Here is a 57,671-nt window from a genome sequence, read left to right as displayed (position 1 = left end):
GCGGGTGGAGCTACGACATGGGGCACTTGGTTAACAATGGAAGAAACTCGTGATATGGGACATGGCTTTGTATTTGAAGTGAATCCGCTTGATCCTGAAAACGAAATGTCAAGAACACCGATCCGTGATATGGGATATTTCTCCCAAGAAGCTGGGCATGTTGACCCTTCAACAGGAATTTGGTATTTAACGGAAGACGCAAGTCCAAGCTTCTTGTACCGTTTTACACCACATGACCGAAGTCAAAAGCTAGGTTCTCTGCAAAAGGGCGGTATCCTTGAAGCAGCATCGATTGATGAATTACCAGCTGCATCTGCAAGTCAATTTAGTACTAGACAAAAGTTCGGGATTGTTTGGAAAAAAATAAATCCTGAAATTGCACAAACAAGATGCTAAGGATAAAGGATGTATTCAGTTTAGCCGCTTAGAAGGGGCTTATTTTTCAGAAGGCACTTTATGGTTTGATGATACAAGTGCAGGTTCAGCACGCCTGGGCCGGGTTTATCGATACACTCCAGCGACAAACACCTTGGAACTATTCTATGAGTCTACGGATAAAAATGATTTAGAAGCCCCGGATAACATTACAATAACACCTTGGGGAGATCTTTGGATCGCCGAAGATGGTGGCGGTAATGACCGTATTGTCGGATTGAGTCCTGACGGAAAAATTTATACTTTCGCTGAAAATATGATGAATGGTTCTGAATTTGCTGGTCCTACATTTTCTCCGATGCATCTTCCTTCGTGATTCGCTAAATAAAATAAAGCACCAGAACCATGAGTCGCAATCATTTTCATAGCATGCTTTAATTGAAAGCCACAATCACAGCGTTTGCTGATCGCCAGTATGACAAATACTATGTATCCGGATAAGGGCATCGGAGGTATATGGAGCTATCGTAAAAGCGGACATTTAAATAAAACGCTTATTCTCTATATGGGGATCAGTGTGTTAATTGGAAGTCGGTTGGAAGTTTTGGATCACAATCGATGTCGGAAAACGGAGTGAATATCGTCTATGGAGTTTTGGCGTTGATAGCGGCTGTCATGATGTTCATACCGAAGAAAGGGATAGATGACATTCCTTTGGATCAAGTTACCTTCAACAAATGGCTTGCTGCCATCCTTGCCTTAATCGTTGGTTTAGGTGCCGGTATAGTCGGTGCCGGAGGGGGCTTTCTATTAGTTCCGATCATGCTTATCGTTTTAAGAATACCAACCAGGGTAACGATTGCATCTTCATAAGCCATCACTTTCATTTCATCCATTGGTGCAACAGTAGGGAAAATCTCAACGGGACAGGTTGATTACTATCCAGCATTAATCATGGTTGTTGCAAGTTTATTAGCATCTCCGCTTCGGGCGATGGCCGGTAAAAAAATGAATGTAAAAGTCCTGCAAGTCATACTGGCTTTTTTGATTTTAGCGACGGCTGTGAAAACGTGGGTGGGAATCATGTCTTGAAGCATGAGTTGGCTCGACCTTGAAAGGGAGGGGGGCGTGGGTTCGAATCCATCACAGGGACTATAACTGATCCTTGGTACCCCCTACGGTACCAAGTTTTTTTCGTTGTAACAGGCTTCAACTAAAAAGTAGATAGTTTAACAAAGGGTTGCTGCGGCAACCTTTTTGTTATGGCACTAAAGGGACAGACTAGTCAAAGGTACATCTAATTAGGAAAACTACTTTTAGAAAATCCAAAAAGTAGGGTGATAAAGCAAATAATTTGGAAATAAATGGGTTTATGAGAGTTACAACAATGAGTATCTAATAGCTAAGTTTTATATTAGAAGATTATCCTTAATTAATATTTAATCATTTTTGTTACTTCTGCATCAGAATTGTAAAAATGCATCAAAAAAACCGATATTAATTAATTTATAGAGTTTTATCAATAGAAAAGAGTTGGCATGAATCTTGCGAGAAGGTATATAAAAAATTAAGGAGGATAAAAGTGGATAAAGGTAGAGTAATAGGATTTATTCATAGCGGAATAACTGTAAAAAACTTAGAAAATGCACTTGATTTTTATGTAAATATATTAGATTTTGAGCTTTTATCAACTCAAGTTGCGAATAGTGCTTATATCTTTGACATTGTAGAAATTACAGGATTAAAAGAAATTAAAATTGCTTTTGTTCAAATTCCTGGGGGGCATGTAATTGAAATTTTAGAATATGTAGGCATTGATATTTATTCGGGAAGCGCACGATCTTGTGATTATGGAACTGGGCATATCTGTTTAAGAGTTGAAAATTTAGAAGAAATGTTTAAAGAGTTAAAAGCTAAAGGAATTAAATTTAAGTCTAAAAAAGTAGCAAATATTACAGCAGGTGCAAATAAAGGATCAAAGGCGGTTTATATGCTTGACCCAGATGGCTATATTATTGAATTGATGGAAAAAAGTAAATAAAAATTTAAATAATAATAAAAGCGTATTTTATCTATGGTGAGAAACAATTGTAACTGTAAGAAAAGATTTAAGCTTATTATTTCAAAAAATTGTGTTAAAAATTTTTTGAATCCTCTCTCCAAAGGAGGGATATCTTTAAATATGCTTAGACTATTAAACTATTTAAAAGGAGATAATTTTTATGACAATGAATCTGTTTGATCTAACTGACAAGATTGCGTTAATTACAGGCGGCAGTAGAGGACTGGGAAAAAGTATAGGTATGGCCTTGGCTTCAGCAGGCGCAAAAATTATACTTGCGGGTAGAAGTACTAATCAATTAATAGAAACGCAACAAGAGTTTAGGGAGATAGATCTTGAGGTTTCTATACTAGAATTGGATGTCATGGATCTTAAACAAATTGAATCTCTTGAAGATATTATTCAGGAGCAATTTGGTTATATAGATATTTTGGTTAATGCAGCAGGAACGAATGTACGTGGTCCGATCCTCGAAGTTACACCCGGTGAATGGGATCAAGTGATTAATACAAATTTAAGAGGCACTTTCTTCGTGTCACAGTCTGTTGCTCGAATGATGTTAAAAAGAAATAAAGGAAAGATATTAAACCTTGCATCGTTAACTAGCTTGATAGGACTGCCTAATATGGGGCCTTATTGTGCATCTAAAGGTGGTGTCGGTCAAATTACAAAATCAATGGCTTTTGAATGGGCCCCATATATTCAAGTTAACGCGATAGCACCAGGATATTTTGACACCGATATGACTAGTGCGATATTCAATGACTCCGAGAAAGTTCAAAACATCTTAAGTCGTATACCATATGGTCGTACTGGAATACCAGAAGACCTTTTGGGAACCGCAGTTTTTCTTGCTTCTGATGCCTCCACGTATATTACTGGACAAATTCTATATGTGGATGGTGGGTGGAGTGCTTCCTAGGATTTTTTAGAAGATTAAATAGCTTAATTCAATAAAGATAGAAGTAGAAGCAAGGAGAGTTGACCAGTAAGCATCAAAATGTGCCATAAATGATCTTAAAATGTAAGAGCCATTGGCAAACAACAGTTTTGAATAGAGTGAGGAGATTATTAAAATGAAAGCGTTGTTAAAGAAAAGTCAAGGATTTGAAGGGGTAGATTTGGATGAAATTCAGGAACCCATTACGAAATCAAATGAAATTAAAGTGAAAGTTTATGCAGCAGGGATTTGTGGTACGGATCTTCATATTATTCATGATGAATATCCGTATACTCCACCTGTGGCAATGGGTCACGAATATTCCGGAACAGTTGTAGAAGTTGGAGAAGAAGTGGAGAAATTTCAAATCGGTGACCGGGTAGTTTCTCTTACAGCTATCGTAACTTGCGGCTCATGCCGATACTGTAATCAAGGACTTCTTATGTTATGTGAACATCGTAAATCCATTGGTTCCGGCGTTCATGGAGCATTTGCTGAGTATATTGTTATTCCAGCAAAATCGGCTTATAAAATTCCAGAGAATATCTCTCTTGATGAAGCAGTGCTAACAGAACCTTTAGCTTGTGCCGTTCGTTGTATTATGGAAAGAGGGCGTGTCAATGGAGGAGATTTTGTTCTTATCTCCGGACCAGGCACAATCGGATTACTTGCCTTACAAGTTGTTAAAGCAAATGGAGGGAATTGCATTATTATTGGTACCTCACATGATAAAGAACGTTTAAATCTAGCATTAGAAATGGGTGCAATGGCGGTTATCGATGTAGAGGAAGAAAATTCTGAAGAAAGATTAATGGCACTGACGAAACAGCAAGGCTTTGATGTGGCCATAGAATGTGCTGGGGTTTCCATATCATTGAATAATTGCATTAAGTTATTACGCAAGCAAGGTATGCTCATTCAAATGGGGTTGTTTGGAAAGAAAATTGAATTCGATTCCGATCTTTCTTTGATCAAAGAATTAAATTATGTAAATGGATTTGCTACAGAACCTACATCTTGGGAAATTGCCTTACGGCTTTTAGAATACAAGCATGTTGATGTTTTGCCCTTAATTTCTAATAAGCTTTCTATTGATAACTGGCAAGAAGCTATCCATTTAGCTGAACAGAAAGTGGGCTATAAAACATTGTTACTTCCGAATACATAAGATGGAAAAAACGAAGGTAATAATGCTTGATTTCATTAATAAATTACTATCCCTTGTATAATCTATTCAATTATGAAAAAAATTAAACGTTAGTATATCAAGATTAACCTTAGAATAACTGAATTACACTATTTCAATACTTATAAATATTAAAAAATGCATCGTCATTTATCGACGATGCTATTTTTTATTTTGTAATCTTGTATTTTTGCATTTTTCTCACTAAAGTTGATTGGTCAACTTTTAAAGCTGTTGCAGCTTTCCTGATACTTGGAAAGTTTTTGACGGTATCTCTAATAATCTTAGCTTCAAATGATTCTAGGAGATCTTTTAATGGTTCAACATTAGAACTAAATTTAGGCGAATCAGATGGTGATGTTTCTAAGCTAAACTGAAGATTATCATGAAATCGTAATTCTTTTTGTAAATCATTAAGATCTATTTCGGGATTTTGACTCATTAAGGCGATTCTCTCCACTAAATTTTGTAATTCACGTACATTTCCTGGCCATTCATAATTTGTAAAGGCATTTAAAGCATCATTTGAAAATTTTCGATTAATACCATATTTATGATTAATATGATTTAAGAAATGATAAATCAAAGGAATAATGTCTTCTTTTCTTTCTTTTAAAGGAGGTATTTTAATTGGGATGATATTTAAACGATAATATAGATCTTCCCTAAATTCACCATTTGTGATCATTTCTGATAAATCACGATGTGTTGCAGCAATAATTCGAATATCTACAGGAATAGTTTTTGTTCCACCTACACGAGTAATTTCATGATCTTGTAAAACACGTAACATTTTAACCTGTAATTGGAGCGGCATTTCACCTATCTCATCTAAAAAGATGGTGCCGTGATTAGCTGCTTCAAATAGTCCTGCTTTACCTTTTTGATTAGCACCTGTAAAAGAGCCAGATTCATAACCAAATAGTTCCGACTCTAATAGCGATTCGGGTATTGCACCACAATTTATTTTAATTAATGGATAATCTTTTCTAAAACTATGGCGATGGATTAATTCGACGATCTTCTCTTTACCTACCCCTGAAGCACCTTGGATGAGAACCCCAGAATCTATTTGCGCTACTCTTAATGCACGGTCCAATGCGTCTTTCATAATGTCAGAATGGGCGATTATGGAAAGCTTTGGATCATTTTGTTCTTTAAGTATTTCTAATTCTTCATTAATTTGTTTGTTTTGTTTTTCTAAATGTTGTATTTCTGCTTCGAGAGTATTTAATTGTGTTAAATCCCTTACATTATTAACTATCTTTTCAATTTCACCATTTTTATTTCGAATTGGAGCAGCCGAAACGAGAACTATTGCTCCTGTGTTGATTTTTTGAAGAATAGTAACTTCTTTATTTTCTTTTAAAGCTTTTAAAGAAGCGGAAGCATCAATAACCCCTTCATCTACAAGGTCTTTAAGACTTCGACCAATACAATCTTTTGCTGATAAACCCGTAATTTGCTCGTAAGAAGGATTTTGATGAATAATAATCCCGTCTTTATCGGAAATAACTATACCGTCGAAAGAGGAATTAATAACTTCGTTTAATTCGATTCTTACATTTTGTAAAGAGTCTATTTCCTTTTTTAATCTAACTACATCATTTATTGGGTTAATTAAAATAACAATTTGATTATTGTGTATAAAAGTTGTGATTTCCGCTGGATAATTTACTAAATTGAAAGATTGGGCACCTTCTAAAGAAACCTCGATTAGATGTTCAAAATAGTAAGTATATTTTTTTGCTATTGAATTTGTAAATAAGATTTCACCATTTATATTTAATATGATGACGCCAATGATGTTCATTTTTGAAAATATGTTCTCCATAACTACCTCCTTGCATCATTTTATGATTTGATGAAATTTTACATCGTATTATTCAATTATACATCATCATTTAAGTAGGAAAGTAGAAAATAATAGGAAAATTAATAGTTTTAAAGTTGGCACGGAAATTGCTTATATTATTTTTGTAAGGCTTCATATGAAAACCAGGAGGTAAAGATATGTCAAACTTAAATACTGTGAAAGAATCTACTTTTTCACCAGAAAAATTAAAAACGATGTTATATGACATGATGGTCATTAGAAGTTTTGAAGAAACATTGAAGAAATTATATCAACAAGGGAAAATCCATGGAACGATGCATTTATGTATTGGGCAAGAAGCTACAGCAGTTGGGGCATGTGTGCCATTAACAAATGAAGACAAAATTACAAGTACCCACCGAGGACATGGCCATAGTATTGCCAAAGGGACTAATGTTAAGAAAATGATAGCTGAATTACTAGGAAAAGAAACAGGTTACTGTAAAGGAAAGGGTGGATCTATGCATATTGCCGACTTAGATGTAGGTAATCTTGGTGCAAATGGGATTGTAGCCGCTGGTTTGCCTTTAGGAACAGGAGCTGCATTAACCTCAAAAATGAAAGACTTAGGTTATGTTGTTTTATGTTTCTTTGGGGATGGAGCTTCAAATGAGGGAGCTTTTCATGAATCACTTAATCTAGCATCTGTTTGGAAGTTACCTGTTATTTTCTTCTGCGAAAATAATTTGTATGGTATGTCTGGTTCGATAAAAGAAATGACAAATATTAAAAATATCGCAGATCGCGGAGCTGCATACGGAATTCCAAGTGAAACGATTAATGGCAATGAAATATTAAAAGTTGTTGAAGCAACGGAAAGAGCAGTGGAAAGAGCAAGAAACGGCGAAGGCCCTACCTTAATAGAGGCACATACTTACAGATGGGAAGGACACTCACGTAGTGATGCCAGAAAATATAGAACAAGAGAAGAAGAAAAAGAATGGAAGAAACAAAGAGATCCAATTGCATTATTTAAAGAACAATTAATTGATGAAAAAGTCATTACAGAAGAAGAATTTATCGAATTGGATAAAAGAGTTCAAGCTGAGATGGATGAAGCAGTCGAATTTGCTGAGAACAGCAAAGCACCAGGTATAGAAACTTTAACAACAGATATTTATGCTTAAGAGAAAGGTGAGGAAATAAAATGAGAGATATTACTTATTTAGAAGCGATTAGAGAATCAATGAGTCAAGTGATGAGAAAAGATGAAGATGTTTTTATTATGGGAGAAGATATTGGAATTTATGGAGGTGCTTTCGGACTAACAAATGGAATGATTGAAGAATTTGGACCTGAACGGGTAAGAAATACTCCTATATCTGAGGCTGCTATTAGCGGGTGTGCAGTTGGGGCAGCAATGACAGGCATGAGACCTATTTTAGAAATTCAATTTTCAGATTTCGTTATGATTGCTATGGATAACATTGTTAATCAAGCAGCAAAAATGCGGTATATGTTTGGAGGTAAAGCAAAAGTTCCTGTTGTTGTAAGACTACCAGGTGGTTCCGGTGCAGGATTTGCAGCCCAGCATTCACAAAGTTTAGAAGCATGGATGACACATGTACCCGGATTAAAGGTAGTACAACCTTCAAATGCTTATGATGCGAAAGGGTTAATGAAAGCTGCGATTAAAGATGATAATCCTGTATTGTTTTATGAGCATAAACTCCTTTACAACATTAAGGGGGAAGTACCGGAGGAAGATTATGAAATTCAATTAGGTGTAGCAGATATCAAAAAGGAAGGAACGGATATTTCGATCGTCGCAACAGCCATCATGGTAAATCGAGCACTAGAAGCAGCTGCTGAGCTTGAAAAAGAAGGCATCAGTGTAGAAGTGATCGATCCTCGGACATTAGTTCCATTAGATACAGAAACAATTTTAGAATCTGTTAAGAAAACAAGTCGAGTATTAGTTGTTTATGAAGCGGTAAAAAGAGGCGGTTATGGTGCGGAAATTGCGAGTATAATTGCGGAAAGCGATGTGTTTGATTATCTGGATGCTCCAATTAGACGTTTAGGTGGAGTAGCTACGCCAATTCCATATAATCCAGAATTAGAAAAAGCAGCAGTTCCACAGGTAAATGACATTATTCAAGAGTGTAGAAAGTTAATGAATAAGTAAGGAGGTGTCATGATGGCAACGGAAGTAGTAATGCCTAAACTAGGCGCAACAATGGAAGAAGGGACAATTGTTTCTTGGTTAGTTCAAATTGGAGAAACAGTAGAAGAAGGAGACCCTATAGCTGAAATTCAAACAGATAAAATTGTATTAGAGATTGAAGCAGAGACAACGGGTGTCTTACTTAAAACATTATATGATGCAGGGGCAGTCGTAAAAGTACATGAAAATATCGCCTACTTAGGTGAAGAAAATGAAAGTGTAGAAGACTTGGAAAAACAGTCACCAAGCGTCTCTTTACAGTCTGCTGAAGAACAGATTGCGACACCGGCTGAAGAGTCAGCCATTCAAACTAGACAACTAGCAAGTGGTTACAAAATTAGAAGAACACCTGCTGCTAGAAAATTAGCTAAAGACACTCAAATTGATTTAAGAAATTTTACAGGTTCGGGTCCACTTGGACGTATTCAAAAAATAGATGTAGAAAATTATTTAGCTGAACATAGTCAGAAAATTACACCGCTTGCGAAGAAAATTGCTGAAGATCAAGAGATTGATTACCGTGGGATAACAGGGAGTGGCACGCGAGGAAAAATCGTTAAAGACGATATTATTACAGGTTCTGCGAGTGAAAATAATGGAAATCAGGCAAACGCTCAAGATGAAAGACGAGTTCCGTTTATAGGTATGCGTAAAGTTATAGCAGATAGAATTTCAAGCAGTGCTTATACCGCTCCACATGTAACGCTTTTATCGGAAATCGACATGACAAAGTGTGTATCTCTTCGTAAGGATTTATTACCAGTCATTGAAAAAGCGGAAGGCTTAAGAATATCTTTCAATGAAATTCTAATTAAAGCGACAGCATTTGCTCTAAAACTACATCCTGGTATGAATATTTCATTAGAAGGGAACGAAATCGTCTACCATTTTAACATTAATATCGGTTTGGCTGTAGCAGTGCCAGATGGTTTAGTTGTACCTGTTCTTAAAGATGTTGAACAAAAAGGACTTGCAACTATTACAAGAGAAGCAAAAATGATCGGGAAACAAGCCCGCGAAGGAAAAATATCTCCTGATGATATGCGGGAAAGTACATTTACAATCAGTAATTTAGGAATGTACGCTGTTGATGGATTTACACCAATTATTAATACTCCAAATGCAGCAATTTTAGGAGTAGGGCGTATTCAGGAAAAGCCAGTCAGTGTAAATGGTGAAGTAGTTGTTCGGTCTATGATGAACTTAAGCTTATCTTTTGATCACCGTATTATTGACGGTGCACCAGCAGCCGCATTCTTAACTGATTTAAAAGATACATTAGAAAATCCTTTAAAATTAATGATATAAGGTGGTAACAGTATGACCTCGTACGATGTGGTAATAGTAGGTGGTGGCCCAGGCGGTTATGTTGCGGCGCTTAGAGCTGCCAAAAATGGAAAAAAAACAGCGCTTGTAGAAGCAGATTATTTAGGCGGTACATGTCTGAATAGGGGCTGTATTCCTTCTAAAACTCTATTAAAACATGCAGAAATTATTGAAGGAATTGAGAAGGCGAAAAGCTGGGGAATAAAAACTGAAAACCTGAGCTTTTCATTAACAGAGATGTTTGCCCGTAAAGACCAAGTAATTGCTACCCTGCGGAGTGGCATTGATCATTTACTGAACGCTGGAAAAATTGATGTTTATAAAGGATACGGAACAATTCATGATGATAAAAAAGTAACGGTTCAATCAGAAAATGAGTCACAACAAATCAGCGGTGAAAAAATTATTATCGCAACAGGCAGTCAACCTGTCGTACCGACAATTGACGGTCTCGAGTATGTAAGTTATCACACAACAGATACTATTTTTAGCATCACAGAGATCCCTAAGTCGATTGTGATTGTCGGTGGAGGGGTGATTGGAGTAGAGTTTGCGAACATTTTTACTAGTTTAAAAACAGAAGTGACGATTGTTGAACTAGGTGGAAGAATTATTCCAACAGAAGATGAAGATGCTTCGAAGGAGTTACTGAAAAGTTTAAAGAAAAAGGGCATTAAAGTGTTAACGAAGTACCAAGTGATGTCAGTTAATGAAAGCGATAGCGGAAAGATCATTAATGTTACGTCCGAAAAAGGTAAATTCGAATCCTTAACATCCGATGAAATACTTTTGGCTGTTGGCCGTAAACCAAATCTCTCTGCTGTTTCAGAACTAAATCTTAATATGAACGGCAGACATATTGCGGTAAATGATTATTTAGAAACAAGTAAAAAAGATTATTTTGCTGTTGGCGATGTGATAGGTAAGCTGCAGTTGGCTCATGTTGCAAGTGCTGAAGGGTTAACGGCTATTGAGAATTTAGATGAGAAAAAGGAAAAAATGAATTACAAAGTGATGCCTCGCTGTATTTATACAAATCCACAAGTCGCTAGTGTGGGGCTGAGTGAAGCTGAACTAAAGGATAGAGGAATTAAGTATAAGGTAAATAAATATTCTTTTTCTGGTAATGGAAAAGCTTTAGCAGCAGGTGAAACAGAAGGATTTTCTAAAGTGATGGTTGATGAGAAATATGGTGAAATATTAGGTGTTGTTATGGTAGGTGCTCAGGTGACAGAAATGATTAGTCAATCCTCTGCTTATATGTTCTTAGAAGGAACGGTTGATGAGTTTGCTCATATGGTGCAACCACATCCATCTCTTTCTGAAATATTAATGGAATCTGCAAATTCACTTATTGGAAAAGGTATTCATTCTTAAATTAATAAGAAGGTGCATTTATGTTTGATTTACATGGTAAAAAAGCCATTATAACTGGTGGCGCTCAAGGATTAGGTTATTCAATAGTAGAGGCATTTCATCATGCAGGTGTTGAAATTGCAGTAATCGATATTTCAGATGAAGTATTTAATCTCTCTACTAAATTAAAAGCATATGATGCTAAAGTTCATGCTGTAAAAGGGAATTTATTAGATATAGAGAATTTAAGGCAGTCTTTCACTGAATCTTTAGAGAAATTAGACGGTACAGTTGATATTTTAATTAATAATGCTGGCTTAATCGAGAGAAAACCTGCATTAGAATTTTCACTTGAAAGCTGGAATAGAATTCTCGGATTAAACGTAACCTCTGTTTTTGAATTATCGAAATTAGCTGCTATAGAAATGAAAAAACAGGGATCAGGAAAGATCATTAATATGGGATCTATTCTTTCGGTACTAGGCGGTTTTAATGCAGCTGCTTATTCGACTAGTAAAGGTGCAGTTTTACAATTAACAAAGTCTTTATCAAATGAATGGGCAGAGTATGGCATTCAAGTCAATGCCATCGCACCAGGCTATATGTTAACGACAATGAATGATGATCTTATGAATGATCCAGTAAGAGGACAGCAAGTAGAAGCTAGAATTCCTGCTAAAAGATGGGGAACACCTCAAGACGTTGCTGGTGTCGCTTTATTTTTAGCTGCTCCTGCTTCTAATTATGTGACAGGTACATTAATACCTGTAGATGGAGGCGTACTAGGAAGATAAATTTTTTTGAAGGGGTGCAAGCTAGAGTGAGAAGGTTATATATTAATGGTGAATGGATTGAATCTGAACAATAAGCAGGAATTAATTTCCCCTTATTCTGAAGAGAAAATTGCCGAGATTCCTCAAGCATCTGAAGAACTAGTGGATGCAGCTACTTCTGCTGCTAATAATACAAGATAAGTAATGGCAAACCGAACAGTTTTTGAAAAGGCAGAAACTTCCAGAAAAATTTGTCACTTTATTAAAGGAAAATAGAATAAAGGCTGTTCAAATTATCTCTTTGGAATCTGCAAAACCATTAAAGTTTTCTTTGGGAGAAGCAGATAGAACGATTGAAACATATAAGTTTGCTGCAGAAGAAGTCAAACGAATTCATGGTGAAATGATTTCTGTAGATGCTGCTCAAAATGGGGTGAATCGACTAGGGTATAGTTAAGAGAGCCTATCGGTGTTATGACTGCAATTACACCATTTAATTTTCCTATGAATCTAGTTGCACATAAAGTAGGACCAGCTATTGCTGGTGGAAATACAATTGTTCTAAAGCCAGCATCTCAAACTCCTATATAAGCTTTTTTCCTTGCTGAACTATTGGAAGAAGCGGGATTACCAAAAAGTGCTTTTAATGTGGAAATTGGAAGTGGGCAGTTGGTTGGAGACAGATTAGTAACAGGTGATAAGGTTAGCATGATCACTTTTACTGGAAGTCCAGAAGTAGGACTAGGGATTAGAAATAAATCGGGTGTTAAGAAGGTTACACTAGAACTTTAAACAGTCAATCAGCAAAAAGCAACAACTTTTTTAAGATACTGACCTATATAGAAATATTCGCAGATTCATATAAGCTGCTTGTTTTGGGAAGAATAATATGAGGAGTTGATTGTATGATGGAAAAACCTTCTAGAGTTCGTTATGGGATTATAGGATTTTCATTTGTAGCCTGCTTGATCAACTACGGAGATCGTATAGCAATCTCAGTTGCTTCACCTGCAATAATTGAGGAATTAAATTTTACCCCTATAGAATGGGGATATATATTAAGCGCTTTCTTTTGGACATACTCATTATTTGGATTAATTGGTGGCTTTGTCAATGATAAATTTGGAGCAAGAAACACTTATGGTTTTACTATGATCATATGGTCTATGGCAGTGGGGCTTACTTCTATGGCGTGGAATTTTATTTCATTACTTATCATACGTTTGTTGTTTGGAGCAGGTGAGGGACCTCAAGTTCCAACAGCAACAAAGGTTGTTTCAAACTGGTTTCCGAAAGCTGAATCTGCTAAAGCACTGTCCTTATCTCAGGTGGGGACAACGATTGGTCCTATCATTGCGACACCGCTTGTAGCTTGGTTAACAGTGGAAATGGGGTGGAGAGTAAGTTTTATTGTTTTAGCATCATTAGGTATTATTTGGGCGATAGGCTGGTTTTTATTTGCAAAGGAATATCCAAATCAGCATAAGAAGGTAAATCAAAAAGAACTTGATTATATTCAACAAGATAAAGGAAACGAACTTGATAATTATGGTATAGAAGCAACCAGCGGCTCTAAGATTTCGACATGGTCTTTTATTAAAAAACCGTACATCTTGAGTGTAAGTTTATGCTATTTTTCTTATTCCTTTGTATTATTCTTAGTAGTTACATGGTTCCCAAATTACTTAGTAGATCAAAGGGGTATGACAATGAAAGAAATGGGTATCTTTTCAATATGGCCATGGGTTGGGGCTTCTATAGGATTGATGATAGGGGGGTACCTTGCTGACCATTTGGTAAAGAGATCAAAAGATGGAAATTTAGTTTCAGGTAGAAAATATATGATTGTAATTTGTCAAATTTTTACAGCTATTACATTTTCACTTTCTGCCGTGGTAGAGTCTACTGCTTTAGCATTAACTTTAACTACCATTGCTATGGCGTTTTTATTAGGGAGTTGGCAGTATCAATCTCTTGTAATTGCTATTGTACCTAAACAAAAATTAGGTGCAGTATCAGGTTTTGTACAATCTATTTCAGCTGTAGGGGGAATCTTAGCTCCAATCGTAACTGGATATATTGTTGAGATATCTGGTTCATATAATACCGCTTTTTATTTAGGATCAATTTTCTGTCTTATAGGTGCAATATTAGTTGCGATTTTTGTTCGTCCTATTAAAAAAAACACAGAGCAAAATCTAAAAAATACAGCGAATTTATAAATAGCTATTATTTGGAGAATGGTGCGATGCTGTTTAACTTTAATTATGGTTTTTTGGGCAATGCAAAATACAAAATATCAAAAATAATGAACTTCAGTTTAGTTAAAAAAGTGCTTTCTTAATAAACTAACGGGTGCGATTATAAGGTCGACCAGTAAAAATTACTGGTTGGCCTTTTTTTAATAGAATCTATTATATCAGTAGCCAGGGTACGACGTACGTGGGACTTGATCACGTGAAATAAAACTGTCCGCCTCCTTACTTGTAGAAACATGTTTGAGGCTGGTTGAGCAGTAAAACGTGTATAACAAGCGAAGCTATGACACTGCATGGAGAACTAGGAGACTGATTAGTATGTAGAGGGTGAAAAACAATGAATTCAGTTGTTTGTCTGGTTGTGGCAAAAGGAGAGTGCCAAGTTCAGGCATATTTAGATCAATTTAAACCGATGGAAGAGCTTTTCAATTAAGCATATCAAAGAGGAAATAGATCGTTTTTTAGACTTTCTGTTATCGAAGAGGTGACAGGGAAGATGCATATGGTCATTTTAGAATCTACAGGGCATGCCCATTCTCCCGTTATTCAATACCTGGCTGAACAAGGGTTTCTATATATCTAATAAATCCGATTATTTGAAAGAGTTTGTTCTATTAATCTTATATCAACTCTTGAAATGCTTGTTCATTTCTTCTTTTTTCCTTATTTTGGACAATGGTTAATAAATTTTTCTTTGTGAATTAATATCAGCATTAGGGTATCCAGGGCAAAACAAACAAAGAAAAATGATGCAGACCAAAAGAACAAACAAGGATTTGATTCAAGCAAAACTGATTCAGAATTCTCTCAAGTATTTGGCAGTGCAAACGCTAATCAAACATATAAAAATAAAGCAAAAAAAGAAAAAGTATCTAAAAATCAAGGTGAGTGGAAAGGCATGCCTTAATTAATACTTGCCAGACTCGAACTTATGATAAGTGATGTCTGCACCGAGTACAAAGGGGGAGGCTTATCATGCTTCAAACTGTTTACTGAACTTTATGTAATCTAAGCGACAACAAGTATGCCAATGGAAAGATCGTAAACAATCGCAGAATCCACATGGTAAGGTCAGATTATTTGAACAATTAGCTGAAGATATGGGCAAAAATGTATCTGAAACTAAGAAAACTGTTTATGAATGAGAGGCTATCCCAACGGGGGAGAGCCCTACATAATAGTGAGGTCATTCCCTTGGGGATCATTTCTATTTCAAGATCAAGGGCGTGTCATACCAGAAGAACTGCTTACACGTTTAGGGGAGCCTTTTTATACATTAAAAGAAAAAGGAACAGGACTAGGGTTGATGATCTGTCATAAAATCATTAGACAGCACGACGGCAGTATAGTCTATCAAAGTAAGGTGAAAGAAGAAACCTTGGTTAAGATTACTTTACCTTTGGCATGTTAGGAATATCCAGTTTAGGAGAAAGTCTTTTTTTTAGAGATTGTGTTCTTAAGTTCCACCCAAAAAAATGATTTGCATATAGCTTCTTAAAAACTTATGGACGCTCCTTTAATCGGGACGTCCAATTTTTTTAGTATTTACCCATTGATTAAACTAGACATATCGTGTGTAATTGAAAATCCGCGAATGGGAATCTGCATGAAATCATCTAAGGTATTTTGGATCCCCTGGCAAACTGGTGGAGGGGACATCATTTGTGAAAATTTGCATATAATCGAAGGGAAAAAGAGTTATTTAGTCCTGGGTGATAGTTGAAATTGGAAAACCTTTCCGGTAACATATATTAAGAATCATATAATAGGAGGTTGTCCATTGGCTTTACAAATTAAAAAAGTTACGAAAAAATTCGGGGAATTCACAGCTGTCAACCAGCTTGATTTAACTATTCCCGAGAAAGAAATGTTCGGTTTTTTAGGTGGGAACGGAGCGGGGAAAACGACTACGTTCCGAATGATACTCGGCCTGCTTGACCCGACTGAAGGGGAAGTGATCTGGGATGGTAACAAAATCGATTATACGACAAGTTCATTGATTGGCTATCTTCCTGAGGAACGCGGACTATATCCAAAACTGAAGGTCCGTGATCAAATTGTGTATTTGGCTAGATTAAGAGGGATGAACAAAAGGGATGCTTTGAAAGAATTGGAGTATTGGCTAGACCGCTTTATGGTTCCCGAGTATATTGATAAGCGAGTTGAAGAGCTTTCAAAGGGAAATCAGCAAAAAATCCAGCTGATCGCATCCATGATTCATAAACCTGAATTACTTATCCTTGACGAACCTTTCAGCGGACTGGATCCCGTGAATGTGGAAATACTGAAGAAAGCCGTCATCGACTTAAGGGACAGCGGTACGACAATCGTTTTCTCGAGCCATCGCATGGAGCATGTTGAGGAGATGTGTGAGCATCTTTGCATCATGCATAAAGGTTCTCCTGTTGTGTCTGGAAAATTAAAAGAAATCAAGCGTTCTTTTGGTAAAAAGAATGTGTCAATTAAAGCTGATTTTGACTTATCCTTTTTGGATAATTATTCAGGTGTAACAAAAGTAAAGAACACGATGGAAGGAAAAATTCTTCAAGTCACTGGTGAAGATGTGGCTGAGAACATGATTCGTGATCTTGTTCCAAGAGGTTTCGTCCGGAAGTTCGAATTGGAAGAACCATCGCTGACGGATATTTTCATTGAAAAAGTGGGTGCCGTCTATGAATAACTTTTGGATTGTCCTTTCCCATACATATCTATCAAAATTAAAAACGAAATCCTTTATCATTTCTACAATCATTATGATGGCCCTGATTCTTGTCCTTACGAATATTTCGAATCTTATTGATAAATTCGACAGTGATGATCAGGAAAAGGTTGCCGTCATCGATAAGACTGAAGGTAGCTTATTTGATTCTTATAAAAAAGCGGTAGCAGGTGTGAACGATGACCTATCGATAATATCCGCCCAGGATGAAAAGGAAGCGGAGGAAATGGTCAGCGCAGAAGAAATCGTTGGTTATTTGTTAATCGAAAAGGACGAAGCCGTCGGCTTCAAGGGAACGTATAAAGCGAATCAAATTTCAGATTCTGCGGTAAGTAATGATTTGCTTTTAGCGCTTACCCAATTGAAGGGTCAAATAACTGCGAAGGAATTGAATTTGACAGAGCAGCAAATCGCTCAATTAAATACGCCGCCAGCATTTGATACGATTGCGCTTCAGAAAAATGCAAAAACGGAAGAGGATCTCAATCAGGCACGCGGTCTTGTGTATGTGCTCCTATTCGTCATTTATTTCGGTGTATTGATGTATGCAACGATGATTGCAATGGAAGTGGCTACTGAGAAAACCTCACGGGTCATGGAAATCCTGATTTCAAGTGTCCCGCCAGTAACACAGATGTTTGCCAAAATAATGGGTGTTGCTTTGCTTAGTCTTACGCAAATGATTTTATTTTTTGGAGTGGGCTATTTCTCGATTAAACAAAACTTGACAGGTATGGATGAAGGATTCTTTTCATTTTTCGGTTTCGGAAGCACCGATATCTCAACAATCATTTATGCGATAATCTTCGCTTTGCTTGGTTATTTTCTGTACGCGACTCTTGCGGCATGTCTTGGGTCCGTTGTCAGCAAAATTGAAGATGTCCAGCAAATGATTTCACCGATGACCATGTTAGTCGTCATTGCCTTCATGATTGCGATGTTTGGACTGGGGAATCCGTCAGCGAGTTATATTACGATTACATCATTCATTCCATTTTTCACGCCAATGATCATGTTCTTGCGCGTAGGGATGCTTGAAGTTCCATTCTGGGAAATCGCCATCAGCATTGCTGTGTTGATCTTATCCATTGTTTTACTAGGAATAATCGGGGCAAAAATCTATCGTGGTGGAGTCTTGATGTACGGAAGCTCAAAATCACTGAAAAGCATCAAGAATGCCTTGCAATTATCAAAGAAAAATTAACATGAAACCTGGATCCTTCATTCCTGTTGAAGGTATTCAGGTTTTTTAATAAGATAATACCATTCAAATAAAAAATATTTTGAGATTAATGAAAATGGAAAAGTAACATAGATATAAGGGAACATAAATATATTCCATTTATGAAACCGCGATTAGGAGTGAACTATAATGAGCAATCTGGTAACGTTGACGATAGCTTCAGAAGCGTTTCTCTTGCTATCCTTCATCATTATTATTTTATCAAGCAGGAATCCGAAAAAGAATGTTCTCTTTGTCATCCTATTCATCATTGGAGCTGCACCGCTTTTATATTTAGCCATAGATCATGTGAAAAACGATTATATGGATGCAAATATAGGATTGGGTCTTGCCTTTATGTATACCTGGATATATAGCGCAGTTGCCTTTATCATTGCCATCATTCTTTTATTGAAAAAGAAAAGGAATAATAATATTTCAAAAGAACAGTAATATTCCCATTATCCAATCAAGTTCCGGTTTTTAATTAGCTTTTTTGGATTTGAGGATATATGGGTTCCACATTTACGTTCTTAAGAGTGGAGTCCAAACTTCTCGATCATGGTAATGACTTAAAAATATGGTGGTACCCCTTAAAGAAGTATCACCAAGCCAATACGAAAAAGGGTTGCCCCTAAAAGTCATTTTACTGACTTTTAGGACAGCCCTTTTTTGTTTTTAAATCCTTTTTAAATCAATGAAAATAAATGTAAAGCAGGTGAGGGTTAATGAACACACTATTGTTCGTAACAGATTTATACTATGAAGCAAAAGGAAGAAATTATTATGAGGAGGATTTGTTCCTTACTTCGAAGCTTAGAGAAGATTTTAAGTTGGGCATTTGTCATCCTGAAGACACTGAAACGTTTGAAAAAGATTTTGACTTAATAGTATTTCGAAATGCTGGTCCAGTAGCGAATTTTAAGGATACGTATCAAGCATTCCGCAATAGAGTAGTTTCTGGATATTTTGAAAACATACAATTCATTTAACGGAAAGTCTGATATGAACGGGAAGGAATACTTAATTGAACTAACGAATGCTCAATTTCCTGTTATTCCAACTATAGAAACTCTTGATTCTTTAGATAAACTCCCTAATGTAGAGACGTATATTGTAAAGCCAAAAGATGGTGCAGATTCAATCGGTTTGGAATTTGTAACGAAAGATGAATTGAGTGATAAAGTTGATTCAGAATCAAAAAACACATTAGTACAACCATTTATCAACTTTGAGTATGAGGTTTCATTTTATTTTATCGATAAAGAATTTCAGTATGCTCTTTATGCACCAGATAAAGATCAAAGATGGGAATTAAAAGAATATGCACCTACTGTAGAAGATTTAACTTTTGCAAACAAATTTTTTGAATGGAATAATCTTGATTGGGGGATTCAACGAGTTGATGCTTGTCGGAATGAACAAGGTGAACTTTTATTAGTTGAATTAGAAGATTTAAATCCCTATCTTTCCTTGTTAGAAATATCTGATGAAACACTGAAGAACTTTGTAGAGGCAATGAAAAAGTCATTACTGAAAACTCTTCAGCTTAAATTTAAATTTTTCTTATAGAACTATCAGGTGCGTAGTAGTAAAAGAAGGAGCAGTCCCAAAAAAATTTTATAAGGAAAAAAGTCGTTCATGAACAAATCTAAAGATATATAAATGTGATTCTTAGCCATACTAATAAAGATTAAAATATAGTTAGGAGGCAATATTATGGGAAGATCAAACAATCAAAAATCATCTAGCAGAAAAAAATCATTAGCTCAAACTCCCAATAACTTAAAAATCGAACCGGATCGTGTGAATGAAGAGTTTTCGCGTGAGCTAGGTGAAAGTGCGAAAATAAGAGCTACAAGACCTAAATGATACTACAAAAAAAGTGATTGATTACACTCTTTTTTCAAATTTTAGTAAAACAAATCGCGCTGTTTTTTAATAATTTCTATAGAACCAACCTTGCGTTTGTTGAAGAAGATGTTTCACAAGGACCCTATTAATATGGTCCTTTTTTCTTTGTGAAAAATCAACAGCATTTAACCAGTGCCTTTAAATAAAAAAATGTGGCAATAGTATAAGATCAGAGCAAAAAACACGGTTTTATGCTTTGAAGCTAGACTTTTTCCCTGATGTACCTAATAAAATTACATAACTCTAGTATTCGTTAAACACAATGCGTTTTACAACAAAAATAATGGTATGTCTCTAATAAAGTTGTATGAACGAATATAAGATTAATTTTTTAAAAAAACAAACTAGTTATGAAGCAGGTGACGTCCTGCATCGACCACTTGGCTCTTCAAAAAAATGGCCGCATTTGGATCCAATTACCTTTATCCCTGCTTAAACGACACCATTTCCTATTGATGGTGAAGAAGACGTTGATGTTAAGGTAACCATTGGACCAAAAAGCAAAAAAAACCAAATTCCTCTTATGATTACAGGGATGACCTATGGTATCGCACTTAGTGAACAAACAAGGCTTTCTTTGGCGGAAGCAGCAAAAAATGTAGGAACCGCGATTAATTCCGGAGAAGGCGGAGTAATACCTGAAGAATTAGATAAAACAGGAAAATATATTTTACAGTTTTCAAAAACAGAATGGTCAAAGGAAGAAGAGCTTATTAAGCGTGCCGACATGATTGAATTTAAGTTCGGACAAGGCGCACTAGCTGGGATGGGTGGAAAAATTTCACCCGAAAATTTAACAGGTCGGGCTCATGAAGTGGTGTGGCTTAAAGAGAATGAGGATGGAGTCTTTTTGAACATTTTTTTGAAAATCAAACATTGAAAGATATTAAAAAAATTGTTAATGAACTTCGGAGCATAACTGGTGGTGTTCCCATTGGTGTGAAAATGGGGGCAGGTGGAAAAATTGAAGAAGATATAGACCATTTAATTGAACTCGGTGTTGATTTCATTACGATTGACGGCGGCCAAGCAGCCACACACGGTGCACTACTACCCATTTTATCCGATGACATGGGAATACCGACATTACATGCAGTTGTCCGGGCTGTTAATCATTTAGAAAAGAGAAAAATGAAGGGGCAAATTAGTTTAATTGTCTCAGGAGGGCTATTAGTACCTGGGCACTTTTTAAAAGTACTTGCACTCGGTGCTGATGCTGTTTATGTAGGATCTGCCATATTATTTGCTGTCTCACATAGTCAAGCATTGAATGCTCTTCCCTTTGAACCACCTACACAAGTTGTTTGGAATCAAGGTGAATTCAAGGATCAATTTAAGATAGAAGATGGAGTAAAAGCAGCAGAGAAAGTCTTTACAGCAAGTATAGAAGAAATGAAAATGGCATTAAGAGCGATGGGGAAACGCTCCTTAAAGGAGTTTTCAAAAAAATATTTAGTTTTCCTATGATGAATTGACTGCAAAATGATTGGAATTCCTTTTTCATTTGAACCTTGGGAATACAAACCAAAAGAGTAATAATTGAGTGTGTACGCAGCTATCAGCAAATGTACGAAAAACAGGAACAGAATCATATATACAATATAAAATAGTTGAAAAATTAACTAAAGAATGAATGACCTTGAAGGATGGATATCCACCCAACCTGTTTGAGGGAGATGCTAAGTTTACTAATCCCTTGGCGAATCTCGATATCTTTATAATGAAAATTGTAGTTCCTTTAAAAAGGGTTTGTTTAGTCATCAATTATTTACCCCTTACCTAGTCCATATTTGAATATATGCATAATAAATGTAAGTCTATATTGGTTATTATAATGGAAGTGCAAAAGCTGCCGAGGAGGTAGCTTTTTTTCCTCTCCAATAAGGTCGTTTATGTAATTACTATTTTTGCTAAGGTTCTGATGATTATAGATTTCCATTTCTTCTTTTTACTAAGGATTTGTAAACGGTGATATATCTACTCCATCTCAATTAAATGTATTTTGTTTTAGTAAACTAAAATATCAAATTAGACTAAGGTTTATAGCAAAAGCTTGTCTCCATTCATAGGATAAAGAAAGGCTGTAATCAATGTTATTGGATTCAGCGTTCCTAAACGGGTTTTAAGTGTGGATTCCCCTCAATTGTTATTACAAAAGGAGGTGTTTCTGCCCGTCTTAGGGTTAATATGAAGGGAGAGGCTAGAATTGCCAAATGTTCAATTAGTACCCTTCCAAGTAGAAGGAATAACAGAAAATACCTTGGAAGTTCCACGAGGTATTAGAATGATTCGTGCACGCTCTATTTGGAGAGAAGGGTTTAAGGGTGAGAACATAGTAGTAGCCGTAATCGATACAGGATGCCAGTCAGATCACCCTGATTTGATTGATCAAATTATTGGTGGATATAATTTCACGGACGATTATTATGGTGATCCTGTCAAATTTGCCGATAATAACGGACACGGGACTCATGTTTGCGGAACCATTGCAGCAGCAGAAAATGGTTTTGGAGTTGTAGGTGCAGCACCTAAAGCGAAGTTGCTGGTACTTAAGGTTTTAAATGGATCAGGAGAAGGAACAACAGAAAACATTACGTCAGCTATTAATTACGCTGTCAATTGGACAGGTCCTAATGGCGAAAAAGTACGGGTTATCTCGATGTCATTAGGGGGACCGGATAATGATCCGGCCTTACATTCGTCGATTATAAACGCCGTTCAATCTAATATAATGGTCGTGTGTGCCGCGGGAAATGAAGGCGATGGTAAGGCCGAAACAAACGAGTACAGTTATCCAGCTGCATATCCGGAAGTTGTGGCAGTAGGCTCAGTTGACCGGCGTGAACGAATTTCCAGATTTAGTAATTCTAATGGTGAAGTGGATTTAGTAGCCCCTGGGGAGAAAGTTGTATCAACCTTTCCTGGTAACCAATTTGCCGTCTTATCAGGTACATCCATGGCTGCCCCACATGTGTCAGGGGCTGTTGCGCTTTTGATAAATAAATTTGAAACAATACTTGGCCGTAAATTAACAGAGTTAGAAGAATTTAATGAACTCATAAATAATACAGTTTCGCTGGGCAAACCAAAGACTCAAGAAGGGCATGGAATGCTGAAACTAAATCACCAGAAATTAGAAAATATAAAAAAAGTTTTAAGGGAGTTTAGGTAGCCTTAAGATAGAGAACAGAAAAGTATATGATCCTAATTTCATTGCATATTGTGTTAGGAACTCGGATACAAAGTGATACAAACCCTCTGGGAGTTAAAGGGTTTTTTTTTGTAAATTTATTGCTTATTAAACTACTATGAAAATAAAACTCTAGGTCTAACAAGCTGAAATATTATTAAACCTAAAAAGCTTCTTCAAAGTTTGAACTCTGCAGTAGCCGCCTACTTATAACTTTCTATATTTCTCTGGCACTCTGGAATCGAATAAAGGAACGCAGTGGCAGTTACGTATCTCACCTCATTTGCCAATTTCAGTACAGTTGGCATGATTTGATTTATGGTACGTTCAATTCTATCTTCGATGATGAAAAATCGCACATTATCGGAAGGAATGTTTGGAAGCTGTTGCTTAGCGGCATGGCTGTCTCCTTGTTAAGTGCTATGATTGTTGGATTATTTGTTTGATAACCAATAAAAAATATATTACTTTTTTGTGTATTCAACTAAAAGGTGTGGAGTAAGAACATCCTTTATTTGAAAACAAACATATCTATTAATTTCGGTGTGTTAACTATGCAATTTTAAAACAGACAACCAACTAAAAAATTGAAATCCGTTAAACTTTATCGGGATTATGCCAGCGTAGGGTATTAAGATCCAAAAACACTCATTTCTCCGGAGATGAGTGTTTTTATTTGCATCCTTAGTAGACTCATGTAGTTCATCCTTTTTTGTTTAGCTTCGCATGGGGTATTTTGTGTGTAGTTTTGTTAAACAGACTAAGGATTAGATATACTTAAAAAGCAAAGAATAAAGAAATATTGACACAATAGCTTTTCTCTTTTCATAGGATAGGAGGGTATGGTATATTAATTTCAAGGAGGGATGGGAAATGGATGAAATGTTGAATGATAAAGATTCTGTGAATGAAGAAGAATGCTGTACGACCTCTTCCCACGGCCGAAGAAGTCATCACTCAGAAGCAGTAAAAAAGAATTTAACGACCCGGTTAAATCGAATTGAAGGTCAAATTCGCGGTATAAAGGGTCTTATTGAAAAAGATACGTATTGTGATGATGTGATTACCCAAATAGCAGCTACACAAAGCGCGATGAATAGTGTAGCCAAGATATTATTGGAAGGCCATCTAAGGAATTGTGTGGTCGAACGCCTGAATGAAGGGGATACAGAGGTTATAGATGAAGTGCTTGTAACGATACAAAAATTAATGAAAAAATAAAGGAGTAGATGTTGAAATGGAAAATGTAACATTGAGTGTAAGTGGAATGTCTTGTGGTCATTGTGTGAATGCAGTTGAAGGGAATGTAGGAAAACTTGCAGGTGTTGAAAGCGTAAAAGTACATTTGGACGCAGGAAAAGTAGATGTAGCGTTTGATAAGGAAAAAGTATCACTTGATAAAATAAAAGAAACAATCGATGATCAAGGCTACGATGTCGAATAAGTCATGGGAGTGCTGTTAAGCACTTTTTTTTACAAAAAAATATACCCCATAGCGGTATGGGAAGGCGGGGATGATGTGAGCGGCCAAATAAAAGAAACAACAATGCAGATTACAGGTATGACTTGCGCTGCCTGTGCAAACCGGATTGAAAAAGGGTTAAACCGAATGGAAGGCGTTGAGGAAGCCACCGTTAATTTGGCTCTTGAGAAATCGGTCATTAAATATGATACGGAAAAATTAAGCAACAAGGACTTTGAAAAGAAAATTCAAGATCTTGGCTATGATGTAGTAAAAGAGAAAAAGGAATTTACGATTACGGGCATGACCTGTGCTGCCTGTGCTAACCGAATTGAAAAAGGGTTAAATAAGCTTGATGGAGTAAGCATGGCCAATGTGAACCTTGCGCTTGAAAATGCGACAGTCGAATATGATCCTTCCGAAGCCTCCCCAGTTGACATCATTCAACGGGTGGAGAAGTTAGGGTATGGGGCGATCATCAAGGAAGATAACACGGAATCCGTGGATTTCCGTCAAAAAGAAATTCAAAAACAAAAGAATACATTCATTCTTTCGGTCATATTATCATTTCCATTGTTATGGGCGATGGTAAGTCATTTTAGTTTTACTTCGTTTATTTATATGCCTGATTTCCTCATGAATCCTTGGGTGCAAATGGCATTCGCCACCCCAGTGCAATTTCTGATTGGAAAGCAGTTTTATGTTGGGGCTTATAAAGCCTTGAAAAATAAAAGTGCCAATATGGATGTATTAGTCGCAATGGGAACATCCGCTGCCTATTTTTACAGTGTTTATCAGGCGATCATATCGATGGGATCCCATCACAATACGGCACAACTTTATTTCGAAACTAGTTCGATTCTTATCACCCTCATTCTATTAGGGAAGCTTTTTGAAGCAAAAGCAAAAGGACGTTCTTCCGAGGCCATCAAAAAATTGATGGGGCTTCAGGCCAAAACGGCATTGGTGTTAAGGAACGGGGAAGAACGCGAAATACCACTTGAGGAAGTCATCGTGGGAGATACGATATTGGTGAAGCCGGGTGAAAAGATCCCTGTCGATGGAGAAGTAGTCGAAGGGAACTCTGCCGTTGATGAATCCATGTTAACGGGTGAGAGCATTCCGGTGGATAAAACAAACGGGGATACTGTGATCGGTTCAACATTGAATAAGAATGGTTTTCTCAAAATGAAAGCGACAAAGATCGGAAGGGATACAGCTCTTTCTCAAATCATAAAAGTGGTTGAAGATGCTCAAGGGTCCAAAGCCCCGATTCAACGTCTTGCTGACCAAATTTCCGGTGTCTTCGTTCCCATTGTTGTCGGAATCGCCCTTTTAACTTTTCTGGTTTGGATGATATGGGTTAACCCTGGAGAATTCACACCAGCTTTTGAAGCGATGATTGCAGTGCTAGTCATAGCCTGTCCATGTGCTTTAGGTCTGGCCACTCCAACATCCATCATGGCAGGATCAGGTCGGGCCGCTGAATTCGGTATTTTATTTAAAGGCGGGGAACACTTGGAAACCACACACCATATAGATACGGTCATTTTGGATAAAACGGGAACAGTGACAAATGGTACCCCAGTGTTGACCGATGTCCTCATCGAGAACGGTATGGAAGAAGAACAGTTTTTATCTCTAATCGGCGCAGCTGAAAAACAATCTGAACACCCTCTTGCGCAATCAATCGTTCAAGGAATTCAAGCAAGACAGATATCACTTGCTGCGATTGAGGAATTTGAAGCGATTCCTGGATACGGCGTGAGAGCTGTAGTGGATCAAAAAGTGTTATACGTCGGAACGCGTAAATTGATGAAGCAAAATAACGTGGATATTACTAATGCTCTAACAGCGATGGAAGCTTTTGAAGAGCAAGGGAAGACAGCAATGCTCGCTAGCATTGAAGGTGAATATGCAGGCCTCATTGCCGTTGCCGATACGATAAAAGATACCTCGCTAACGGCGATTAAAAGGTTGAAAGCAATGGATATCCAGGTCATCATGATAACCGGGGATAATCAAAGGACAGCAAATGCCATCGGAAATCAAGTGGGCATTGACCAAGTGATTGCAGAAGTCCTTCCTGAAGGGAAAGCGGAAGAAGTGAAAAAACTGCAGGCAGCCGGTAAAAGAGTGGCAATGGTCGGAGATGGTATAAATGATGCTCCCGCGCTGGCACTAGCCGATATAGGAATGGCCATAGGAACCGGGACGGACGTAGCCATGGAAGCTGCCGATATCACTTTGATCCGGGGTGATTTGAACAGTATTGCTGATGCAATCCTCATGAGCAGGAAAACGATGCGGAATATCAAACAAAACCTATTCTGGGCTTTTGCCTACAACGTAATCGGGATACCAATTGCGGCAATCGGACTGCTTGCCCCCTGGTTAGCTGGTGCTGCCATGGCTTTCAGTTCTGTATCAGTCGTATTGAATGCACTTCGCCTTCAACGGGTAAAGCTCTGAAGATCATGTAACATATAATGAAGGCATTTGTACTGACTAACCATGCCACGAGCGTTTGGATTTTCATTCCCAACAAATAAAAGCCGATGATTCCTTGGCAAGGGAATCATCGGCTTTCATCTGGATGTTTATAGCGACCCCTAAATGATGTTCCTTCATACTTTCGGTTGCCAAACCGCTTATTTTAAACAGTAAAATACATAATCCGTTGGTGCGCCACGCTCGCCTTGTTGATGGAGCATCGCTGATACGTTACCGCGATGATAGGTCCCATGATTCACTACATGATGGATGAGGTCGGCAAGTACAAACTCACAAGCCCCCATTTTGGGATGTTCGGTTACAATGGTCCGTTCAAAATCAGGCTGTGAAGTAAAAAAATTATCATAATCCTTTGCAAGTTCATCATAGGAGGATTCAAGTTCACTTATTGAGACTCCGTCCACTTCTTTCCGCCGCTGTTCAACTTTCTTAAAAGTATCTTGAATGGTGCATCCTTTCATTATTTCCAACCAGGTAATATCTGTTGCGTAAAGGTGAACAAGGACTTCCTTGATGGATGGAAAGACACTTTTTATCGTGTCGCCATAGACTCCGTCCGGTAATTGTTTTAGGTTTTGGAACACTTGCTGATTAGCCCACACGTGGTAATCATACATTTTCCTTGCACGGTTCATTTCCATTTTTTCACTCCTTCAATTGTTACATATCCTTTTCGACATAATTAAAAAAATACCTCTATAAAAAATAACGGTCATCCTGTAAAGAAAATTACTTTTTTGATAAGTGAATAAATTGGTTTTTCACCAAAAAAGAACTGCTGAACGTTCCTCTTAGTTCCCAATACTAATCTTAGTGTCCTTATTCTTTTTGAATAATTAATCCAATAATTTTCTATTGAGATAACTTAAAGTTTAGTAGAGCCTAAATAAAAGAAGAAGTGAGGTAGATACTTTACTATTTTGGAAGAAAGATAAATAATTAAATTCTGTTAGTTTACATAAATGACCTTACCCACTTTGAGGCATTAGTTCAACAATATAAACATTATTTTGATTCGATAAAGTTTTTTAGAAGGGATCTGATAATTTGTCCATGCAATTTCCTCGTTTTATACATACCATGATAAAAGATGCCATCCTACTACAGTTATTATGTTTGATTACCATCACTTTTGCGTTCACCTATGTTAAGGGGTCTATCCACTTTTAATATAATAGTAGAGCCATAGTAGATGAAGGGTTTCTCAAATAGGGAATCAACAGACATGTAGTTTTGATAAAGGTTTTAAAAAATAAAAAAGGAAAAATGGATGGATATGCAACCAATTGTCAATCAGGGATGGAAAGCATAAACAGAGATTAGAAGTGCGGTTAATCATGCGAACAACCTGAAAAGCTGGCAAGGTCAAAGAACATGATATTACAGAAGTTGTGTTAGAGATTGAAAAACACAACCATGAGAATCTAGATCCTGTTAGCGAACTAATTTGTTAGAAAAATAGAACCGACATTAATTCCAATCATCGATGTCAAGCGGTTTTATTCTTCAACTGACGGGGCTGATTTTTGGATTTTAAGAGTGTGAAAATTCGCTTTATTTGAAAGTATTGTTAATAATTATAATAACTCTTATCGAGGGGTGGAAAAAAATGAAAGCAGATGCCGTTTTTGAAGGTGGGGGGGTCAGGGGAATTGCTTTTATTGGAGCGATTCAAGCAATGGAAGAGGAAAAAGTAGAATGGGAAAGACTCGCTGGGACATCAGCAGGAGCAGTAATCGCAGCTCTTTTGGCTAGTGGCTATAAAAGCCATGAAATTAGAGAACGGTATAGTGAAATCAACTACTCAAAGATGCGAGGCAAGACAATTCTAAATCGAATTCCTGTTTTTGGCTCCTTTTTGGAACTTATGGTTCACCTTGGGATTTATAAAAACGACTATTTGGAAACGTGGGTGGATTCTCTTCTTTCAGAAAAAGGGATTAGGACATTCACGGATCTTCCAGATGGAAAGTTGAAGATAATTGCATCTGATGTTTCGAATGGTCAGATGCTTATTTTGCCAGATGATTTGGAACGTTATGGGATGTCTCCTGCTGATTTAAAAGTTTCAACTGCCGTAATGATGAGTGCCTCTCTACCATTTTTCTTCCGTCCGGTTATTTGGAAATCAAAAGACCGGAAAAAATCCTACATTTTAGATGGTGGTTTACTTAGTAACTTCCCAATATGGATTTTCGATACAGACAATCCTCGCTTTCCAACATTCGGATTCCATTTTGTGAAAGATGAAGTTAACATAGATCCGGTTATACCAACGCCAATCCACCTTTTCAAAAATATATTTAAAACGATGCTTCAAGCCCATGATTTACGACATATGAACGAAGAAACGATTGAACGCACGATTCAAATTCCTACTGGCGGCATCAACGCAACGGACTTTGAACTGAATGAGGATGAAATCGACTTTCTCTATAAATCAGGCTATACTTCTGCAAAAGAATTTTTGTCTGAGTGGGATTTTGAACAATATAAGCACAAACGGATGCAAAGAGTAAAAAATAAGTAGGAGAAACATTACCCTATCGTTTCAAAAGGGTGAAAGAGTGGGACAAGGAGCTGTTACAACGGCTCTTTTTCTTATTGAACTAACGATCAATAGTTTAATATGAGGCATAGTTGTCTTGAGCTTAAAAGCAAAAAATGGAAATGCGAAATCATAAAAAATTAACCAGAGATATTATTTTAGAATTTTTTAAATGGATAAACGGAAATAAAAGATTGAAAAAAGAAAACAACGTTGGAAGAAATATATACCATAAATGAATTCCCTTACCAGATTCAGGAGATGGATCAATCGAATAAATCGTTTCCGCTATAAATTATGAAATTCAATGAACAGATCCTAAAAGGAGAAGAGATAGGAGGAACTCAATGTCACTGTGAGGAACGGATGATGAGACAGCCTTTCATACCTCTTTAAAAAATACTGAGAAAAAATATAGTTGTAGTAAATGTGCGAAGGGATGGGATCTCCAAAACAAATGAAAACAGTATTCCGGGTGCTTATCAGGAAGTAGTGGAAGCTCCGTTAACCATCCCAGTTTCCATTAAGATATTGTAATACCAATAGAAAAGTGGATTCAGCAGCGCCAAGCGAACAATTAATGTCCCACTTATCTGGTAAACTACATACTGCTTTATCAGGTACGTCTATGGACGTCCCGCATGTATCAGGAGCGCTTGCTTATATTATAGAAAAGTAATAAAAAACGTCTCTAAGCCTTTCCGGTAGCAAAGCCAGAGATGGAAATGGATCGTGGGCTAAAGTTTGTTATGATTTTACTCTCAAAAAAACGGTCTATCAATTTTTCCCCACTTGGCATAAAACGTTTGCTAGGAATATAATCCTAAAAATAAGAATAAAGATTGACATTCACACATCCTCATAATACGATACTTTACAGAATAAATAGAATTTTCTTTTTATTTTTTTGTCACAAAACAAAAACCGAGTTTTATATTATAAAACAATAACCTCCTTGTATATACATATTCTCCAAGCGTGAACTTTGACTTTTTCTAATTTTGGAAGCGCTGCCAATTACGGCGTTTTATATAACAAGGGGGGATAAGGTATGGAAGCAAGAATGGAAACAAAGCAAGAAAAGCCATTAAATATTGGCCGGAAATTTCGCTGGACCGTCGTCATCTGGTTATTGATTGGGGGAATAATCAACTATCTAGATCGGGCCAACCTCTCCATTGCGGCTCCCGAAATGATGAAGGATCTCGGACTGAGCGTGACCGAAATCGGGTTATTGGGAACCTTTTTTTCTTGGAGTTATGCATTAATGCAGCTTCCTTCCGGCTGGCTGATTGATCGGTTCGGGACCAAAAAGGTGTATACAATTGCGCTTATTTGGTGGAGCGGTGCGACCATTTTAACCGGAGCCGTTCATAAAATGAGTTCATTTATTGCTGCACGGATTTTACTTGGAGTGGGAGAAGCACCGTGTTTTCCGACGATGGCTAAGATCACTTCGTATTGGTTTCCTAAAAAGGAACGAGGCTTGGCAACTGGAATTTGGGATTCTTCGTCCAAATGGGGACCAGCCATTGCACCGCCAATTCTCGTTTTCATCATGGTGACGTTTGGATGGAGAGCGCTGTTTTATATAACGGGTGTGATCGGCATCATCTTCGCGATCGGTTTTGTTATTTTTTATAAAAATCCTGAAAAAAGCCAAAAACTTTCCAAGGAGGAATTTGATTACATTAAGTCGGAAGGTGGTGGAGTGGAGCAAGGTATTCAATCATCAAAAATAAAATGGGGTTCGTTATTTAAATATCGAAGCGTGTGGGGGATGATTCTGGGCTTCTTCTGTACCATTTGGATTTGGAACATTTTCCTTGTCTTCCTTCCCCTTTATTTGTTTGATGTCCATCATGTCTCACTTAAAGAAATGGGTATATATGCTGGTATTCCTTGGCTTGGCGGAATCTTTGGCAATATTTTCGGAGGATATCTTACTAAAAAATGGGTCGACAAAGGAATTACTACACCTATTAAAGCAAAGCGTGCCTTAATTAGTATATGTGCCATCTCGGCCGCTATTGTTGTATGTGCAGTTCCACTTGCCAAAGGGCTCGCTATTACCTTAACATTACTGACCCTTGCCCTTTGTTTTATTTCTGCCATTACAGGCAGCGCGTGGGCACTTGCCGGTGACATTGCTCCTCCTTCCATGGTTGCTTCCGTAGGTGCAATTCAGAATTTTGGCGGTTATTTTGGTGGAGCCTTTTCCCCTGTTGTGGCAGGCATGATAGTGGATGCAACTGGTTCTTACTCTCTTGCCTTTATATCTGGCGGTTTAATCGCCGGATGCGCCGCAATCTGTTATTGGTTTATTGTAAAACATCCTATTCAAGAATAGGGTAATCGAGGAGGACATAAATTGATGCCAAAAGTGTATATAGCAAGACCAGTACCGGCCGAGGTAGAGGCATTTATTTCGAAATATTGTCAGTATGAAAAATGGAAAGGCCCTGAACCAATCACCAGAAGCCAGCTGTTAAAGGAAATTTCCGATGTGGAGGGTCTGCTCATCACAGGAGAAAAAATAAATGATGAATTTCTGGACCATGCTCCATGTCTAAAGGCTGTCAGCAATATCTCGGTAGGCTACAACAACTTTGATCTAGAGGCAATGAAAAAGAGAAGCATAATCGGTACAAATACACCTGATGTACTCAATGAAACCGTGGCTGATTTAGCTTTAGCCTTAATGCTCTCAGCAGCCCGCCGTATTCCGGAACTGGACAAGCTTGTAAAGGATGGCAAGTGGGGAAATAAAGGCGATGAACCCCTCTTTGGCGTTGATGTTCATGGGAAAACATTGGGCATCATCGGTATGGGGAGAATTGGGGAATCTATTGCAAGACGAGGCAAATTCGGTTTTAACATGGAAGTTTTGTATCATAATCGGCGAAGAAAATCCGAAGTGGAGGAAACGCTCAGTACAACCTACTCCTCTTTAGAGCACCTTTTACGGGAATCCGATTTCGTTCTTTTAATGGTCCCTTATACTCCGGAGACGAGGCATCTTATGGGACGGGAGCAATTCGCGCTGATGAAAAAATCTGCGATCTTTATCAATACATCCCGCGGTCAGACGGTGGACGAAAAGGCCCTCATTGAAGCACTGCGAAATAAGGAAATCCTTGCAGCTGGTTTGGATGTATTTGAACAGGAACCCGTATCGCCTGACAATCCGCTTTTAGCCATGCCGAACGTGGTTACCTTGCCGCATATAGGTTCAGCTACTCATCAAACACGATTTGATATGGCCATGCTTGCGGCGAAGAACCTCGTTGCAGCGGTTACTGGAAGGGAGGTAAGCAATGTTGTCCCTGAATTGAAAGGACTTCAGTCACAAAAATAGTAAAAATTATTAACACAGCGGAAATATTAGGTTGGCCATGACAAATTAAAAGAATCGTTGATATTTAAAACTCACACCATTCATAAATTTAGATGAGATAGATAGTTTTTTATTAAATGCAGGACATAAAAGAAAAATTCGTTAAAAAGGCATCCATTCAATTTGGATGCCTTTTTAATGGGGAGAAAGTATGTGTTCAAAATGACCCTAAACAATTTGTTCTACGGCACAATTCCAACCAACAAAATAAGACGTAGAAGACTTGACTAGGAAGCATTAGGTTAGAAGGGATGATCATTCATTAGATATATTACAGAAAGAATAGTCCACGGGTCCAAGAAAAGAATACGAGGTGGTTAAGAAGAGGAATATGCTGCATGAACTGCATAGTGACTATTAAAAATAATTCTAAAATAACTCCATGTGTGCAGTTGTAATGATCCCAAGAAGTATTAGTAGAATTAGACATATTTTAAATCATTTGGTTCTTTTTCTTTTCCTAAGTAAATTCAATAGTTTATCTAGTTCCTGGCTTTTATATAATGTTGTTGGGGCTGTAAAACCATATATCATTCCTATAGTTATTAATTCTTTCCTCAATATCTCAATTTTTTCATTTAATTCTTCCATACTCTCCAATGCAGAATCCCTCAAGTACTTTCATTTTTTATTATGAAACCATTATTACATAAATTAGGATGTTTTTAAATAAAAAGTGAGTGAATACTCATAAAATATTTGGACATTCATTAGTCCGATTTTGTATCTTGCTTTTATTCTACTTTCCCGCAGACTTCATTAGGCTTACATAAACAGATGAAATACTATAAGTTTATAAAAAATTTTTCATTGTTAAAATAGCCCATGGAAGTTATTTGTAACGATTAAATAAATGATTCATGAAGAGAACTAGGGCGAAAGACTGTCGTTGTATGTTAAAGTTTGTAGGTCTATGTAAATGTATGAGTGAATTAAAACTCTTTTTGTGTTCAATAGGGACCATTAGTCCTGACTGAAAATTCCTAATTGGAAATTTATTGATTTACATTTCTTCATACACCTTTAAAAATGCCCTTCTATACTTGAACCAGATTCAAATAATAGGAGGGAAAGATCAATGAATAATGAAAGAGCAATGGATGATTTAATTAAGAATTGGAGCGAATTAGGTAAGAATATGGACCGCCGAAACTTTATCCAGGGAGCAAGTAAGCTTGCCGGACTTTCATTAGGTCTTGCCCTTGCCCAATCAATGGGCGGGATTGAAGTGAATGCTGCCCCGAAATTCAGTGATTATCCATTTACTCTCGGAGTAGCTTCAGGTGATCCGCTATCGGACAGTGTAGTTTTATGGACAAGGTTGGCACCTGATCCGTTGAATGGCGGAGGAATGCCAAAAGAAGCCATTTCCGTTAAATGGGAAGTGGCAAAGGATGAGAATTTCAGAAAGATTGTCCAGCAAGGCAAGGAAATAGCCAGGCCGGAACTTGGCCACTCCGTTCATGTGGAAGTAAGCGGGTTAAAACCTGATAAGGTCTATTTTTACCGGTTTAAAAGCGGAGGGGAAGTAAGTCAGACTGGGAAAACGAAAACACTTCCGCCAATAGGTTCAAGTGTATCTAGCTTGTCATTCGCGTTTGTTTCATGCCAGCAATTTGAGCATGGTTATTATACGGCCTATAAACATTTGGCAAAAGAAGATCTGGATATTGTCTTTCACCTTGGCGATTACATATATGAATATGGCCCAAATGAATATGTTTCTTCTTCAGGTAATGTCCGTGTACATAGTGGTCCGGAGATCATCACGCTTGAGGATTATCGAAATAGGTACGCACAATACCGCTCCGATACCCATTTAAAAGCGGCACACGCAGCTTTCCCATGGGTCGTGACTTGGGATGATCATGAAGTTGAAAACAATTATGCAAATGTCATTCCGGAAAAAGGACAATCGGTAGAAGCATTCATCAAGAGAAGGGCCGCCGCCTATCAAGCTTACTATGAGCATATGCCCCTTCGTAAATCATCTTTGCCTAAGGGAGCGGATATGCGGTTATACAGAAATTTCACATATGGCGATCTGGCCTCTTTCTTTGTATTGGATTCCCGTCAATACCGGGATGATCAGGCAAACGGCGATGGAAGTTCCCCGCAAACGCCTGAGTCACTTGATCCGAAAAGGACATTGCTAGGTCCAGAGCAGGAACAGTGGCTAACTGACAATCTATCAAAATCAAATACAAAGTGGAACGTTTTGCCTCAGCAGATTTTCTTTGCACAAAGGAATTATGGAACACCAACCGCTCCCAAATTCAGCATGGATTCCTGGGATGGCTACCCGGCTGCACGCGATCGTTTAATTGATGTAATCAAAAGAAACAACCTGGAAAATCTGGTCGTGTTGACCGGTGATGTACATGCAAGCTGGGCAGCCAATTTAAAGGCGGATTTCGATGATCCAAATTCAAAGATTTTCGGTGTGGAGTTTGTCGGAACTTCCATCACATCTGGTGGAAATGGAGCGGATAAGCGTGCGGATACTGATAAAATACTAAGTCAGAATCCACATATAAAGTTCTTTAATGATTACCGGGGATATGTCCGATGCAAAGTAACCCCAGAACAATGGAAGGCTGACTACCGTGTAGTCCCATTCGTGACAGAACCAGGTGCAGACATATCGACAAGAGCATCCTTTGTTTTTGATAAGGATCAAACAGGGCTGCGAAAGGTTGCATCAGCAGCGGTTATGGAAGGTGTACAAAAAACGAACGAAGTCGAGGAAGATCGGACACGGGCCCATAATCGCGCACATGAAAAACAAAGTATGAAAAAGCAGGGGAAAGTGACTAATTGATAGGGAACGATAATGATACTTGACAAGAATAAAGCGAAGAAAAATGAGAAAATCAGAGGAGTGAATAAGAATGCTTTCAAATATAGGAATACCCGGTTTGGTGATTGTCCTCGTGATTGCACTGATTATTTTTGGACCGTCCAAGCTGCCGGAAATAGGCCGTGCATTTGGCCGGACTTTATCCGAATTCAAAAGTGCAACCAAAGGTTTGGTGAATGATTCAGATAAAGAGGAAGAAAATGAGAATAAAGCTGCGTTAAGAGCTGTTAAAAAAGAGGGATGAATTTAATGGGATAGAGCGGGCGGAAAGACTCGCCTGCTTCTTTTCATGAGAAGGGTTCGAGGGAGAATGCTATTTTGCAATAGTGCAAGTGAAATGTCTAAAAAGGAGGAGTGAAGGTGGAAAGTAAGGATTTACACGTTATTGAACATATGGAGGAGCTCCGAGGCAGAATCATTAAAACACTGATAGGTTTTTTGGCTTTTTTCATAGTGAGTTTCATATTCGTACAGGATATTTATGATTTGCTCATTAAGGATTTGGAAGGAAAGCTTGCCGTGCTCGGACCAAGTGAAATCCTATGGGTATACATGATTATCGCTGCGGTTTGTGCAATAGCTGCGACGATTCCGCTAGCAGCCTATCAGTTATGGCGCTTTGTGGCTCCAGCGCTGAAACCGGAAGAGAGAAGAGTTACATTTCGGTTCATACCCGGGCTCTTCATTCTATTCATCACCGGTATCTCATTTGGATATTTTGTGTTGTTTCCAATAGTGCTGGGTTTTCTCACTTCCCTATCGGCCGGGCAGTTCGAGATGATGTTCACAGCGGAAAAGTATTTTCGGTTCATGATTAATTTGATCTTACCTTTCGGGATTTTATTCGAAATGCCGCTTGTGGTCATGTTCCTGACCAGATTAGGAATCATCAATCCAACAGTGTTGAAAAAGTCTCGTAAGATTTCTTATTTCGTCCTGGTCATCATCTCGATCCTGATTACGCCTCCAGATATCATTTCGGACATTTTGGTTATCGTCCCTCTGCTTGTGCTATATGAAGTGAGTGTACAGCTATCCAATATGGTTTATCGAAAAAGGCTGATGAAAGATGAGTCAGCTTTACCAGTAACATGAAATGGTTAATTGACAACTTATCGAAAAAACATTTCTTGGGAAATAGTTAATGGAACACTAAAAAGTTGAGGGGCATACCCCTCAACTTTTTTATTGCGGAATAATAATTGATGGGACTAATTAGGGGGATATACATTTACCTGCATACCTAAACAGTTTTTTTATCTTTTTGTCAGGTTGTTTAATGTCGGACTAAGTCTATTGAAGCGAGATTATAAATAGCCTTCTCCTAGTATAACCCATTGGAAATTTAAATCATTTATTGGAATGTCTTATTCATTCAGGTAAACTCAAAGGCTTCTGAACAGCGTTAAGTTGTACAAAAAAATAGTAAAAATGAACATCTTCAAGTTTTAAGGGGGATGTTTTATTTTATTTATTAGAAGGAGAGAGGATTCTGGTTAGCGAATTATTGTAATCACTTGAACCAAAATATGCATACTTCATAAAATCATTCAAAGTATCGAACGGGAAAAGGTTCGAATAAATAGTTGTAAGAGATGAATGTGTATCTTATGGTTCAAGTATAAATATATATTTAGGGGGGGAAAGCATCATCAAAATATCGAACGGGATGGTGAGAAGTTTATGAAGGATATAGTGAAAATTATCGCAGGAAACATTTCCATGACCTTTGCCTATGCTTATTTAATCGTTCCCAATGAAATTATTAACGGCGGGGTAACTAGCTCGGCATTATTATTGAATGCATTATCGGGTTATAACATTGCCATGCTAGCCAATTTCGTAACAGGATTACTGTTAATCATTTGTTTAGTTTTTCTAGGGAAAGAATACTTTATTAAATCGATCGTAAGTTCGCTTAGCTATATGGTTTTTTTCAATTTTTTTTATTCATGGAAGATTAATTTCGATATAAATATCGGTTTAGTGATTATCATTTCGTCGATTTTGATAGCGATAGGATATTATTTATGTATAACAGCAAATGCCTCCACTGTTGGCTTTGACGTGATTGCCTTAATTTTACATCATAAAAATGAAAGATTAGATATTGCAGCGACAATAAGGGTTATTAATCTTATCGTACTGATATTGGGCCTTCTTGTTTACGGTTATACATCGATTGTTAAGGGAATTGCGTTTACATTGCTTTTTTCATACCTTCTAAAGAAAATGCTGGATAGGAAGCAGAATACCGTAAAATTAGCAACGGAAAGTGTGTTAGACGAATCCTCCAAGGTGAAAGAAGTAAAATGAAAAATATTTGAGGTTTGCAGTATTAATGGGCACCTTTTTTATTTGAAAATTTTCATTTTGTTATCTAAATATTCTGATTTTTAAATTGACTTTAAAAAAATCAGAGTGTATTATACACATAGTAAGTGGTACTAACATCATGACGTAGTGATGTTAGATCCGCTTCGGATTTCAAAATAGCCTTAAGGAAGGGGGAATAGTGATATAGAATCTTAAGTTCATAGCGTCATCTCCTGTGTTGTTTTTAAAATGCCATGTTTCCTAGTTCCCACTATCTTTGTGAAAGTGTAAAGGACAGGCAGTTGAAAAAGCCTTGTTTTTACATGCAAGTAGCGATTATTTTAGTTGATTCCCCAAAATATTGAAAGTTGGTGGAGGGTATGAAACATCAACAGGAAGAACTGAAACCAGGTCTGAAACAAAGACATTTAACGATGATATCCTTAAGTGGTGTCATAGGCGCTGGTTTGTTCGTAGGAAGCGGTATCATTATTGGTCAAACGGGCCCCGGGGCGATATTATCATATGTTTTGGCAGGCTTGATCGTTGTTCTAGTCATGAGGATGCTTGGGGAAATGGCCACTGTGAATCCCAATACTGGATCTTTTGCCGTATATGCAAGAGAGGGGATTGGTGAATGGGCCGGTTTTACAACAGGTTGGTTATATTGGTTCTTTTGGGTTATCGTCATTGCTTTGGAAGCAACAGCGGGAGCTGCAATCATACACAGCTGGCTTCCTTCCGTTCCCGTTTGGGTCATAAGTCTATCTTTGATTATCCTATTGAAACTGACGAATATTTTTTCTGTAAAATCGTTTGGTGAGTTCGAATACTGGTTTTCAATCATTAAAATAATCAGTATCATCCTATTTTTGTGCCTGGGTGTGGCAGTGATATTAGGGTTTATCCCAACGATAAAACCACCTGGCGCCTCCAATCTTCTGAATTTTGGCGGTTTTATTCCGAACGGGATAAGTTCTGTTCTTGTTGGCGTCGCGATTGTTTTTCATGCATTTGTTGGAGTGGAGATTCCAGCGATTGCCGCGGGTGAGACGAGTGATCCGGTTAAGTCAGTTAGAAGTGCATTGAATAGTGTGGTATGGCGAATCCTGATTTTCTATATTGGGTCCATCGCCATTCTAGTGACGCTATTACCTTGGAATTCGGCTTCTTTGCTGAAAAGTCCATTTGTTGCCGTACTTGAAATGATGGGAATCCCTTCTGCTGCCCTGATCATGAATATAGTGATTCTCATTGCATTGCTTTCCTGTTTGAATTCGGGGTTATATACGAGTTCACGCATGTTATTTTCACTTGCACAAAAGGGTGATGCTCCAAAGTTATTTTCAAAAGTGAGCAAGAACGGTGTCCCTATATTTGCTGTAGTCGGCTCTACATTATTTGCCTTTATCAGCACCATTTTCAGTTATGTCTCACCTGATAAAATCTTTTTCTTTTTAGTGAATTCCTCGGGTGGAGTCGGAATTCTTGTTTATCTGGCCATTGCGGTTTCCCATCTCAGATTAAGGAAGAGAATGGAGAAAGAAAATCCCGGAATTTTCAAGATCAAAATGTGGTTATTCCCTTATTTGACTTATGTAACCATACTATCCATGATTTCCGTTTTGGTATTAATGGCATTTATCGATTCGCAGCGTCCACAGTTCATCTTTACCATGCTATTTAGCTTGATCGTTATCTGTTCATTCTTTTTCCTTCGGCGCAAAAAAGCGAAGTATATGGAGAATGAATTAAATATTGTTCCTGGTTCCCCTAATTCTGAAAAATTATAGCTTTTACTCTATACCATTTTAAGGAAATGCTTCGTTTACTTCTATGGAACTCCTCAGACAAAATTCTTCAATCACAAATCAGCTAGAATATGATTCCCATAGAAAAAGAGAGTTGTGCCAACAGGTGCTTGGTGCCATCTGTCTTTTAAATCATGAAGGAGGGATTATGTTGAATGGTTTCCGTGTAATGGCTAGTGCGGTTATCCTTGGAGCCATATTGCTGTCAGGCTGCAACAATTCAAGTGAACCGGACGAGGCTCAACAGGAAAAAAGTCCAGTATTGAATGAAAATCCGGATGCAAATACGGTTGATACCCAAAATGCAGAGGTTATTAAAAAAGGTGTCGGCGATGTGATTCAATCCATAAAAGGATTGGAATCAGAAATAAGTACGGAGGCGGATCCGGAGAAAATTCAAGAAATGGGAAAAGAGATCAGTTCTACATGGGATTCGATAGAAAAGCAAGTAGAAGATGAATACCCCGATTGGTATGAAAGGATTGAGAAAAACCTTTACCCATTAATTGGGGAGTCAGGTAATCCGGATAAGGATCTTGAAAAAATAAATCGACTCTCTGAAGCTGCCAAAGAAGATTTACAGCTATTTTTGGGAGAAGTGAAATGAATTCTCTTTATACCCGGGTAGTAGTGGATTTATGGGTATTAACAGGTTTAGCAGGTTTGGTGATTTTAAAGGAGGTAAGGATGAGGAGGGGAACTTAGATTGGAAAGTGCAAAGGAATGCAAAGAGGTTCAGGCAGTGATCTTTGATTGGGCAGGAACGACGGTGGATTATGGTTGTATTGCGCCGGTCCAAGCATTTGTCGAGATATTCAGGATAAGGGGCATAGATATTACCATTAAGGAAGCAAGGGAACCTATGGGTTTATTGAAGATGGATCATATAATGGAACTCCTGAAAATGAAACGAATCTCCAATTTATGGATTGCTAAATTCGGGAAAGAACCGGACGAAAGAGATCTAAAATCATTGTATATGGACTTTGAGGCTTTGCTTTTTAAAGTTCTCAAGGAAAACGCCAAGCCAATACCAGGCGTAATTGAATTAGTCAGCCGTTTAAGGCAGCAAGGAATAAAAATCGGTTCGACGACAGGGTATACTCGTGAAATGATTGATGTTGTTAAACAAGAGGCGGAAAAATGGGGCTATCAACCAGATTCCATCGTTGCGTCTAACGAAGTGCCTGCAGGAAGGCCTGCCCCTTGGATGTGCTTTAAGATGGCGATGAATCTCCAAGTGTATCCACTCAGCAAAATCGTTAAAGTCGGCGATACGATCAGTGACATCAAAGAAGGCATTTCTGCGGGAATGTGGACTGTTGCCGTATTGAAAGGCGGCAGTGAAATCGGCCTTTCAGAAGCGGAAATCAACGAAATGGACCCATACGATCTGCAAAAACGGATGAAACATGCAGAAAATCGTTTTTGGAATGCAGGAGCCGATTTCGTAGTTGATGAAATAGGTGATTTATTGGAGATCATCGATAGGATCAACTACAGATTGACAGAAAAAAAGGATATATTTATTGGTTAAAAAGATTCTTATACATGAGTTAGTGACTATGACGGTTAGAGATTTTAAATAAATTCAAAATATTCAATTTATTTATTGACTGTTTCATCCAATGGTAGTATTATACATCTTATAACTGGTACGGACGTCGCAACGTCATTATCAGAAATAACTATAATTAAGGAGAATGTGCTATGGTCGAAACAAAAATGTTAAGAGGAACGAAAGTTAAAATGACACCAAGTGAAGCCATCGTTGAGACATTAGTGGCCGAGGGAGTTAAACATATCTCGGGAATTCTGGGATCTGCTTTCATGGATATGCTTGATTTATTACCAACTGCAGGCATCCGGTTCATTGGTGTCCGCCATGAACAAAGTGCAGCACATATGGAAGATGCCTATTGTCGTGTTTCTGGTGTTGCAGGAGTTGTCATCGGGCAAAACGGACCTGGAATGACGAATATGGTCACCTCTGTTGCAGCGGCCAATCAAGCTCATACTCCAATGGTTGTCATATCACCTTCTGCTGGTACACCAACGGTTGGGTGGGATGGATTCCAAGAATGTGATCAGGTTTCCATCTTCAAGGCCATCACTAAGGAAACAGTTAGAGTGACACACCCAGGCCGGGTCGCTGATTGCCTTAGGACAGCATTTCGAATTGCCTATGCCGAGAGAGGACCGGTTTTATTCGATATCCCCCGTGATTACTTCTATGGTGAAGTGGAAGATCAAATACTTCAACCACATCAATATCGCGTAGATGAACGGGGCTGCGGATCTTCTGCATCTTTGGATAGAGCGGCAGAAATTTTAGCTGAGGCTGAGTATCCTGTCATTATTTCCGGTAGGGGAACGGTCGATTCAGATGGCATCGAGGAAATTAAGAATATTGCAGAATATTTAACAGCTCCGGTAGCTGTCTCCTATATGCATAATGATGCCTTTCCTGCTGATCATCCATTGTCAGTAGGTCCAATCGGTTACATGGGTTCAAAGGCAGCCATGAATACACTAAAGAAAGCAGACGTCATATTGGCGGTCGGTACAAGATTATCGGTTTTTGGAACGTTACCATGCTATGACATTGATTATTTCCCTAAAGATGCACAAATCATCCAAATAGATATTAATCCAAGGCAAATAGCGAGGACACACCCTGTGGAAGTTGGGATCATCGGAGATGCCCGTGAAGCGAGCCATGAAATCTTGAAACGGTTGAAGGCTAGTAAACCTTACCTAAAACAAGAAAAAAAGCGGATGGTCGAAGTAACGAATGAAAAACAAAAATGGGAAGAAGAATTGGTGAAACTTGCGATGATCGATGGAACCCCGATCAATCCGCGTCGGGCCCTTTTGGAATTGACTAAAGTGTTGCCTGAAAATGCCATCGTTACTACAGATATCGGTAATGTATCGTCAACTGCAAACGCTTACTTAAAATTCAATCAGAGCCGCAGGCATATCGCTGCGCTTACATTCGGGAACACGGGATTTGCTTACCCATCTGCACTTGGTGCCAAGTTAGCTGAACCGAACACGCCTGTTTTAGCCATTGTTGGAGATGGAGCGTGGGGCATGAGCTTACATGAAGTGAGTACGGCCGTTGAAGAAAACATACCGGTCATAGCATGTGTGTTCAATAATAATGCATGGTGTGCAGAGAAAAAGAATCAGGTCGATTTTTATAATAATCGTTTTGTAGGGGCGGATATCCAAAATCCTGATTTCGCGGAAGTTGCCCGATCAATGGGTGCTGTTGGTATTAGAGTGGAAAAACCCGAGGAGTTAGGCGCTGTCATTGAAGAAGCAATTAAATCAAACAAACCGACTGTCATTGATATACAAGTGGATGGAACACAATTAGCTCCTCCATTTAGAAAAGATGCATTAAAAATGCCTACTAGATTATTAGAAAAATATTCTCATTTAGATCATAAAAACTGGGATAAATAATGGTGTGAAAAGGTGATATGACAGGTGCGATGATTTGATGATCTATTTTAGTCATCGCACCATCACCAATGCTCTATAAAGGTCTGTAACCGCATGGGAACTTAACTTAATTGCGTTCAATGAATAATAAGGGGGTTTCAATTGTGAAGGTGGAAACTGAAATGAAAGACCTTGTTCAAATGGATAAAGACCATTTATGGCATGCGATGCATCGCTATAATGAGAAGGATGCTCCCATGATGGCTACAGAAGGATCCGGCTCATGGTTCACAGATACTAAAGGTGATAAATATCTAGATGGGGTTTCCGGTTTATGGTGCTTGAACCTGGGTCACGGGCGAAAAGAGATTGCGCAGGCAGCCTATGAACAAATGATTAACTTATCTTATTTCCCTTTAACGTTAAGCCATAAGCCGGCAATCGAATTATCTGCAAAAATAAGTGAACATTTAAAGGGATCCTATACATCGTTTTTTACGAACAGCGGCTCTGAGGCGAATGAGACAGCTTTTAAAATAGCCAGGCAATATCATTCCCAAAATGGCAATCAGGGTAAATACAAATTCATCTCTAGGTACAGAGCTTATCATGGCAATACTTTTGGCGCGCTAAGCGCAACCGCACAGGCAAATCGGAGAGTGAAATATGATCCTGCGGTTCCAGGTTTCCTGCATGTGCCACCACCGTACAGTTATCGGAGTCCGTTTGGGGAAAACGTTGAAAACTCCGATTTGCTTGCAGCTGAATATATCGATCAGGTCATTAACTTTGAAGGGGCTGAAACGGTAGCTGGTGTTATTCTTGAACCATTCATCTCTGGTGGCGGGGTCCTTATTCCTTCGAAAGAATACTTAACGAGGGTTTCGGAAATCTGTAAGAAACATGATGTTCTATTAATTGTGGATGAAGTGGTTTCAGGTTTCGGAAGAACCGGAAAAATGTTTGGGTTCATGCACTCCGAAGTGGTTCAACCGGATATTGTTACCATGGCAAAGGGTTTGACCAGCGGTTATCTTCCCCTTGGAGCAACGGCAGTGAATTCCAGGATTTATGAGAAATTCAAAGAGAACGGAAATCTAAATCATTTTAGGCATGTGTCAACATATGGAGGCCACCCTGCATCTTGCGCAGTTGCGTTAAAGAACATTGAAATCTTGGAAGATGAAAAAATCGTTCAACGTGTATCTGAACTTAGTGAATCGACACTAAGTGAGCTCTTTGAATTGACAGCCCTAGATAAAGTAGGGGAAGTTCGGGGAGTAGGGTTTTTATATGGCATTGAATTAGTGGAAGACAAAAAGACAAAAACGCCTGTTTCCGATGAATTCATGGGTAAAATAATCGGTGCTTGCAAGGAAAAGGGTCTTATCATCGGCCGTAATGGAGATACAGTTCCTGGATATGGAAATGTATTGATCATTGCACCGCCTTTATCATCGACCGTTGAAGATCTACGCTTTGTCATAGAAACGGTTAAATCCGTATTATATGAATTATGCTAACCAAAATAGTTGATTGAGCTTTAGGGGCTATATATAGACGAAAAATGAAGATGGGCAGGATTTGTCTAACCGTTATGACATCCATGTCCATTTTTTCATGGATGGTCTAGCAGTGGGAAAACTGGAGAATCCGAAGTAGGAGGAAATATGCAATCAAAACATAGGTTATTGGTAGTTCTTGCACATCCCGATGATGAGTCATTCCTGTGTGGCGGAACCATTGCCAAAATGTCTGAGCGAGGTGTTCATATTACATTACTTTGTGCGACAAAAGGCGAAATGGGCAGGCGCATGGGAAATCCCATTCTTACAACAAGGGAGGCATTGCCTGAACTAAGGGTAGAGGAGTTAAAAAGAGCTTGTGAAGAATTGGGGATAAACGACCTGCGATTTTTAAACGTAAGGGATAAAACGATTGAATTTGAAAGCTTGGATTTATTGGCGGAGAGAATCGTAAAGGTGATTCGTGAAGTACAACCGGATGCACTAGTAACATTCCACGAGAAATATGGGGGGCATCCAGACCATTGTGCGATTGGCCGTGCTGCCGAATTTGCTTTTCTAAAATCCGGTGATTCCAATTTTAATCCAGATCCAGTATTTCCAGCTTTTAAGGTTCATAGTCTGTACTTTGTCCTTTGGCATGTTTTTTATGATGAATGGATAAAGGAAAACGGGCTGAGCAGTATCACAAGAGTGAATATAAAAGGGACTCTACAGAAAAAGATTCGTGCCTTAAGGTCCCATCGTTCCCAGACCCTAGCAGTTCCTGAATTGTGGGGGAATCAAAATCCAAGCTTGCCTTTTTTAAAGAAATCCGAGTGTTTTATCAAAGGGAATTCACCTACTAATATAGAAGAAACCGATTTTTTTCAAATGATTGAAAGGTTGGGATGATTCGTAATTTGGGCTTTAGTTTATCTGGAAAGGGGGAAGGAATATATGGAATTAGAAAAATATGAGCCACTGGAAGAAACACCACAAGAGCAGCAAAAATTGCTTCAAAACAGGGTGGTTTTATGGCTGAGCGGTATCGCTTTCACCTTTTTTATTGCTCTCTTAGGCTTGGGGCTGTCCAAGATTGCAGGATTCAATCGAATCGGTCCACTTGCTTGCTCAATCATCATTGCCGTGATATATCGTCAAATTGCGGGATATCCTGAAAAGTTCCGGACGGGAATAGAATTTTCCGCAAAAAAACTTTTGCGTTTTGCCATTATTTTATACGGGTTGAAATTAAATATCGATGTGATTTTCAATCAGGGTCTGCCATTGTTGGTACGTGACATAGGAACAGTGACTTTTGCTATAGTCGTGATGGTCTTGATTGCAAAGTGGTTTAAGGCAGATGCCTCCATTTCCCTACTTCTTGCTGTAGGAACCGGGATATGCGGTGCAGCAGCCATCGCGGCAATATCTCCAATCGTGAAAGCGAAGGAAGAAGATACAGCCATAGGCGTCGGGATAATCGCGTTAATGGGAACACTTTTCTCCATTGTTTATACACTTTTACGTCCGATCCTTCCGCTATCTGCTTTGGATTATGGAATTTGGTCCGGGATCAGTCTTCATGAAATCGCCCATGTTGCCTTGGCGGGAGCACCGGCTGGTGAAGATGCGCTAGCGATTGCGCTTCTTGCAAAATTGGGCCGTGTCTTTTTACTTATCCCATTATGTTTCATTTTTATGTATTGGATGAAAAAACGCACATCCGGGAAAATGGGCCAAGATGCCAAAATTGATTTTCCATGGTTCCTCGTTGGTTTTATAATCATGAGTTTAATAGGAAGTTATGTGTTTGGAACGTATATCACGGTGTCTCCTCTCGTAATGGATGGTATTTCCAAAACGACTACATTTATATTGACAATGGCCATGATCGGTCTTGGACTGAATGTTAGCCTGCAGGCACTGCGGACAAAAGCAATGCGTCCTCTTTTAGCCATGACCATTACCTCTTTGCTGCTTTCGATAATCTCGTACTTTATCGTTTAATAGATAAACTTTTCTATTTTTGCCCATTAAATATGCCTGAAACGTGATGAAGGTTGCATATAGGATAAGCCCTGAATACATAGATCTATTCAGGTTTTTTTTCATCTGAAGATACGTTTTATTGGAAAAGGAGGAGTGGAAAATCGGGAAAATCCTAATTTAAGGAAAGAATAGACCGCTGGCGTGTTTGAATATTATAACTATTTGGTTTACAATATAAGAACTGATACGAACATTACGATGTCTTTTTCTGTTTGGAGGAAATTTTATGGAGTTAGACTTTAAAAATCCAATCCCTTTACATGCTCAATTGAAAACCATATTGGAAAATCAGATTTTGGAAGGTTATTATAAAGATAAAATCCCGAGTGAAAGGGAACTCATGGATATGTATTCTGTCAGCAGGAGCACTGTACGGGAAGCCGTATCCATCCTGGTTCGTGAGGGAATATTGGAAAAAAGGCATGGGAAGGGAACGTTCGTTTCCCTTAAACCTGTACAAGAATGGCTTAAGATGATAAGTTTTACGGAAACCACTAAAAGCATGGGGATTGAACTACTAGATCATGGCCGTGTAATGACACCTGAAAATATAGCTGATGCAAATGGGTTTGATGACGAATCTTACCATATTAAAAGGCTGCGGTTGCAGGGGGATGTCCCAATAGCCATAGAATTGCATTATTATTCTTTGGACCTAGGAAAAAAATTGACGAAATTCGATTTAAGTACAACCGTATTGTATGATGCACTCGAAGGTGATCTAAACATTGACTTTTGTGAAGCGGAACAAATCATAACCTGTGGCTTTCCAACAAAAGAAGATGCAGAACATTTAGGTATAGCCGAAACGCTGTGCTTGCTGATTACAGAACGAATGATTTTTGATTCTGAGGGTAACTTAGTAGAATATTATAAAGGGTTATTCCGATCGGATATGTACTCATTTGCAATGAAAATGTCTCGGAAGAATTGATAATGCACATAAAATGACCTAAGCCCCTTCCAAGAGAGTTGAAAGGCTTAGGTCATTTTCAAGTCTACCAGTATATACAATATACGATATATGCTGCCATTGTTATGATCAAAAGCATTCATTATGGAAAATTTTTCTAGATTCATAAGAAAGTATCCCTATACTGAGATAGTTTTTTAGATCGTAAAAATCATGCACGCTCTTTTTTAGACCTGTTCATTACATGCCTTACTTCAAGATCTGGAATATCAATGTATGTCCACCGTTTTCAGCCGTTTGGTTTTGGTGGGCTTGCCATCCTCCAATTTAGCTGAAATAAGCCCAAGTGCCACTCCAAGCAGCGCACCTGCCCCCACTTCCACAGGCTGATGTCCGAGGAGTTCATTCAGTTCTTTCTCACGCTCCACATACTTAAAGCTCGGAAACTCTCCAGAAAATTTCGCCATATTATCTTCAAGATCATTCACAAGCTTAGCAATTTCGCCTGTATGGCGCCGAATCCCCTGAGCATCATACATCACAATCACGCCAAACACTGTCGCAAGCGATGTTTCCGTATGCAGCCAGCCCTTATTCGCTGCCACATAGGATGCCAGTGCGGCCACACCTGCAGAGTGCGAACTAGGCATGCCGCCTGTTGTGAAAGCCTGCTTCAAGTCCCACTTTCCCGTCAGCTTATTATGCGTTAAAATTTTCAGTCCCTGTGCAATGCCGATCGCCGACAGCGCTGTTAAAATTCCCCGATTCATCTTTTCCATGAGCAACTCCTCCACTCCAGACCAGTCCAACCCAATCCGGGAATTTATCTTCATTCTTTTGATACCCAAAAAATAATTTTTATATGCGGATGTTCCATGATTATCGGCATTTATTAAAAGTCTACTTTTGTTAAGTTTCATGTATATAATGGCTCTTTTTTCAGTGTCCGTGTTCGATTATTTCATAATAATATTTATAGGATGGGTACCTTAAGGAAAATATATAACGGAAGATTATTAACATGGTGTTAAGGGTGGCAATGGAATGAACAAGATCAAGGATATAAATCCGGAAGAGTTAAAAAAGATCATGAAGGTAACCGAGCGAATGTCTTTTACAAAAAACTTCAGGTCCGCCACGGCTGAAGAATGGTTTGTTTTCATTCCAGGCTTTAATGATCCAGTTACTGAAGGAGCTGCTGGAAAGGCTATAGTGCACTACAATCTATATGGAAATAAAGATATGTTCATTAACACGACAGTAATTCTGGATGACCCTGTTCTATTTGAGGAAGAAAATTTTCAGCTTGTTTACTCAATTTGTGATGAACTTATAAATCGTCTAGTAGGATACGCTGATACTTTACTGTCAGTACACGCAGGTTCAAATTCTTATAATGCTGAATACAAACGATAATGTTCGTAAAAGAACAAGGAGGAAAAACAGTGCATCATAATCTGGTTCAGTCAATAATCGAACAATCAGTCAAGCTTACAAGTGAAGCAGATTGGGATAAACTCATTCACCAAGTTAAAAATTCAAAATTTGTTTTGCTGGGAGAGGCATCCCATGGAACATCCGAGTTTTACACGGCCCGAGTTGAAATAACAAAAAAACTGATTCAAGAAAAAGGGTTCACCTTTGTAGCCGTTGAAGGAGATTGGCCCGCATGCCAGGCAATTAATAGGTATGTTAAAGGCTATGACCAAGTAGCTAAATCCGCAAAGGATGTTCTTAAAATTTTTGATCGCTGGCCGACCTGGATGTGGGCAAACGAGGAAATGATAGAACTGATTGAATGGATGAAAGAATACAATGAGTCTGGACAAAATCAAATAAAAGTTGGATTTTATGGGATAGATATCTACAGTCTTTGGGAATCCATGGATGAAGTGATCCATTACTTAAAACAAATTGATTCACCTGACCTCGAGGCTGCAAGACAGGCGTTCACATGTTTTGAGCCATTCAATCGGAATAATGAAGAGTACGCAGTTTCCGCAGGCATTTTTTCAGAAGACTGTATAGAGGAAGTAGCCAAATTACTGACAACCATTCAACGGAAAAAAGAAAAATACCCCCATCATGAAGAATTGAATTTGAACCTTCAAGTGAATGCATTAGTAGCGTATAATGCAGAAAATTATTACAGGACGATGGTGGTTCATGATGATAAATCATGGAATATTCGAGATATGCATATGGTGGATGCACTAAATGAAATTATGGATTTTTACGGTTCAAAAGGCAAGGCGATTGTATGGGAACATAATACCCATGTTGGCGATGCCAGCGCTACTGATATGAGAGATTCCGGGATGATTAACGTAGGGCAGGTCATTCGTGAACAAAACCCAGCTGAAGATGTATTTATCACAGGTTTCGGAACCTACACGGGAACTGTCATTGCAGCAGATGAGTGGGGCATGGATCTTGAAATAAAAACAGTACCCCCTGCAATTAATGGAAGTTGGGAGGAGGCTATGCACCTTTCGGGGGCATATGATAAGTTGCTCATTTTCACTGATGAAAATCGGCAGCTATTCCAAGATAGGCTTGGACATCGGGCGATTGGGGTTGTATACAGACCGGAATATGAACAATATGGAAACTATGTACCTTCTGTAATGTCAGATAGATATGATGCTTTTATTTACATTGATGAAACACAGGCACTTCACCCGCTTGTTCATGAAACAGCACCCGTTGTGTAATAAATTTCAAGCCCTTAATAACATTTCATGTTATTAAGGGCTTGTTCGTGCTTATTCCTATTGCCCGTTTTTGGTGTTTAAAAAATTGTCCTCGCCAAAATGAAAAATATCACTGTCCCAAAGACTGTGAAAGCCGCAGAACTGGCGATAACACAATTAGGGGACTGGGAAAAATTGGTCTGACTGCAGAAAGAATTACAAATATGTTGTTCACACATCAACATGTTGATCATAATGGAGGATTTTGGGATTTTTTTATTGGTGGTTGGCAAGGACCTACAGGAAGTCGTTCCCTTAATCTAATAGGACCTCAATTCCAAGAACTTTATGATAATTCTGTTAAGAGTATCATGCCAGTTTGGGCTGGCCAAAAGATGGAATGTTAACAAATGTGAATATTAAAGATTTTACAGAGGATAAATATAGTTTTGAACTCGATGGAGTGAAAATTACATCAATCCCTGTCCCACATACAATTCCAACATATGCATATCGTTTTGATGCGAATGGACAAAGTGTAGTTGTTTCAGGTGATTTAACTTATACTAAAAATTTTGCCACCTTTGCAAAGGATGCAGATATTCTAGTTATTGATGGAATGAATCATTGAAGGGCGGATAAGGGCCACTGTTTATGTGTGTCCCTTATCCGGTAAATAGTTCACAATACCAAGACCGGTTATTAAAGCAGTAGTAGACCCATAAATTCTGGTTTTTTCCTTTTTAAAAAGCGAATTTAAAAGTATCGTATGGAAAAAATCGACCAAAAGGGCATCAAATGGTGATGTTCCACGGTCTGATTGTATCGTTAAAGAACAACCTAAGGTTAATAGTATGATTCCAACAAATATAGGGTAATGTTTGTTTTACTCACATTTAACACACTTAATCATTCATTAATTCTTTTATCATTAAAAGATGTGGACCGCCATCTTCCATAAAGACATCGGATGAAGTCTGATAGCCGAGTTTTTTATAAAAACCCTCTGCCTGTGTTTGCCCATGTAATTTAACCTTGGATAGTTCCTTTTCCTTTGCAATCTTTTCTAACGTTTTAATTATTATTTTTCCAAGGCCAAATTTACGGTAAGGCTCTAAGATGCAAATTCTCTCCAATTTACCTAAACCATCAACAACTCTTAACCTTCCAGTTCCGACTGGTTTTTCATTATAGTAGACTAATATGTGTTCAGAAGAAGCATTAAGTGCATCAAATTCATCAAATTCACCTTCTAATTGGAAACCTTGTTCCTCAACAAATACTTCTTTTCTGATATGAAAGGCTATTTTTAAATCATTTTCTGTAGTAATTCTCTTTGAATCCAATGTTCTTCATCCCTTTTCTAGATTTATGTAATAAGACGAGTCATAATAAATGTATATCCTTTTTTAGTATAAACGAAATTAATTTTGTTGTAAATACAACAAAAAAGTTAGGGGCACTTTGAATGAAAGAAATACTCCGTGAAATTGGAATGATAGCAAGGGCATTGGACTCTATAAGTAATATTGAATTTAAAGAATTTGATCTTACAAAAGGGCAGTATTTGTATCTTGTCCGAATATGTGAAAATCCAGGAATCATTCAGGAAAAGTTAGCAGAAATGATAAAGGTTGACCGAACGACAGCGGCTCGTGCCATTAAAAAACTTGAAATTCAAGGTTTTATTGAAAAGAAGAATGATGAGGGCAACAAAAAGATTAAAAAGTTATATGCTACTGATAAAGGTGAAAAGGTCTATCCCTTTTTGAAAAAAGAAGGGGAGTATACCGACAAAGTTGCATTATCTGGATTTTCTTTGGAGGAAACGGAAACGATGTTGCATCTTCTTCAAAGGGTCAGAAAAAATATTGAGGTAGATTGGGAATATGTGAAAAAGGGAAATAAAAGGGGGTATTGATACAGCTTATAAGTTATCTGATTCATGGACGCCTAATTGGAGTATCAATGGAACGGTTGTGGATAAGGAATTTATAAAAAGAGGCTCGATTTCGATTGAAATTGAGCCTCTTTTTTATTATCCTGCTGCATTTTCAGTAAACTGACTATTGTAAAGATCTGCGTAGAAACCATTCTTCCTTAAAAGGTCAGAATGCGTTCCCTTCTCTATCACTTTTCCTTGATCCATAACAAGAATCATATCTGCATCCTTAATCGTTGAGAGACGATGGGCAATGACAAAGCTAGTTCTTCCTTCCATCAGTCGGTTCATGGCTTTTTGGATAAAGACTTCGGTCCGAGTGTCCACACTAGACGTCGCTTCATCCAATATCATGATTGGTGGATCTGCTAGAACAGCTCTGGCGATTGTCAAAAGCTGCTTTTGGCCTTGTGAGATGTTCGAAGCTTCTTCGTTTAAGACTGTCTCATAACCATCTGGCAGTGTCCGAATGAAATGGTCGGCATGTGCCGTACGAGCAGCTGCGAAAATTTCTTCATCAGTTGCTCCATTTTTGCCATAAGCGATATTTTCTTTAATCGTGCCATTAAAGAGCCAGGTATCTTGAAGCACCATCCCAAAGTTCTTTCGAAGATCACTCCGGGACATACTCCGTGTATCAAGACCATCAATATTAATCTTTCCGCCATTGAGTTCATAAAATCTCATCAAAAGATTTATCATGGTCGTTTTTCCAGCACCAGTCGGCCCAACGATTGCGACCGTCTGTCCAGGTAAGACATCGATGTTCATATCTTTAATTAACATTTCTTCCCCATATCCAAAGTCCACATGTTCGAAAGAGACAGCACCATTTGCCCTTTTTATATGAGCTGTGGTTTGTTCTTTCATTTCCTCTTCTTCATCAAGTAGTTCAAAAACACGCTCAGCTGCTGCAACCGTCGACTGAATAATGTTTGCGATGTTAGCCGTTTGCGTGATTGGCTGGGTGAACTGCTTTGAATAAGTGATGAATGCTTGAATATCACCAATTGAAATCGAACGTTGCGTTACCAATATTCCCCCGACAACGCTGATGAGGACATAGCTCAAATTTCCGATAAAGAACATCAGGGGCATGATGATACCAGATATAAACTGTGCTCTGCTTCCCGCTTTATACAATTCTTCATTGACCGCAGTAAACTGGGCACTCGCCTTTTTTTCATGTCCGAATGCTTTAACGACTTGATGGCCGGTATACATCTCTTCAATGTGCCCATTTAATTGTCCGAGTTTACGTTGTTGATCGGCAAAGTACTTTTGGGATTTTTTCAAAATAGGCCGGATTGCAAATATTGATAAAGGTAAGCTGACTATCGAGATTAATGTCAATAACGGGCTAATTGAAAGCATCATGATGATAATCCCTAAAATCGTTACGATTGATGTGATGAACTGCGTTAAGCTTTGCTGAAGGGTGCTCCCGATTGTATCAATATCATTTGTCATTCGGCTAAGTGTTTCTCCGTTTGGACGTCCTTCAAAATATTTGAGTGGAAGTTTCTCGAGCTTTCCGTTAACATCTTCTCGAAGATCATATACCGTGTCTTGTGCAACACTCGACATAATGTATTGTTGCACATAGTTGAAAAGGCTGCTTAAGGCATACAGTCCAGCAAGGAGTAGAAGGATATGGCCAATTTTATCAAAGTTAATGGCTGCTCCTGGTATTCCTTGGAATTTCCCATATGCTCCTTCGAATAATTCCGTAATTGCCGTTCCCATGATTTTTGGTCCGACAATCATAAAAATCGTACTCATGATTGCAGCAAAGAACACGGCAATCAATTTGTTGCGCCGAGGTTTTAAATAGGTCAAAAGACGTCTTAGTGTTCCTTTAAAATCTTTTGCTTTTTGACCCATCATCATCATGTTACCGCCACCAGGACCATGCCCAACCTGACCGCCGCTTTGAGGTTTTTTTTGATTACTCATGCAATTTCCTCCTCCGTGAGCTGTGATAAGGCGATTTCACGGTATATGTCGTTTGTACTTAGCAACTCTTGGTGTGTTCCCATACCTACAATGTGTCCTTCGTCTAACACAATGATTCGATCAGCGTCAACCACCGTACTGACACGCTGGGCAACGAGTAGTACCGTCGAATTTTTCGTTTCATCTTTCAAGGCTGCGCGAAGGTTGGCATCCGTCTTGAAGTCAAGTGCAGAAAAACTATCATCGAATATATAAATATCGGGTTTCCGAATGAGTGCCCGTGCAATCGAAAGCCGTTGTTTTTGCCCGCCTGATAGGTTTGAACCGCCTTGTTCGATTTCTGCCTGATAGCCGTCTTTCATGTTGCTGATAAAATCTTCCGCTTGCGCAATCCGAGCAGCATGCTCAACTTCATCTTGTGTGGCTGTTTGTTTTCCAAAGCGAATGTTTTCAGCGATCGTACCTGTAAAGAGGACGGCCTTTTGTGGTACAAAGCCAATTTTTGAACGAACTTCATCTTGTGATGACTTACGAATATCAACACCATTGACGCGAATCGTTCCACTTGAAATATCATAGAAGCGAGGGATCAAATTGACGAGCGTTGTTTTCCCTGAGCCTGTTCCACCGATTATTGCGGTGATTTCACCAGGACTTGCAGAAAAACTAATATCCGATAATGCAGGTTCTTCTGCTCCTGGGTAACTGAACGTCACATGTTCAAATTCAAGTGTACCGTGTTCACGATCTGCCTTTTCTGTCCCCTCATCCAGGAATGAAGGTTTCATGTCAAGGACTTCGTTTATCCTTGTTGCCGACACGGCCGCTCGTGGAACCATAACAAACATCATGGATGCCATAACGAGAGCGAACATAATTTGCATAACATATTGGATAAATGCCATTAAGTCCCCGATCTGCATACCGCCTTTATCAATACGAACCCCACCAAACCAAATGATGCCAACAACCGTCAAGTTCATTACAAGCATCATTACAGGCATCATGAAGGCCATGATTTTATTGACTTTGATCGAGACATCCGTCAATTCTTTATTCGCTTTCTTTAGACGTTCCTTCTCTTGTGTTTCACGATTGAAGGCTCGAATGACGCGAATACCAGTTAAATTTTCTCGTAATACAAGGTTCAACCGGTCTAATCGTTTTTGCACCGTTTGAAAGAGCGGTACACCTTTATATAGAATAAGCAAGATCGACCCAATTAATAAAGGCATTGTGACAACAATGACAAGGGATAATTTTGCATCCATGGATACAGCCATGATCACTCCGCCGATTAACATGATAGGTGCACTGATAACCATACGAAGCATCATGATAACCACTTGCTGGACTTGCGTTATATCATTGGTCGTCCGTGTAATCAATGACGCCGTACCGACTTCATCAAATTCTTGTAACGAAAATTTTTCAACATGATTAAAGACTCTCAGGCGGAGATCGCGTCCCATTCCCATTGCCGCTTTGGATGAATAGTAGCTTGCGATTATGGATGCACAAGCGCCAAGTGCGGAAACCAACAGCATCAAACCACCGATTTTCCAAATGTATGGAGTGTCTCCTCGAACGACGCCTTTGTCAATAATATCAGCCATTAGTGTAGGCAAAAAGAGATCCGACATGGATTGAATAAAAACCAGACCGATAACTGCTGAAATAATCCACTTATAAACGGATAAATTTTTCAGTATTTTTATCATTTTGAACACTCTCCCTGTTCGGTAGCTTGTGCTTCTAAAAAGTTTGTAATTTGAAGATGCGTTTCTAGCAACTCTTCAAACTGTTCTTCGGAAAGCATTTCAATGGCCGTTTGAAAGACTTGGTGAATGCTTCCTTCTTGAAAATGAATCGTTTTTAATAAATTTTTCCCCTGATCGGTGATTGACAACTGAATCTCACGCCGGTTGCCCTCCACATGCTCACGATGGAGCATGCCAGCCCGAACGAGACCATCGACCGCTTGGCTCAAAGTGCTTTTTGGAAGAAATGTTTTCTCCCCGACATTTTTTTGAGTGGTCTCTTTGTAAAGGGTAATGGTCATCAAAATGGAATATTGAGGAACTGTTAATCCATTTTCTGAGGCTGTCTTTTGAACGAACCGCATTATATTTTTCTGCACGTTCCAAAATGAACGCAATAGTTGTACGGAACGCATTAATTGTTTTTCATTCTCCAATCAACATCACCATTCTTTCTGTTTTGGACTGTTCCATTTCGAACATTTAATTTTATTAATCATTTTAATTTACAGCTATTTTTCCGCTTAGTCAACAAAAAAACGATCACATAATATCGGTGTTTATCTAACCTTGGTCGTACATAAAACTTCAGTAAAAATCTGAATGGTCTAGGCGATTCATCATTGTTTCGCGTGAAAACACCCACTTATTCATGGACTTGATTCAATAGACATAAAAATGTCCTTTTAACATAGTGAAATTAGTTGGAAATTTGAGATAAAAAGTGGTAGGATAATATTGCATTGAGTTAGTACCAGGTAATAATACTAGATGATAACGCATTTGAGGGTGTTATATGGCAAGCATGCATACATAAACGAGATTTTTCTTCCTTAGATAAATAACCGGAGTTAAGTTTGTTTTAACAGAAAAATGTTTTAATTATTAGGAGGGATGATGACATATGGTTGAAAACCGTCATCTACAGGCAGGTCTAAGTGATGAGCAGGTGCTTGAGATGTATAGAACAATGTTATTGGCAAGACGTATAGATGAACGGATGTGGCTGTTGAACAGATCTGGGAAAATTCCTTTTGTCGTTTCTTGTCAGGGGCAGGAAGCAGCTCAAGTGGGAGCTGCATTTGCATTGAATCGTGAAAAGGATTATGTCCTTCCTTATTA

The 57,671-nt window shown here is 38.3% G+C and carries 52 protein-coding genes and 6 pseudogenes (2 of these 58 cut by a window edge); 49 read left to right on the top strand and 9 right to left on the bottom strand.

Annotated features, from left to right (window positions below):
- Both FNK51_RS27180 and FNK51_RS27175 read left to right on the top strand, forming a co-directional pair.
- Positions 1-396: the 3' portion of an alkaline phosphatase PhoX gene (locus tag FNK51_RS27180; RefSeq protein WP_286178641.1), read on the top strand. Its footprint begins 261 nt before the window's first position; 396 of the gene's 657 nt are visible here — the last part of the coding sequence; its start codon lies beyond the left edge, outside the window; the stop codon is at positions 394-396.
- Positions 377-751 carry an alkaline phosphatase PhoX gene (locus tag FNK51_RS27175; protein WP_286178640.1) on the top strand — a complete coding sequence of 125 codons (375 nt, stop codon included), beginning with the start codon at positions 377-379 and terminating at the stop codon, positions 749-751. Before FNK51_RS27180 ends, FNK51_RS27175 begins: the two co-directional genes overlap by 20 nt.
- Here the strand turns inward: FNK51_RS27175 and FNK51_RS10785 are convergent.
- Positions 730-889: pseudogene (locus tag FNK51_RS10785) on the bottom strand (GTP cyclohydrolase); the annotation flags it as partial. The gene FNK51_RS27175 and the pseudogene FNK51_RS10785 sit on opposite strands and share 22 nt — an antisense overlap.
- Between FNK51_RS10785 and FNK51_RS10780 the strand changes: the two are divergent.
- From FNK51_RS10780 to FNK51_RS10765, 4 genes and pseudogenes are all read left to right on the top strand, one after another.
- Positions 881-1,467, top strand: a pseudogene (locus FNK51_RS10780) (sulfite exporter TauE/SafE family protein); the annotation flags it as partial. The pseudogenes FNK51_RS10785 and FNK51_RS10780 sit on opposite strands and share 9 nt — an antisense overlap.
- Before the next feature lie 490 nt (positions 1,468-1,957).
- Positions 1,958-2,416: a VOC family protein gene (locus FNK51_RS10775; protein ID WP_076368946.1), complete on the top strand. Its 459-nt coding sequence runs from the start codon at positions 1,958-1,960 to the stop codon at positions 2,414-2,416.
- Positions 2,417-2,597: 181 nt separating this feature from the next.
- A complete protein-coding gene (locus FNK51_RS10770) occupies positions 2,598-3,359 on the top strand; it encodes a glucose 1-dehydrogenase (protein WP_141993316.1) in 762 nt (253 codons plus the stop codon).
- Positions 3,360-3,513: 154 nt separating this feature from the next.
- Complete coding sequence (locus FNK51_RS10765; protein ID WP_141993315.1) at positions 3,514-4,545, top strand: zinc-binding dehydrogenase; 1,032 nt, start codon at positions 3,514-3,516, stop codon at positions 4,543-4,545.
- Positions 4,546-4,732: 187 nt separating this feature from the next.
- Here FNK51_RS10765 and FNK51_RS10760 read toward each other — a convergent pair whose 3' ends face one another.
- Positions 4,733-6,397, bottom strand: a complete 1,665-nt coding sequence (locus tag FNK51_RS10760) for a sigma-54 interaction domain-containing protein (RefSeq protein ID WP_141993314.1) — start codon at positions 6,395-6,397, stop codon at positions 4,733-4,735.
- A gap of 179 nt (positions 6,398-6,576) precedes the next feature.
- Here FNK51_RS10760 and FNK51_RS10755 point away from each other — a divergent pair, with 179 nt between their 5' ends.
- From FNK51_RS10755 to FNK51_RS10660, 22 genes and pseudogenes are all read left to right on the top strand, one after another.
- Positions 6,577-7,566, top strand: coding sequence for a thiamine pyrophosphate-dependent dehydrogenase E1 component subunit alpha (locus FNK51_RS10755; protein ID WP_141993313.1), 990 nt, complete (start codon positions 6,577-6,579; stop codon positions 7,564-7,566).
- A 20-nt stretch (positions 7,567-7,586) separates the two neighbouring features.
- The gene (locus FNK51_RS10750; protein ID WP_141993312.1) at positions 7,587-8,567 is read left to right on the top strand and encodes an alpha-ketoacid dehydrogenase subunit beta; all 981 of its coding nucleotides are present in this window, start codon (positions 7,587-7,589) and stop codon (positions 8,565-8,567) included.
- A 12-nt stretch (positions 8,568-8,579) separates the two neighbouring features.
- The gene (locus tag FNK51_RS10745) at positions 8,580-9,914 is read left to right on the top strand and encodes a dihydrolipoamide acetyltransferase family protein (protein ID WP_141993311.1); all 1,335 of its coding nucleotides are present in this window, start codon (positions 8,580-8,582) and stop codon (positions 9,912-9,914) included.
- Between the two features lie 12 nt (positions 9,915-9,926).
- Complete coding sequence (gene lpdA / locus FNK51_RS10740; protein ID WP_141993310.1) at positions 9,927-11,309, top strand: dihydrolipoyl dehydrogenase; 1,383 nt, start codon at positions 9,927-9,929, stop codon at positions 11,307-11,309.
- A 20-nt stretch (positions 11,310-11,329) separates the two neighbouring features.
- Positions 11,330-12,082, top strand: a complete 753-nt coding sequence (locus FNK51_RS10735) for an SDR family NAD(P)-dependent oxidoreductase (protein WP_141993309.1) — start codon at positions 11,330-11,332, stop codon at positions 12,080-12,082.
- A 14-nt stretch (positions 12,083-12,096) separates the two neighbouring features.
- Positions 12,097-12,850: pseudogene (locus FNK51_RS10730) on the top strand (aldehyde dehydrogenase family protein); the annotation flags it as partial.
- A gap of 116 nt (positions 12,851-12,966) precedes the next feature.
- The gene (locus FNK51_RS10725) at positions 12,967-14,283 is read left to right on the top strand and encodes an MFS transporter (protein ID WP_141993308.1); all 1,317 of its coding nucleotides are present in this window, start codon (positions 12,967-12,969) and stop codon (positions 14,281-14,283) included.
- Positions 14,284-15,031: 748 nt separating this feature from the next.
- Positions 15,032-15,226: a hypothetical protein gene (locus FNK51_RS27170; RefSeq protein WP_141993362.1), complete on the top strand. Its 195-nt coding sequence runs from the start codon at positions 15,032-15,034 to the stop codon at positions 15,224-15,226.
- Between the two features lie 112 nt (positions 15,227-15,338).
- A pseudogene (locus FNK51_RS26950) lies at positions 15,339-15,464 on the top strand (DUF6254 family protein); the annotation flags it as partial.
- Positions 15,461-15,730, top strand: coding sequence for an ATP-binding protein (locus tag FNK51_RS10715; RefSeq protein ID WP_141993307.1), 270 nt, complete (start codon positions 15,461-15,463; stop codon positions 15,728-15,730). The pseudogene FNK51_RS26950 and the gene FNK51_RS10715, both read left to right, overlap by 4 nt.
- A gap of 369 nt (positions 15,731-16,099) precedes the next feature.
- Positions 16,100-16,999, top strand: coding sequence for an ABC transporter ATP-binding protein (locus FNK51_RS10710; protein WP_141993306.1), 900 nt, complete (start codon positions 16,100-16,102; stop codon positions 16,997-16,999).
- Positions 16,992-18,242 carry an ABC transporter permease gene (locus FNK51_RS10705; protein ID WP_141993305.1) on the top strand — a complete coding sequence of 417 codons (1,251 nt, stop codon included), beginning with the start codon at positions 16,992-16,994 and terminating at the stop codon, positions 18,240-18,242. The genes FNK51_RS10710 and FNK51_RS10705 overlap by 8 nt, the downstream gene beginning before the upstream one ends.
- A gap of 168 nt (positions 18,243-18,410) precedes the next feature.
- Positions 18,411-18,713 (top strand): hypothetical protein, encoded by a 303-nt coding sequence (locus FNK51_RS10700; protein WP_098373081.1) that lies wholly within the window; start codon positions 18,411-18,413, stop codon positions 18,711-18,713.
- A gap of 275 nt (positions 18,714-18,988) precedes the next feature.
- Entirely contained in the window at positions 18,989-19,252 is a 264-nt protein-coding gene (locus FNK51_RS27165) for a hypothetical protein (RefSeq protein ID WP_286178638.1), read from the top strand.
- Between the two features lie 13 nt (positions 19,253-19,265).
- Positions 19,266-19,832, top strand: a complete 567-nt coding sequence (locus tag FNK51_RS10695) for an ATP-grasp domain-containing protein (RefSeq protein WP_286178637.1) — start codon at positions 19,266-19,268, stop codon at positions 19,830-19,832.
- Between the two features lie 147 nt (positions 19,833-19,979).
- Entirely contained in the window at positions 19,980-20,132 is a 153-nt protein-coding gene (locus tag FNK51_RS10690) for a YfhD family protein (RefSeq protein WP_098373080.1), read from the top strand.
- 394 nt (positions 20,133-20,526) lie between these two features.
- Positions 20,527-21,710: pseudogene (locus FNK51_RS10685) on the top strand (FMN-binding glutamate synthase family protein); the annotation flags it as partial.
- 748 nt (positions 21,711-22,458) lie between these two features.
- On the top strand, positions 22,459-23,346 hold the full coding sequence (locus FNK51_RS10680; protein ID WP_098371998.1) for a S8 family peptidase: 888 nt from the start codon (positions 22,459-22,461) through the stop codon (positions 23,344-23,346).
- A gap of 273 nt (positions 23,347-23,619) precedes the next feature.
- A pseudogene (locus FNK51_RS10675) lies at positions 23,620-23,810 on the top strand (nucleoside transporter C-terminal domain-containing protein); the annotation flags it as partial.
- A gap of 436 nt (positions 23,811-24,246) precedes the next feature.
- Positions 24,247-24,585 carry a metal-sensitive transcriptional regulator gene (locus tag FNK51_RS10670; protein WP_230176591.1) on the top strand — a complete coding sequence of 113 codons (339 nt, stop codon included), beginning with the start codon at positions 24,247-24,249 and terminating at the stop codon, positions 24,583-24,585.
- 16 nt (positions 24,586-24,601) lie between these two features.
- On the top strand, positions 24,602-24,808 hold the full coding sequence (copZ, locus tag FNK51_RS10665; protein WP_141993303.1) for a copper chaperone CopZ: 207 nt from the start codon (positions 24,602-24,604) through the stop codon (positions 24,806-24,808).
- Between the two features lie 102 nt (positions 24,809-24,910).
- Positions 24,911-27,298 (top strand): heavy metal translocating P-type ATPase, encoded by a 2,388-nt coding sequence (locus FNK51_RS10660; protein ID WP_179891088.1) that lies wholly within the window; start codon positions 24,911-24,913, stop codon positions 27,296-27,298.
- Positions 27,299-27,477: 179 nt separating this feature from the next.
- On the opposite strand, the gene FNK51_RS10655 is transcribed toward FNK51_RS10660, so the two are convergent.
- The gene (locus FNK51_RS10655) at positions 27,478-27,981 is read right to left on the bottom strand and encodes a DinB family protein (protein ID WP_098371759.1); all 504 of its coding nucleotides are present in this window, start codon (positions 27,979-27,981) and stop codon (positions 27,478-27,480) included.
- A 968-nt stretch (positions 27,982-28,949) separates the two neighbouring features.
- Here FNK51_RS10655 and FNK51_RS10650 point away from each other — a divergent pair.
- The 3 genes from FNK51_RS10650 (at position 28,950) to FNK51_RS10640 (ending at position 33,246) form a co-directional block, all read left to right on the top strand.
- Complete coding sequence (locus tag FNK51_RS10650) at positions 28,950-29,870, top strand: patatin-like phospholipase family protein (RefSeq protein ID WP_141993302.1); 921 nt, start codon at positions 28,950-28,952, stop codon at positions 29,868-29,870.
- Positions 29,871-30,939: 1,069 nt separating this feature from the next.
- Complete coding sequence (locus tag FNK51_RS10645) at positions 30,940-32,238, top strand: MFS transporter (protein ID WP_098371761.1); 1,299 nt, start codon at positions 30,940-30,942, stop codon at positions 32,236-32,238.
- Positions 32,239-32,262: 24 nt separating this feature from the next.
- Positions 32,263-33,246, top strand: coding sequence for a 2-hydroxyacid dehydrogenase (locus FNK51_RS10640; protein WP_179891078.1), 984 nt, complete (start codon positions 32,263-32,265; stop codon positions 33,244-33,246).
- A 477-nt stretch (positions 33,247-33,723) separates the two neighbouring features.
- Here the strand turns inward: FNK51_RS10640 and FNK51_RS10635 are convergent, their stop codons facing one another.
- Positions 33,724-33,876 (bottom strand): aspartyl-phosphate phosphatase Spo0E family protein, encoded by a 153-nt coding sequence (locus tag FNK51_RS10635; RefSeq protein WP_098371763.1) that lies wholly within the window; start codon positions 33,874-33,876, stop codon positions 33,724-33,726.
- Positions 33,877-34,363: 487 nt separating this feature from the next.
- Here FNK51_RS10635 and FNK51_RS10630 point away from each other — a divergent pair, with 487 nt between their 5' ends.
- The 12 genes from FNK51_RS10630 (at position 34,364) to FNK51_RS10575 (ending at position 48,219) form a co-directional block, all read left to right on the top strand.
- Positions 34,364-36,106, top strand: a complete 1,743-nt coding sequence (locus tag FNK51_RS10630; RefSeq protein ID WP_141993301.1) for an alkaline phosphatase D family protein — start codon at positions 34,364-34,366, stop codon at positions 36,104-36,106.
- Between the two features lie 70 nt (positions 36,107-36,176).
- Positions 36,177-36,389, top strand: coding sequence for a twin-arginine translocase TatA/TatE family subunit (locus FNK51_RS10625; protein WP_098371765.1), 213 nt, complete (start codon positions 36,177-36,179; stop codon positions 36,387-36,389).
- Between the two features lie 149 nt (positions 36,390-36,538).
- The gene (gene tatC, locus FNK51_RS10620; RefSeq protein ID WP_397269666.1) at positions 36,539-37,240 is read left to right on the top strand and encodes a twin-arginine translocase subunit TatC; all 702 of its coding nucleotides are present in this window, start codon (positions 36,539-36,541) and stop codon (positions 37,238-37,240) included.
- Between the two features lie 588 nt (positions 37,241-37,828).
- Positions 37,829-38,461, top strand: a complete 633-nt coding sequence (locus FNK51_RS10615; RefSeq protein ID WP_141993300.1) for a YitT family protein — start codon at positions 37,829-37,831, stop codon at positions 38,459-38,461.
- A gap of 380 nt (positions 38,462-38,841) precedes the next feature.
- Positions 38,842-40,254 (top strand): amino acid permease, encoded by a 1,413-nt coding sequence (locus FNK51_RS10610; RefSeq protein ID WP_141993299.1) that lies wholly within the window; start codon positions 38,842-38,844, stop codon positions 40,252-40,254.
- Between the two features lie 166 nt (positions 40,255-40,420).
- A complete protein-coding gene (locus tag FNK51_RS10605; protein WP_181762238.1) occupies positions 40,421-40,879 on the top strand; it encodes a hypothetical protein in 459 nt (152 codons plus the stop codon).
- 99 nt (positions 40,880-40,978) lie between these two features.
- Complete coding sequence (gene phnX / locus FNK51_RS10600; RefSeq protein WP_141993297.1) at positions 40,979-41,809, top strand: phosphonoacetaldehyde hydrolase; 831 nt, start codon at positions 40,979-40,981, stop codon at positions 41,807-41,809.
- Positions 41,810-41,982: 173 nt separating this feature from the next.
- The gene (gene xsc / locus FNK51_RS10595; protein ID WP_141993296.1) at positions 41,983-43,746 is read left to right on the top strand and encodes a sulfoacetaldehyde acetyltransferase; all 1,764 of its coding nucleotides are present in this window, start codon (positions 41,983-41,985) and stop codon (positions 43,744-43,746) included.
- Between the two features lie 161 nt (positions 43,747-43,907).
- Positions 43,908-45,248 (top strand): aminotransferase, encoded by a 1,341-nt coding sequence (locus tag FNK51_RS10590; protein ID WP_286178643.1) that lies wholly within the window; start codon positions 43,908-43,910, stop codon positions 45,246-45,248.
- Between the two features lie 147 nt (positions 45,249-45,395).
- Positions 45,396-46,145, top strand: a complete 750-nt coding sequence (locus tag FNK51_RS10585; protein ID WP_141993295.1) for a PIG-L deacetylase family protein — start codon at positions 45,396-45,398, stop codon at positions 46,143-46,145.
- A 45-nt stretch (positions 46,146-46,190) separates the two neighbouring features.
- Positions 46,191-47,243 (top strand): YeiH family protein, encoded by a 1,053-nt coding sequence (locus FNK51_RS10580; RefSeq protein WP_098371772.1) that lies wholly within the window; start codon positions 46,191-46,193, stop codon positions 47,241-47,243.
- Positions 47,244-47,511: 268 nt separating this feature from the next.
- Positions 47,512-48,219 (top strand): GntR family transcriptional regulator, encoded by a 708-nt coding sequence (locus FNK51_RS10575; protein ID WP_141993294.1) that lies wholly within the window; start codon positions 47,512-47,514, stop codon positions 48,217-48,219.
- A 248-nt stretch (positions 48,220-48,467) separates the two neighbouring features.
- Here the strand turns inward: FNK51_RS10575 and FNK51_RS10570 are convergent, their stop codons facing one another.
- Positions 48,468-48,977, bottom strand: a complete 510-nt coding sequence (locus tag FNK51_RS10570; RefSeq protein WP_141993360.1) for a divergent PAP2 family protein — start codon at positions 48,975-48,977, stop codon at positions 48,468-48,470.
- Between the two features lie 265 nt (positions 48,978-49,242).
- Between FNK51_RS10570 and FNK51_RS10565 the strand changes: the two genes are divergently transcribed.
- Genes FNK51_RS10565 through FNK51_RS10550 form a run of 4 tightly spaced genes read left to right on the top strand, consistent with a single transcriptional unit; the run spans position 49,243 to position 51,522 of the window.
- Entirely contained in the window at positions 49,243-49,614 is a 372-nt protein-coding gene (locus tag FNK51_RS10565) for a hypothetical protein (protein ID WP_098371774.1), read from the top strand.
- 29 nt (positions 49,615-49,643) lie between these two features.
- On the top strand, positions 49,644-50,912 hold the full coding sequence (locus FNK51_RS10560; RefSeq protein ID WP_286178635.1) for an erythromycin esterase family protein: 1,269 nt from the start codon (positions 49,644-49,646) through the stop codon (positions 50,910-50,912).
- A 47-nt stretch (positions 50,913-50,959) separates the two neighbouring features.
- Positions 50,960-51,298, top strand: a complete 339-nt coding sequence (locus tag FNK51_RS26945) for an MBL fold metallo-hydrolase (protein WP_141993292.1) — start codon at positions 50,960-50,962, stop codon at positions 51,296-51,298.
- A gap of 5 nt (positions 51,299-51,303) precedes the next feature.
- Positions 51,304-51,522 carry an MBL fold metallo-hydrolase gene (locus tag FNK51_RS10550; protein ID WP_179891080.1) on the top strand — a complete coding sequence of 73 codons (219 nt, stop codon included), beginning with the start codon at positions 51,304-51,306 and terminating at the stop codon, positions 51,520-51,522.
- A 274-nt stretch (positions 51,523-51,796) separates the two neighbouring features.
- On the opposite strand, the gene FNK51_RS10540 is transcribed toward FNK51_RS10550, so the two are convergent.
- Positions 51,797-52,237, bottom strand: coding sequence for a GNAT family N-acetyltransferase (locus tag FNK51_RS10540; protein ID WP_141993291.1), 441 nt, complete (start codon positions 52,235-52,237; stop codon positions 51,797-51,799).
- A gap of 122 nt (positions 52,238-52,359) precedes the next feature.
- On the opposite strand from FNK51_RS10540, the gene FNK51_RS10535 reads away from it, so the two are divergent.
- Positions 52,360-52,812, top strand: coding sequence for a MarR family winged helix-turn-helix transcriptional regulator (locus FNK51_RS10535; RefSeq protein ID WP_098371779.1), 453 nt, complete (start codon positions 52,360-52,362; stop codon positions 52,810-52,812).
- 117 nt (positions 52,813-52,929) lie between these two features.
- On the opposite strand, the gene FNK51_RS10530 is transcribed toward FNK51_RS10535, so the two are convergent.
- From FNK51_RS10530 to FNK51_RS10520, 3 genes are read right to left on the bottom strand one after another with little or no spacing between them, the layout of a single operon-like run.
- Positions 52,930-54,789, bottom strand: a complete 1,860-nt coding sequence (locus FNK51_RS10530) for an ABC transporter ATP-binding protein (RefSeq protein ID WP_141993290.1) — start codon at positions 54,787-54,789, stop codon at positions 52,930-52,932.
- Positions 54,786-56,510 (bottom strand): ABC transporter ATP-binding protein, encoded by a 1,725-nt coding sequence (locus FNK51_RS10525; RefSeq protein ID WP_141993289.1) that lies wholly within the window; start codon positions 56,508-56,510, stop codon positions 54,786-54,788. Before FNK51_RS10525 ends, FNK51_RS10530 begins: the two co-directional genes overlap by 4 nt.
- Positions 56,507-56,986 carry a MarR family winged helix-turn-helix transcriptional regulator gene (locus tag FNK51_RS10520; protein ID WP_141993288.1) on the bottom strand — a complete coding sequence of 160 codons (480 nt, stop codon included), beginning with the start codon at positions 56,984-56,986 and terminating at the stop codon, positions 56,507-56,509. Before FNK51_RS10520 ends, FNK51_RS10525 begins: the two co-directional genes overlap by 4 nt.
- Before the next feature lie 467 nt (positions 56,987-57,453).
- Between FNK51_RS10520 and FNK51_RS10515 the strand changes: the two genes are divergently transcribed.
- Positions 57,454-57,671, top strand: the 5' end (the start) of a protein-coding gene (locus tag FNK51_RS10515; RefSeq protein ID WP_098371783.1) for a thiamine pyrophosphate-dependent dehydrogenase E1 component subunit alpha. The gene runs 778 nt beyond the window's last position; only the first 218 of its 996 coding nucleotides appear in the window; the start codon lies at positions 57,454-57,456; its stop codon lies beyond the right edge, outside the window.

The organism is Bacillus sp. B4EP4a, assembly GCF_006680105.1.
GTDB lineage: Bacteria > Bacillota > Bacilli > Bacillales > DSM-1321 > Peribacillus > Peribacillus simplex_E.
This window is presented reverse-complemented; position numbering and strand designations above follow the sequence as displayed.

What these genes read in the sequence shown, in the direction of transcription:
- FNK51_RS10615 (WP_141993300.1), top strand. Translation starts at nt 37,829, where the DNA reads ATGAAGGATATAGTGAAAATTATCGCAGGAAACATTTCCATGACCTTT.
- FNK51_RS10715 (WP_141993307.1), top strand. Translation starts at nt 15,461, where the DNA reads ATGAGAGGCTATCCCAACGGGGGAGAGCCCTACATAATAGTGAGGTCA.
- FNK51_RS10750 (WP_141993312.1), top strand. Translation starts at nt 7,587, where the DNA reads ATGAGAGATATTACTTATTTAGAAGCGATTAGAGAATCAATGAGTCAA.
- FNK51_RS10650 (WP_141993302.1), top strand. Translation starts at nt 28,950, where the DNA reads ATGAAAGCAGATGCCGTTTTTGAAGGTGGGGGGGTCAGGGGAATTGCT.
- FNK51_RS10640 (WP_179891078.1), top strand. Translation starts at nt 32,263, where the DNA reads ATGCCAAAAGTGTATATAGCAAGACCAGTACCGGCCGAGGTAGAGGCA.
- FNK51_RS10770 (WP_141993316.1), top strand. Translation starts at nt 2,598, where the DNA reads ATGACAATGAATCTGTTTGATCTAACTGACAAGATTGCGTTAATTACA.
- FNK51_RS10760 (WP_141993314.1), bottom strand. Translation starts at nt 6,397, where the DNA reads ATGGAGAACATATTTTCAAAAATGAACATCATTGGCGTCATCATATTA.
- FNK51_RS10610 (WP_141993299.1), top strand. Translation starts at nt 38,842, where the DNA reads ATGAAACATCAACAGGAAGAACTGAAACCAGGTCTGAAACAAAGACAT.
- FNK51_RS10680 (WP_098371998.1), top strand. Translation starts at nt 22,459, where the DNA reads ATGATTCGTGCACGCTCTATTTGGAGAGAAGGGTTTAAGGGTGAGAAC.
- FNK51_RS10660 (WP_179891088.1), top strand. Translation starts at nt 24,911, where the DNA reads ATGCAGATTACAGGTATGACTTGCGCTGCCTGTGCAAACCGGATTGAA.
- FNK51_RS10625 (WP_098371765.1), top strand. Translation starts at nt 36,177, where the DNA reads ATGCTTTCAAATATAGGAATACCCGGTTTGGTGATTGTCCTCGTGATT.
- FNK51_RS10765 (WP_141993315.1), top strand. Translation starts at nt 3,514, where the DNA reads ATGAAAGCGTTGTTAAAGAAAAGTCAAGGATTTGAAGGGGTAGATTTG.
- FNK51_RS10530 (WP_141993290.1), bottom strand. Translation starts at nt 54,789, where the DNA reads ATGAGTAATCAAAAAAAACCTCAAAGCGGCGGTCAGGTTGGGCATGGT.
- FNK51_RS10570 (WP_141993360.1), bottom strand. Translation starts at nt 48,977, where the DNA reads ATGGAAAAGATGAATCGGGGAATTTTAACAGCGCTGTCGGCGATCGGC.
- FNK51_RS10705 (WP_141993305.1), top strand. Translation starts at nt 16,992, where the DNA reads ATGAATAACTTTTGGATTGTCCTTTCCCATACATATCTATCAAAATTA.
- FNK51_RS10755 (WP_141993313.1), top strand. Translation starts at nt 6,577, where the DNA reads ATGTCAAACTTAAATACTGTGAAAGAATCTACTTTTTCACCAGAAAAA.
- FNK51_RS10645 (WP_098371761.1), top strand. Translation starts at nt 30,940, where the DNA reads ATGGAAGCAAGAATGGAAACAAAGCAAGAAAAGCCATTAAATATTGGC.
- FNK51_RS10580 (WP_098371772.1), top strand. Translation starts at nt 46,191, where the DNA reads ATGGAATTAGAAAAATATGAGCCACTGGAAGAAACACCACAAGAGCAG.
- FNK51_RS10635 (WP_098371763.1), bottom strand. Translation starts at nt 33,876, where the DNA reads ATGGAAGAATTAAATGAAAAAATTGAGATATTGAGGAAAGAATTAATA.
- FNK51_RS10670 (WP_230176591.1), top strand. Translation starts at nt 24,247, where the DNA reads ATGTTGAATGATAAAGATTCTGTGAATGAAGAAGAATGCTGTACGACC.
- xsc (WP_141993296.1), top strand. Translation starts at nt 41,983, where the DNA reads ATGGTCGAAACAAAAATGTTAAGAGGAACGAAAGTTAAAATGACACCA.
- FNK51_RS10585 (WP_141993295.1), top strand. Translation starts at nt 45,396, where the DNA reads ATGCAATCAAAACATAGGTTATTGGTAGTTCTTGCACATCCCGATGAT.
- FNK51_RS10535 (WP_098371779.1), top strand. Translation starts at nt 52,360, where the DNA reads ATGAAAGAAATACTCCGTGAAATTGGAATGATAGCAAGGGCATTGGAC.
- copZ (WP_141993303.1), top strand. Translation starts at nt 24,602, where the DNA reads ATGGAAAATGTAACATTGAGTGTAAGTGGAATGTCTTGTGGTCATTGT.
- FNK51_RS10725 (WP_141993308.1), top strand. Translation starts at nt 12,967, where the DNA reads ATGATGGAAAAACCTTCTAGAGTTCGTTATGGGATTATAGGATTTTCA.
- FNK51_RS10525 (WP_141993289.1), bottom strand. Translation starts at nt 56,510, where the DNA reads ATGATAAAAATACTGAAAAATTTATCCGTTTATAAGTGGATTATTTCA.
- FNK51_RS10655 (WP_098371759.1), bottom strand. Translation starts at nt 27,981, where the DNA reads ATGGAAATGAACCGTGCAAGGAAAATGTATGATTACCACGTGTGGGCT.
- FNK51_RS10735 (WP_141993309.1), top strand. Translation starts at nt 11,330, where the DNA reads ATGTTTGATTTACATGGTAAAAAAGCCATTATAACTGGTGGCGCTCAA.
- FNK51_RS10700 (WP_098373081.1), top strand. Translation starts at nt 18,411, where the DNA reads ATGAGCAATCTGGTAACGTTGACGATAGCTTCAGAAGCGTTTCTCTTG.
- tatC (WP_397269666.1), top strand. Translation starts at nt 36,539, where the DNA reads ATGGAGGAGCTCCGAGGCAGAATCATTAAAACACTGATAGGTTTTTTG.
- FNK51_RS10630 (WP_141993301.1), top strand. Translation starts at nt 34,364, where the DNA reads ATGAATAATGAAAGAGCAATGGATGATTTAATTAAGAATTGGAGCGAA.
- FNK51_RS10745 (WP_141993311.1), top strand. Translation starts at nt 8,580, where the DNA reads ATGGCAACGGAAGTAGTAATGCCTAAACTAGGCGCAACAATGGAAGAA.
- FNK51_RS10565 (WP_098371774.1), top strand. Translation starts at nt 49,243, where the DNA reads ATGAACAAGATCAAGGATATAAATCCGGAAGAGTTAAAAAAGATCATG.
- lpdA (WP_141993310.1), top strand. Translation starts at nt 9,927, where the DNA reads ATGACCTCGTACGATGTGGTAATAGTAGGTGGTGGCCCAGGCGGTTAT.
- FNK51_RS10690 (WP_098373080.1), top strand. Translation starts at nt 19,980, where the DNA reads ATGGGAAGATCAAACAATCAAAAATCATCTAGCAGAAAAAAATCATTA.
- FNK51_RS10575 (WP_141993294.1), top strand. Translation starts at nt 47,512, where the DNA reads ATGGAGTTAGACTTTAAAAATCCAATCCCTTTACATGCTCAATTGAAA.
- FNK51_RS10590 (WP_286178643.1), top strand. Translation starts at nt 43,908, where the DNA reads ATGAAAGACCTTGTTCAAATGGATAAAGACCATTTATGGCATGCGATG.
- FNK51_RS10695 (WP_286178637.1), top strand. Translation starts at nt 19,266, where the DNA reads ATGAACGGGAAGGAATACTTAATTGAACTAACGAATGCTCAATTTCCT.
- FNK51_RS27165 (WP_286178638.1), top strand. Translation starts at nt 18,989, where the DNA reads ATGAACACACTATTGTTCGTAACAGATTTATACTATGAAGCAAAAGGA.
- FNK51_RS10605 (WP_181762238.1), top strand. Translation starts at nt 40,421, where the DNA reads ATGTTGAATGGTTTCCGTGTAATGGCTAGTGCGGTTATCCTTGGAGCC.